We start from the raw sequence: 55661 nt of genomic DNA, 5'->3' as shown, positions 1-55661 counted from the left end.
TGGGTCATCGCGTCCTGGTGCCACATGGTGGGCGCGTGCATGGTCTCGCCGCGTCGGGCGCCGAACCCGCCCGGGGTCTTCGTGGCGGGCAGCTTGAGCCGCACGTGCTGGTTGGGGCTCGCCGATATCTCCTCGCCGACCAGCCGCCCCACGACGTCGAGGACCCGGGCGTTGCGGAGCAGTCCGAGGACGCCCGGCCCGGTGTGCACCCGGCTGCCCGGCTGGAGCGAGGTGAACGGCATGTGCGGCAGGGTGATGTCGAGCTCGCTCAGCAGCGCGGTGTCGAAACCGGGGAGCGCGGCGAGGGCCACCAGGTGCTCGTCGAAGGGCCGGCCCACGAGCTCCTCGCCGCCGGTGAGGGCGCCCGAGCGGCGCCACTGCTCGGCGCGTTCGTCCAGCAGGCGCGCGTACTCCTGCCGGACCTCGGTGAAGTCGGCCTCGTCGAGCACGCCCGGGACGACGGCGTAGCCGTCGCGGTGGAAGTCGGCGGCGAGGGTGTCCAGATCGGTCATGTGCGGTCCTCTGCTCGGTCGGTGGGTCGCGCGTCGGTCGGGCGCGCGGGGAGGGCGGCCAGGAAGGTGTCGTCGGTGTGCAGCCAGCGGTGCTTGACCTGGGCCGCGGACGCACCCCGGGCGACGTGGCGCTCGGCGAGCGCGCGGAACGTGCCTGGCGGAACGGTGCGGCCGCTGACCGGGGCGAGCCGGTCGGAGCCGCGCTTCTCGTCGTACTCGGAGTTGACCCGGCGGAGCGTGGCATCCACGCGGTCGCAGAACGCCTCGCTCGCCGGCCCCGGCCCGTCCGGCCACTCCATGACCAGGGTGTAGCCCGGCGGCCGGGCCCAGGACGGCACCAGGCAGTAGACGCTGGGCACGGAGGCGCTCCCGACGGCGGCCCGGATCGCCGCGTGCACGTCGGACTCGGTCAGCTTCTCCCCGGTGAACGAACTGACGGATCCGCCGCGGCCCTCGAACTCCAGCCGGGGCAGGCCGCCCACCCGCCCCACCACCCGGTAGATGTCGCCGGAGTCGTACCGGTACAGGCCGTTGGCCTGGCTCATGACCAGCCGGTAGGTGCCGCCGTTGACCAGGTCGTCGGGGCCGATCGTGGCCGCGTCGGGAGGGAGCGGCTCCCCCGGGTCCGCCGGCTCGCAGGGCACGAACTCGAACAGGCCCTGGTCGACGGCGAGCGGACCGGCGGAGGAGTGGGTGTCCACCGGCATCGTGACGATGCCCTCGGTGCCCGTGGTGCTGAACGGGATGAGCGGGACGCCGGGGGCGAGGCGGTCGAGCCAGCCCCGGTAGTAGCGGGCGGAGGCCGAGTTCCAGCACACCTGGAGCGAGAGCCGGGGCCACAGGTCGACCAGGGTGACCCGTCCGCCGAAGGAGTGCGCGGCCTCCAGGCGGTACGCGGTCTCCCGGGCGGGGGCCAGGCCGGGGAAGGTCGCGCCGCGCAGCGTGCCGTCGTGGAGGTCCTTGAGGAGCGTCTCCAGCTCCTCGTTGAGGAGTTCGCCGAGGGCCGTGATCCGGGACGGGTTGACCGCCACGACCATGCGGACGTCGGAGCCGGCCAGCAGCCGCAGCTTGGCGTAGAGCGATAACCGGCCGGCGTCGTCGAGGAACCAGGGCTCCCCGTACCACGGCGGGTTCCAGTCGCGGGGGCCCACGGCGGACGGCCGCTTGGTGATGCTGTAGACGGGCACCGTGCCGTCCGGGCCCGGCAGGTGGTCGATGACCGACCGCTCCCACGACATGTCCAGGACGTTGCCGGGGCGGTAGTGCTCCAGGCCCAGGCGCTGGAAGTACAGGCCCCACTGGGCGTACAGGGCCGGCCCCCGGTACCGGTTGCGCCAGTGGCGGGTGGTCGGGATGTACTTCGGGTTGCCCGTGGTACCGGACGTGGTGTGCAGGGCGTACGGGCGGCTCTCGGTGAGCACCTTCTGCTCGCCCGCCCTGATGCGCTCCACGTAGCCCCGGAAGGACTCGTAACCGCCGATCGGGACGGCCGACGCGAAGTCGGCGGTGGTGCGCACCCGGCCGAGCCGGTGGTCGCGCCCGAAGGCCGTGTCCCGGGCCTGCCCCAGGATGTCGGCGAACACCCGACGGCTCACCGGGTGCGGTTCCCGGCAGTACCGGCGCTGGAGTTGATGGGCCGCCAGCATGCGCTGGACGAAGGCGTCCTCGCTCATCGCAGGGATCCGTCGGGATCGAGTTCGGCGTGAAGCCACGCCGACGTCCGGCCGCTCTGGTCCAGTCGCACGTCCGGCAGGGCGCGCTCCGCCGGGCGGGCCGTCCCGGCTCCGACGACGACGCAGCTCCCCAGGTAGGTCAGCCACTTGACCTGGACGTCCAGGGTCTCCCGGGCCACCCGGCCGAGCGGGGCGCCGAACCGCCGTTCCACCGCGCCCGCCAGGAGCCGGCGCATGACGGCGAGGGTGTCCCGCGCGGCCGCGCAGCGACTGCGCAGGTCCCCGTCGCGGGGCAGGGCGATGCGCTCGGGCGCCACCTCGGTGAGGTCGGCGTCGGCGTCGAACCGCCCGATGAGGTGGGCGAACTCCTCGTACCAGTCGGCCTCGGTCGGATCGTTGCCGTTCAGCGTCAGCAGGGCCGGCGCGGCGTCCCCGTCCAGGGTGGCGACGAGGTGCCGGGCCCAGGCGGCGGCCGAGCAGTAGCCGAGGACGGCCGTCGGGCCGGTGGTGTCGCGCGCCACCAGGGCGTGGCCCCGGCGCCGGCACTCCTCGATCTCCTCGGCGTCCAGGCTCTGCGGAACCGGGAGTTCCACCAGGTCGGCGCCGGGGAGGCTGTCGCGGACGACGGACGCCAGCGCCGGTTCGGCCCGGGCACCGGGGTAGTCCACGGAGAAGACGGTCAGGGTGGGCGCGGGGTCCCCGGCCGCCTCCCGGGCGACGGCCAGCAGCTCCGTCACCGGGCCGTCGCCGCCGTGGACGACGCGGTCGGTGGCGGCCCGCAGGGCGCGCAGCAGCCGGGCCGCGTCGTGCGCGCCCACCAGCGCGAGGCTGTAGTCCAGTTCGAGGGCGAGGCCGTCGGCGCCGTCGTCCTCCAGGTGGATGTTGCAGTGCCGCTTGATGGAGCCGCTGCCCAGCGGGTGGGGCCGCCAGGTGCCGTCACGCAGCCCCGGCGGGTCGATCGGTGCCTCGGCGGCCTGGAAGAGGATGTTGGCGTACGGGGCGAGGGTGCGGGCCGCGTCGTAGGCGCCCATCCGGTCGAGGACGACCTCGACGGGCAGCTGGGAGCGGGCCAGGCTCTCGACCACGTCGTCGTGGACCTGCCGCACGTAGTCGTCGACGGAGCCCGGGGCGCGGAAGTCGCCGACGAAGAAGATCTGGTTGGTGAAGAGGCCCGCGGTGTTGCGGTGCTCGGCGCGGTTGCGGTTGGCGACGCCGCTCATCACCACGACCTCGTCCTCGCCGGACAGCACCTGGGCGGCGGTCAGGAGGGCGGACAGCAGCAGGCTGTACGTGGTGACGCCCAGCGCACGGGCCCGCTCGCGCAGGGCGGTCGCCTCGCCGGGGCCGTCCCAGAGCAGGCGGGAGGTGCCGGCCCGCTGGCCGCCGGCGGCGCCGCTGCGCCGGGCGATGGTGAAGTCGGGCGAGAGCCGGGCGAACTTCTCCTGCCAGTAGGCGATGTCGTCGGCGTAGACCCCGGAGCGGGCCGCGGCCTCCAGGGCGGCCGCGTACCGGCTGAACGGGGTCGCCGGGGCGAGCTCGTGGCCGGCGTCCGCGTAGAGGGCGAGGAAGTCGCCGACGAGCAGGTCGGTGGTCCAGCCGTCGGCCGCGATGTGGTGGACACCGAGGTACAGGACGGCGCCGCCGTCGCTCAGCGGGACGCAGCCGCCGCGGACCGGCGGTTCCTCCGCCAGGCGGAAGGCGGGTTCGAGTGCGGTGCGGACCAGGGCCGTTGCGGCCTCGGCGTCCACCGCCTCGGGGTGGCGGACGAACGCGACCCGCTCCGGCCAGTCCGCGACCTCCTCCAGGAGGAGCGCGTCGGCGGTGGGGACGTAACGGTTGCGGAGGGACTCGTGGCGTGCGACGAGGGCCCGGAAGGCGGCCTCGGCGCGGTCCGCGTCGAAGTCGCGGGCGCAGCGCAGGGCGCGGCCCATGTTCAGGAAGGCGGCCGAACCCTCGCCCTGGGCGTGGCGCCAGTGGCGCCGCTGCGAGGCCGTCGCGGCCACGGCACCCTCGGACGGCACCCCCGCCGGCGCCGGGGCGGCGGGGGCGGCGGCCTGCCGGATGAGCTCGTCCAGGGGCTTCGGGCCGAGCAGTCGGGCCACGGGCACGACCAGGCCGAGTTCCTCCTCGATGCGCATGATCGCGGCGTAGGCGTCCAGCGAGCTGCCGCCGTTCTGCGCCCACGAGCGCGCGGTGCTCAGGCCCGCCGGGTCGCCGCCGGCCTTGCGGGTCAGCGACTCGAGCAGGACGGTCTGCATGGCGTGCTGTTGTGCCTGGGCGTTCATAGGCTCCTGCCAGGTGAGGGCGTGGGGCGCGGCGCGGGGGCCGCGGATGGTCCGGCGTCGAGCCGCGCGCTCATCTCGGCGGTCCAGTCGCGATGGCCGACGCCGTCCTCGGCGAAGAGTTCGCCGACGCGGGCCAGGAACCCTGCGGTGGCGTGCCGCAGGTCGTCCTCCTGCGGGCAGTCGAGGACGACGTTGCAGGCGATCGCGTCGGTGTCGGTCCGCGCGGCGCCCGCGCGGGCGACCTCGTCGACGGCCGCGACCCCCGGGGTGCGCAGCGCGCGGGGGGAGACCTGCGAGCGGACCGGGCCGTCGGTGTCGGCGAACGGCACGAACAGGCCGGCGACATGGCGCTCGCCCGTGTTGTCGGGCAGCGGCTGGGGCGGCAGTCCGGCGGTGATCAGCAGGGCTTGGCGCACCAGGTCGAAGCCGGAGCGGCGGTTGAGCACCCGGCTCAGGTGCCCGCCCACCCGGCAGTTGATCTCGATGATCTCCGGGCCGTCGGCGCCGAGTTTGACCTCGGTGTGGGTGATGCCGTCGTCCATGGCCAGTGCCCGGTGTGCGCCGAGGACGAGTTCCTCGACCTCGGCGCGCAGGCGCAGCGGCAGTCCGCTGGGGAGGATGTCGCCGGTCGTGGCCATCCGGCCGCCCTGCCGGGTCTGCGAACTCCGCTCGTGGACGGGGAACTTGTCGAAGACGGTGATCACGTCGTGGCTGCCGCCGATGCTCTGCACCTCCACCGAGACGTAGTCGGCCCGCCAGGCTCCCGGCGGGCGGTCGGCCGTCGGGATGAACTGTTCGGCGTAGAGGGTGCCGCTCGTCCAGCGCCAGGATTCCGTGAGTGCGGCGGCCTGTGCGGGGTCCCGGACGATCGTGACGTCGGTGCCGCCGGCACCGCGCCGCGGCTTGACGACGAACGGGTACCCGAGGAGGCGGGCCGCCTCCGCCAGGTCCTGCGCGCTGTCCACGGGGAGTGCGGCGATGCGGGAGAAGCCGGCCCCGCCGACGACCGTGCGCTGCCGGTACTTGTCCGCCGGGGTCGCGTCCCGGTGCCGTACGCCCAGGTGGGCGCCGAGCGCCGCGGCCAGTTCGAGCTCCGCGTCGGCGAAGGTCACCACCCCGGCCAGCGGCGGGCCCGGGTCCGTCAGGCGCTCCTCGTCGATCTCCAGGGGCGCACCGAACAACCGGTTGATCAGGAGGGGGAGGGCGGGCTGCCGTTGGCCGGCACCGGACCGCAGGAGCGGAACGATCTCGATGTCGCCGGCCGCCGCGACGAGCACGTCGCGGGCGGAGGCGGCGCCCCGGGGCGAGAACAGCACCCCTACCCGGGGTTTCACTGCGCCGTCGCCTTCTGTGCCGCCTTCTCCGCCGTCGCCTTCCGCGCCGCGTCCAGCAGTGCGGCCAGCGTCCCGTCCAGGAACAGGACGTCGGCCGGGATCTCCACGTCCAGGTCGGTCTCGACCTGCTGGAGCAGCTCGATGGCCAGCAGCGAGTGTCCGCCCAGTTCGAAGAACCCGTCCTCCGGTAGCGCCTCCTCGACCCCGAGGACAGCGCACCAGAGGGCGCGGACGACGGAATCGGTCGACTGCTCGGACGTCATGAGTGCTCCTCAGGAAAGACGCTCATCCCACGGGTGAGCGGCTGGTTTTTGATGATCTTTCGTCAACCTAGAGACCTTGTCCGCATAGCGCAACAGTCATTTCAGATAATGAGAGAGCGACAACTGCGTGCCCCAGTAGAACCGTTCGCATCTGTAGGATGAGCGCCCCCTCCTCGAACGACGGGTGAACCCTCCGTGCTCGACGCATCCCTCCTGTTCGACGCAGGCGCTGAGACATTCGACCGCGCCAGGGCCAGGCTCGTACCGGATCTGACGCCCTTTTACGAGGCCGCCGTGGACATCGCCGTCGAAGCCGCCCGGGACTCCGGCGGGGACTCCGCCGTGCGCATCCTCGACCTGGGCGCCGGCACCGGCCTGATGACCGCCGAACTCGCCTCCCTCCTCCCCGACGCCTCCTACACGCTCCTGGACTCCTCGCCCGGAATGCTCGCGATCGCCCGCCGTGAACTCGCGCTGTACGCCGTCCGTCACGAGGTCATCGAGGCGGACATGCGGGCGCCCCTCCCGGACGGCCCGTTCGACATCGTGGTCTCCGCCCTCGCCATCCACCACCTGCCGCACGAGGACCAGCGCGCCCTGTACCCGCGCATCCGCGAGGTGCTGGCCGCCGGCGGCGTCTTCGTCCACGCCGAGCAGGTCGCCGGTCCCACCGCCCGCCTCGACGCCCTCTACGACGAGATGTGGTCGCGCGACGTGGCCCGCCGGAACGCGAGCGCCCGGGAACTGGCCGAAGCCAGGGAACGCATGGCGTACGACCGGTCGGTGCCGGTCCGCACCCATCTGGAGTGGCTGGCGGAAGCGGGGTTCCGGGAGGCGGACTGCTTCTACAAGCGGTACCGGTTCGCGGTCCTGGGGGCCTGGGTCTGAGGCACGGACCGCAGGAGGCGGGCCCGTACGCCCCCCCTGCGGACCACGTCACCGTGGCGTCTTGCATGGCGAGATGGACGGTGGTGCGGTGCGCATGACAGTTGGTAGCCTCCGCTCCATGCAGCTGATCATCGAGACCCTCAGTGAGGTGCCCGACGAACTTCGGCACGGTGAATGGCAGTTCGGCGCACCGGCGCTCGCACCCGGCCGGCTGCTCGCCGCCGCGGACGACGCCCGGTGGGCCACCGGATGGACGGTGGCGAGGTCGCAGGGCCGCGTCCTCGGCGTGCTGAGCAGTCGGAGCCCGCGCAGTCCGCAGTCGGCCAACGGACCCCACGACCTCGGCGAGCGGGCCGACCTGCTCGGCGGCGTCCTCCCCGACGACCCCCGGCGATGGGTGTTCGTCGGCAGCAGCGGCGAGCTCGCCGCCGGGGTCCTCACCTCCCGTCAACTGCCCCCGGCCGAGGCGGCCGAGGTGCGGTCCGCCCTGGTGGCCGAGGCCTTCGGCCGGGCGGAGGCGGCGGGGAACTACCCGGTCGCCCTGTACGTCCGCGACCCCGAGGTCGACTCCTTCGCCTCGGGCCTGGCCGGCCGGGCCACCGTGCGCCCGCTCGACACTACCGCCGAACTGCCCGTCACCGGTGGCGACGAGGAGGAGCACACCGCTGCGCTGACCTCCAGTCAGCGCGCCTCCTGCCGTCGCGACCGCCGGAAGTTCTCCGCACTGGGCCACCGCACGGACTGCGTCCCCGCCGAGGACGTCATCGCCGAGGCCGCCCCGCTGGTCTGCGCCGTCAAACGCAAGTACGGGGTGCCCGACCACCCGCGACTGTGCGAGTACCGGCTGCGGCAGTGGGTCCGGACTCTGGGTCCGGAAGCCTGCCGGGCGTCGACCGTCCGCAGCACCGACGGGGAGTTGCTCGTCGCGTCCTTCTTCGCCAGGCAGGGCACCGTCCTGGAGAGTTACGAGATCGGGCTGGTCGACGAGATGCCCGGCCGCGACCACAGCTACCTCCAGGCCATGATCCACGGCCCGGTCCGCTACGCCCTCCAGCACGGCTTCCGCAGCATCGACCTCGGCCTGGGCTCCAGCGCCGTCAAACAGCTCCGGGGTGCCGTCATCGGCACGGCCTGGGCCGTCAGCCCCGCCTGAGCGGAACGGAAATCATGCAGACCCTGCGCCGCAAGGCGATGTTCGACGTCCCCGGGTTCCCGTTCTACCTGCTCTCCCGAGCGCTGAACATGTTCGGCGCCACCATGGCGCCGGTGGCCCTGGCCTTCGCCGTGCTGCACGCCACCGGCTCGGCGTCCTCCCTCGGCCTGGTGCTCGCCGCGCAGACCGCTCCGCAGGTGCTGTTCCTGCTGGTGGGCGGAGCGGTCGGGGACCGCGCACGCAGGACGGTCATGATCGCGACCAATCTCGTCATGGCCGGCAGCCAGGCCTGCACGGCCCTCCTGCTGGTCCTCGGCCACCCGGACCTGGTCCTCCTGATGGCCCTCCAGGCCGTCTGGGGCACGGCGCGCGCCTTCTTCACCCCGGCCAACACCGGCGTCGTCCCTGACCTCGTACCGGTCGACCGCATCCACGACGCGAACGTGCTGATCACCCTGAGCCGCAGCGTCACCGCCATCTGCGGACCGGCGGCCGCCGGCAGCCTGCTCCTGCTCTGGAACCCGGGCTACATCGTGCTCGGCGACGCCGTGTTCTTCCTGGTCAGCGCCGCCCTGCTGGCCCGCCTCCCGCTCAGGCCGCCGGTCGCCGCGGCGAAGGAGAGCCTGCGCGAGTCCCTGGTCGCGGGGTGGCGGGAGTTCGCCGGACGCAACTGGGTCTGGTCCATGGTGAGCAGCTTCGGCTTCTACCAGGGCGTCGTCCGCCCGGCCGTCTACGTCGTCGGCCCGGTCCTGGCCGTCGGCGAGGACGGCATGGGCGCGACCGCCTGGGGCCTGGTCGTCGCCGCCCAGGGGATCGGTGCCCTGCTCGGCAGCCTGCTGCTGTTCTGGTGGCGCCCCGCCCGCCCCCTGCTCGCCTCCAACCTCCTCGTCGGTCTGGACTCCCTCTTCCTGCTGGCCCTCACCATGGCCACCGGGGTGGGACCGGTCGCGGCCGTCGCCCTGCTGGGCGCGGCCGGCGTGACCATGAGCGACGCCCTCTGGCACAGCACCCTGCAGCGCGAAGTCCCCGCCGAGGTGATGTCCCGGGTCAGCTCCTACGACTGGATCGGCTCCCTCGCGCTCAACCCCCTGGGCATGGCGGTCACCGGCCTGCTCGTCCCGGTCGTCGGCCCGACCGCCGTCCTGGTCACCGCCGCGGTGGCCAACCTCGTCGTCCGCGGCCTCCTCGTGCTCGCACCCGACGTCCGCCGGATGGGCGACGGCACCCTCCCGAAGACGACCGGCGACGAGGCCGACACCGACCGAGCCCCCCAGCAAGCCTGACCCCCGGCCGCCCGCCTTGCGCACCACGCCCGGCGGCCAGGCCTCCCACTGCTCGGTCAGGCCTTGGGGACCAGGGTGTTCTCGTTGGTGCGGCCGGCTTCGAAGTCGTCGACGTTGCGGGCGGTGGCGTCGATGATCTGGCCGACGGCGGTGCGGGTGAAGTAGGCCTGGTGGCTGGTGACGAGGACCTGGGGGAAGGTGACGAGGCGGGCGAGGGTGTCGTCGGTGATGCCCTGGATGGAGCGGTCGGTGAAGAAGACGCCGGTCTCCTCCTCGTAGACGTCGAGGCCGACGCCGGAGAGGCGGCCGGCACGGAGGGTTTCGACCAGGGCGGCGCTGTCGACGAGGCCGCCGCGGCTGGAGTTGACGAGGATGGCGTCGGGCTTCATCCGGGCGAGGGCGGCGGTGTCGATGAGGTGGTGGGTGGCGGGCAGCAGCGGGACGTGGAGGCTCACCAGGTCGGCGCGGGTGAGGAGTTCGGGCAGTTCGGTGTAGTGCATGCCGAGTTGGACGCAGGCGGGGTTGGGGGTGATGTCCCAGCCGAGCAGGGTGGTGCCGAAGCCGGCGGCGATGCGGGCGAAGCACTCGCCGATCTTGCCGGTGCCGATGACGCCGACGGTCATGCCGTGGACGTCGCGGCCGAGCAGGCCCTCGAGGCGGAAGTCGAACTCGCGGGTGCGGTTGGCGGCGCGGGTGAGGCGGCGGTTGACGGCAAGGGCGAGGGCCCAAGCGTGTTCGGCTACTGAGTATGGGCTGTAATGGGAGACCCTGGCGATGGTGAGGCCGAGTTCGGCGGCGGCGTCGAGGTCGATGTTGTTGAAGCCGGTGGAGCGTTGGGCGATCAGCTTGGTGCCGCCGGCGGCGAGGACGGTGAGGGTCTCGGCGTCGAGGACGGCGTTGACGCTGCTGCTGACGGCCGGGTAGCCGGCGGCGAGCGGGGCGGTGTCCTGGTCGAGGAACACCTCCAGGCAGCGCAGCCCGTGCCGGCCCGCGAAGGCCTGTTCCAGCAGCGGGCGTTCGTCGGCCTGCACCCCGTACGCCAGGATCTCCATGGGCCGTCCCTTCCGGTCGCTCTCCTGCGGCCCACGCTAACCGGGCGGTGGCCGGAACGCCCGCCGGGTGCACGGGAGCCCCCGGCGGACGGCCGGGGGCTCCCGTGGTGCGCTCGGGGGCGGCGGTCAGAGGACCGTCTCGGCCTCCAGGTAGCGCTCCTGCGGGACGGTCTTCAGCTCGGCGACGGCCTCGGCCAGCGGCACCAGGTTGATGTTGGTGCCCTGCAGCGCGGTGATGTGCCCGAAGGCGCCCTTGTGGACGGCCTCGACGGCGTGCCAGCCGAAGCGGGTGGCGAGCACCCGGTCGTAGGCGGTCGGGGTGCCGCCGCGCTGGGTGTGGCCGAGGATCACCGGGCGGGCCTCCTTGCCGAGGCGGTGCTCCAGCTCGCGGGAGAGCTGGGTGGCGATGCCGGTGAAGCGCTCGTGGCCGTAGATGTCCTTGGTGCCCTCCTCCCAGTGCATGGTGCCGGGCTCGGGCTTGGCGCCCTCGGCGCAGACCACGATGGCGAACTTCTTCTGCCGGTCGAAGCGTTCGCGGACGACGGCGGTGAGCTTCTCGATGTGGAAGGGGCGCTCCGGGACGACGATGGCGTGCGCGCCGGCCGCCATGCCCGCGTTCAGCGCGATCCAGCCGGTGTGCCGGCCCATGACCTCGACGACCATGACCCGCTGGTGGGACTCGGCGGTGGTCTTCAGCCGGTCCAGGGCCTCGGTGGCGACCGAGACGGCGGTGTCGAAGCCGAAGGTCACGTCGGTGGCGGCGATGTCGTTGTCGATGGTCTTCGGCACACCGACGATCGGCAGGCCCGCGTCGCTCATCAGCTTGGCGGCCTTGAGGGTGCCCTCGCCGCCGATCGGGATCACCGCGTCCAGGCCGAGGTCGGAGCAGTACTTCTTGGCCCGTTCGACGCCGTCCCGCAGGTGGCTCGGCTGCACCCGGGAGGACCCGAGGATGGTGCCGCCCTGGGCCAGGATGCCGCTCACCGAGTCCAGGGTCAGGGGGCGGTGGTGCCCTTCCAGGAAACCGCGCCAACCGTCCTCGAACCCGATGATCTCGTCGCCGTGGTCGACCACCCCCCGGTGGACCACGGAACGGATCACCGCGTTCAGGCCGGGGCAGTCACCGCCGCTGGTCAGCACTCCGATACGCATTAGCTTTGCAACTCCCGAGCAGAACCGAGGAACGGCCGGACTACAGGCTGGGACGACGAGCCGTCACCGTGACGAGGCGTTCCCGCACCGGGATGGCGGGGAGGTGGCCGCGGGGTGAAGGACCGGCCGATCCGGACAGAACGTCCGAAAGCGGCCGCGAAGTCGAGCATACGGCCCCTGGTCCGGCCGGGCAGGAGCCGACGCGGGAGCGGCGCCGTCGGCGCCCCCGCGCGGAATTGCGGCCTGCTGCCGAGGAGGGTGTGCAGTAGGCAGCCCCATTGTCGTACGTCCGGGGCCGCCCGCGGGCCGGGTGACCGCATAGCGGGCACCCGGGCGGGGCGTACCGGTGAGTACTACGAGGGGCGCGTCGTGGCGGCGATGCGCTCGGCGCGCAGCGCGTCGTACCAGGTGGTGTCGGCCGGCGGCAGGGCGTTGACGTCCAGCGCCAGCTTGATCAGCAGGTCGGCCACGGCGGGGTTGCGGGCCAGCACCGGGCCGTGCAGGTAGGTGCCGAAGACGGTGTCCCGCCAGGCGCCCTCGGTGCCGTCGCCGGTGCCGTTGCCGCGGCCGGCGGTGACGGTCGCGAACGGCTGGACGCCCTGGCCGAGGTGGGTGACGCCCTGGTGGTTCTCGAAGCCGGTCAGCTGCGGCAGGCCGAGCCGCGGGTCCACGTCGGCGAGCACGTCGCCGACGCAGCGGGCGCCCTCGCCGCGGGTGGTCCAGACGTCGAGAAGGCCCAGGCCGGGCTCGCGCTCGCCGAGGTCGTTGACGAACTCGTGGCCCATGATCTGGAAGCCGGCGCAGACGCCGAAGATGATCGCGCCGTTCTCGGAGGCCCGCACCAGGCCGCTGTCGGCGCGCAGCCGCTCGGCGGCCAGCCGCTGCGGGCGGTCCTCGCCGCCGCCGATCAGGTAGATGTCCCCGCTGGTGGGGATCGCCTGGTCGGAGCGGACGTCGATCCGGGTCACGTTGAGATGGCGCTGGCGGGCCCGGCGCTCCACGACCAGGGCGTTGCCGCGGTCGCCGTAGGTGCTGAGCAGGTCCGGGTAGACCCAGACCACGCGCAGGCTGCTCTCACTCATCCTCGAAGGCCTTCCATCACGAAAAGACTGGTGTGCGGGCGCGGCATCAGCCGGCCACGACCTTCCGCAGCTGCTGGAAGGCGGTGTAGTTGGCGATGGCCTCGATCCGGCCGGGCGGGGCCATCCGGACGGCCTGCTCCAGGGTGTCCACCACGTGGAACTGCAGCCCGGCGACCTCCAGGCGGACGGCCAGGTCCAGCTTGCGCTGGCCCATCACGAAGATCGGGTGCCCGGCGAGGCGCTCGTAGTCGACGTCCCACAGCCAGGAGGTGTCGGTGCCGTCGGCGTCGAGGGCGTTGACCGAGAGGATCACCGGGGCCGGCGGGCCGTCGATCAGCGAGAAGGTCTCCAGCCAGCCGGCCGGGTTCTTGGCGAGCAGCAGGCGGATGTCCCGGCCCTGGTACTGGACCACGTCGTAGCGGCCGGCCACCGCGCTCACCGAGCGCATCCGCTCCAGGGCGACCTGCGGGGAGACGCCGAACACGGCGGCGACGGCGGCGGAGCTGGTGGCGTTGGCCAGGTTGGCCCGGCCGGGCAGCTGCAGCTGGATCGGCCAGGCGCCGCGCTGCGGGTCGATCACGTGGGTGCCCTGGAGCGCCCAGTGCGGGTTGGGGCGCCGGAAGCCGCAGTCCTGGCAGAACCAGTCGTCGCCGGGGCGCTGCATCACGCCGCCGCAGGCGGGGCAGGACCAGGCGTCCTCCTTCCAGGCCTGTCCGGCGGCCACCCAGACCACCTTCTTGCAGGAGGAGGCGGCCCAGGTCACCAGCGGGTCGTCGGCGTTGGCGATGACCACGGCCTCGGTGTCCTGGAGGCCCTCGCGCCACTTCTCCGCCATCATGCGGGTCTCGGCGGCGCGGTCGAGCTGGTCGCGGGAGAGGTTGAGCAGGGCGATCGCCTTGGGGTGGGTGTCGCGGGCGACCCCGGCGAGGTACTTCTCGTCGACCTCGATCACGCCGAAGCGGGCATCGGTGCCGCCCGCCAGGGCGGAGGTGATGCCGGCCGGCATGTTGGCGCCCAGGGCGTTGGAGACCACCGGTCCGGCGGCGCGCAGCGCCTCGGCGATCAGCCGGGTCGTGGTGGTCTTGCCGTTGGTGGCACTGACCAGGACGACGTCGAGGTGGTCGGCGAGGGTGGCGAGCAGGTCGGGGTCGAGCCTGAGGGCGACCTTGCCGCCGATCACCGAGCCGCTTCCGCGACCGGCCTTACGGGACACGGCGGCGGCGACCTTGCCGGCCGTGACCGCGATCTTGGCGCGGGCCGGCAGCGAGGCGTCGCGTGCGCCTGTGGGCTCCGATTCGGTGCCTGCCATGCTCAGTGGTTCCTCCTTGCTGCGGCACCGCCCGGTGGCCGGATAACGGGCCGTCGGGCGGCGGGGACGGGGCCAGCCTACCGACTCCGTCGCCCGACCGGACGATCCGGACCCCACGCGGCCAGCTGCGACGCCGCTGCGGGGGGTGCTGACGGTCCGTCGAGGAGGGCGGTGTACGGAGCGCCGCTCTTCCGTGCAGGACGCTCCGCCCCGGATCGGGGTTCCCGGGGGCGTCCGGTGAGGATGTGGTGAAGAACCGATCGGCCGATCAGCGGATCAATGCCCCGGGGTGGGCGCGGGGGTGGCGGCGGCCAGGGTGGCGGTGATCACCAGGGTGCCGTCCTCGGCACGGAAGTCCAGCGGCGCCGCCAGTCGGCGCATCGCGGCGATCAGCCCGGTGTTGGCGGCCTGGGTCACCGCGTACACCGTGCCGATCCCGGCCGTGCGGGCCGTCGCGGTCAGCCGCCGGAGCAGGGCCAGGCCGAGCCCGCGCCGCTGCCAGGCGTCCTCGACCAGCACGGCCAGCTCCGCCTCGTCCCCGTCCCACATCAGGTGCCCGAGGGCGAGGACCCGGCCGTCGGGGGCGGTCACCACCAGGCTGCGGCCGTGCCGGGGGTCCAGCAGGTGCTCCAGGTAGCGATCGGCGTCGCGGACCGGCCCGTGGTAGCGCAGCCGCAGCGCCGCGGCGGAGCAGCGGCCGTGCATCGCCAGCGCCGCCGCCCGGTCGGCCGGGTCGGCGGGGCGCAGCAGCAGCTCGGTCCCGTCCGGCAGGGACAACCGGGACACCTGGTCCGCGGCGGCCGGGTACGCCGCCAGGTGGGGGCGGGGGTGGCGGCGCGGACCGGTGGGGTGCGCGGCCTGGCCCTCGGGCGGCGCGCACCTGCGGTTCGACCTGCGGAAGGGCCGGTGCCAGAGCCGTTCGAGGCGAGTGCGGGATGCCGTCATGGGGCCGACGCTACCGACGCCTCGCTTCCGGCCGGTTACGTGATCGTGAACGCACGAATGCCCGGGGGTGCGCGGGCGCCCCGCCGGGACGGCCCCGGCACAGGTCCGGGCCGGTGCCTCGTGCGGTCGGGACGACGGGCGGCCGACGGTGGAGTCCATGCTCGGTGCTCCTGGTGAGCAGGTCCGCCGGGGTCCGTGCGTCCACGCACCGAAGGCTCTCTCCCGTGCGCACCACCGACCTCGTCACCACGGCCACCGCCACCACCACGACCACGACCGCCACCACAGCCGCCACGGCCACGACCGCCCCGGCCGTCCTGGGGGACGGCGGCCACCTCTCCTTCGGCTGCCCCAAGGCGTCCGGATCGAGCACCGCTCGGTGGTCTCCCGGCTGTGCTGGATGCTCACCGCCCGGCACCTCGACCCCGAGGTCACCGTGCCGCAGAAGACCCCGATCAGCTTCGACGCCGCCCGGTGGGAGATCCTCGCCCCGGCCGCCGGCGGCTGGCTACGGGGTGCTGAGGGAGCACGGGGTGCTCGAACTGGTCGCCGCCATCCGGGCGGTGGCGCGGATGACGGACTGACGCGGCGCGGCCGCCGTTGACGCGGACACGCTCACGGATGGCCCAGGATCCGTGACCGCGGGAGCCCCTTCGGATAGGGATGGCTCGGCTTTCCGCCGAACCCGTCTCGATCCGAAGGGGCTTCACCATGCTCTCGAAGAACTCCGCACTGGCCACGGCCTGTTGCGCCCTGCTGCTGGCGGTGCCGCTCGCCCTCGCCCAGTCGGCCGCCGCCGCCAACGGCGGCAGCGGCAACAACGGCCCCAAGACCCCGCAGGAGGCGGCCGCCTGCAAGAGCGTCACCGGCGCCTTGCTCGGCGGCTTCGGCAGCATGCTGGGCAACGCGGTGTGCGTGGTGCAGCCGGCCGACGAGGGCTGAGCCGGCCGCGCGGCAGGCGGCGGGCGCCCGGTCAGGCGCCCGCCGCCACTCCGGTAGCTGCCCGTTGCGGAGCCGCCGGTGAGGGCGACCCGCCGGAGGACCTGGCCAGGCGGACCCTGGAGATCCGCACGGCCGTCGAGGTCGGGACCGGGGACTGGCCGGCCGGTTCGGTTCTTGCCGTTGCCGTTGCCGTTGCCGTTGCCGCTGCCGTTGCCACCGCCGCTGGTGGCCGGGCTGGTCAGGCGATGCGGGTCGGGGTGTCCGTGAGGGTGTGGCCGGTGGTGGTGAGCAGGGTGGTGAGGGCGGTGGGGGTCAGTGCGTGGGGGGTGCGGAGGAAGAGTTCGTCGGCGGCGGGGTGGGGGTGGAGGGAGAGCACGGTGATCCGGTGCTCGGCGAGGGTGGCGCCGGTGTGGGCGAGGGTGGTGGTGCGGACCCGCCAGAGGGTGGTCGGGGGTGGGGCGTGGGGGGACCACCAGGCGTGCAGCACGGCCGCGGTGAGCAGCGCGAGGGCGGAGCCGGCGAGGACGATCGGGCCGTCGGAGCCGTGGAGGACGACCTTCGCGATCAGGTCGGCCGCGGTGACGGAGAGGAAGGCGGCGGCGAGTTCGACGGTGTCCCGGCGCCAGCGGCGGGCACGGTGGAAGGAAGGCTTCGAGTACTCCATGGCATCCACCGTGCCCGACCGGTGTTTCCCGGTCACGACCCCGCCGTCACCTGTCCGTTAAGGTCCGACCGGCTGTGTTACGGCTGTGGCTCGCGGGCCGCGGCCTTGACCTCGTCCAGGAGCAGCCGCAGGTCGTCCTCGGTGGTCGCGGGGTTGAGCAGGCAGGCCCGGAGCATCTCGTGGCTGCCGAGCCGGGCGCCGGTGACGAAGACCCGTCCGCGCCGCTGGACGGCGACCGGCAGCTCGCGGTTGAGGGCGTCGCGGTCCGCTTCGCTCCGTCCGGTGGCCCGGTGGCGGAACGCCACGATGGAGGTCTGCACCTCCGCCAGCAGCTCCAACTCCTCGTCGGCCTGGACGAGTTCGCCGAGTCGGCGGGCGAGCGCGGTGCACCGGGCGATGTCCTGGACGAGGCCGGTGCGGCCGCGGTGGGCGATGGTGGCCCAGACCTTGAGGGCGCGGAACGGGCGGGTCTGCTCGGTGCCGTACTCGGAGAACCAGCCGAGTTCCCCGGAGGCCTCGTCGCGCAGGTAGGACGGGACGAGGCTGAAGGTGCCGCGGAGCTCCTCGGTGTCGCGGACCAGGGCGCAGCCGCAGTCGACCGGGACGCCGAGCCACTTGTGCGGGTCGAGGGCGAGCGAGTCGGCGCGCTCCAGGCCCGCGTAGCGGTGGGCGATGGCCGGGTCGAGCCGGCCGAAGGCGCCGTACGCGCCGTCCACGTGCAGCCACAGGCCCTGCTCCTGGCAGAGGTCGGCGATGGGCTCGAAGGCGTCGACCGCGCCGGTGCCGACGGTGCCGGCCGAGGCGACCACCAGGAAGGGCAGCAGTCCGGCGGCGCGGTCGCGGTCGACGGCCGCCCGCAGCTCGGCGGGGTCGAGGCGGCCGTCGGGGCCGGTGGCGACGGTGCGCAGGTGCCGGCTGCCGAGGCCGAGGAGTTCGGCGGCCTTGCGGACGCAGGAGTGGGTCTCGCCGGTGACGTAGCCGACCAGCGGCGGCAGGCCGGTCAGGCCGTCCTCGCGGACGTCGTGGCCGGCCCGGCGGGCGGCGCGGTTGCGGGCGGCGGCGAGGCAGACGATGGTCGCCATCGAGGTGCCGGAGGTGAGCAGTCCGCCGCCGGCCGGGTGCGGGAAGCCGACGAGTTCGGCGATCCAGCGGACGACGGCGCGTTCCAGGTGGACGTCGGCGTGGTCGCCGCCGGCCGAGCTGGGGTTCATCGCGGCGGCGGCGAGGGTGGCGAGCACCCCGGCGGGGGCGGGGGCGGAGTTGACCCAGCCGAAGAAGCGCGGGTTGCCGTTGCCCATGGGGTACGGGAGGACGTCCCGCCCGATGGCGGCCGGCAGCTCGGCGAGCGGGCGGCCCTCGGCGGGCAGCGGGGCGTCGAGCAGGGCCCGCCGGGCGGCGTCGTCCATCGGTTGCCAGACCGGGCGGGCGGGCAGTCCGGCGAGGTAGTCGGCGACCAGGTCGGCGGTGGCGTGGGCGGCGCTGCGGAAGTTCTCGGTGGTCAACGGAGTGCTCCAGGGGCCGGGGGAGGCGCGGCGTCCTCGGCGCACCGTGATCAGCAGATGGTACGGAAGGGGCCCGCGCCGTATGGCGCGGGCCCGGTGGGTGGGACGGGGACGATCAGTCCAGGGAGGCGGACAGCCCGCCCGCGGAGCGGCAGTAGCCCTGCATCTCCTTGTTGGTGATCTTCGCGCACAGCCGCCCGGCCGCGCCGCCGTCCGTGTAGTTGACGGTGTAGTAGCTGACCAGCCCCTCCGCGCAGGCCTTGCGCTGCCAGCCGTCGGCGGCGGTGGCGCACTGCTGGGCGGCCCAGTCCTCGCGGTCCAGGTTGTACTTCATGGTCCGGGAGCCGACGCCCCGGCTGCAGTCCACCGCCCCGCCGTTGGCCTTGCCGTTGAGGCACCACTTGAGGGCGTCGGCGTAGACCTCGGGGTGGTTCGGGTAGTCGTGCGAGGACAGGTAGAAGGTCGGGGCGTAGAAGTAGCAGGCGGACTGGAACAGCGAGGGCTGGTCCTTGCACGGGTAGAGCGGGTCCTGGGCGAGCTTGTCGGCGGGCAGGTTGGCCTTGGCCTGCTCGTCCTCCTCGTCCGGGCCGAAGAGCTGCATGAACAGGCCCTCGGAGCAGCGGATCCGGTTCTGGTCGGTGGTGAACTTGTTGCACAGTTCGCGCGCCTTGGCGACGTCCTGCTTGGCGACGAACATCGTGCCGTGGCCGACGCCGTGGATGCAGGGGCCGCTGTTCTTGGGGGCGCACAGCTTGAGCAGGTCCACCTCGGGCTGGGTGGAGGCGTTGAGCATCTCCTCGACCGCGCCGTGCAGGTAGCCGGCCGCGCAGGTCTCGTGGGGGAAGGAGATGACCTTCTGGAAGTCGGCGTTGAAGCGCTTGACCGCCGCGTGGCCGAGCTCGTGCGCGATCGGGTGGCAGAAGCGCACGGTGTACGGCTTCTCCTTGGTGATCTTGTCGAGGTCGGCGAGGGCGACGCCGGGGTCGGTGGCGTCCATCTCGGCCATGATCTTGTTGCGCAGCGTCGAGCGGGTCCACACCGCCGGATCGCCGGTCGGGGTGGCGCTCGCGGCGCCGGCCCCGACCGCCTGGGCGCCGGGGGCCGCGGGGGCCGTGGCGGGGGCGGGCGACGTGGTGGCCGTGGCGGGCGACCAGTCGGTGACGGCCACCGAGCCGAGGCCCAGGACCCCCAGGAGCAAGGCGGTGAGAATCGCGAAGACTCGCGGCTGCATGACGGGATCCCCCGGCGGATCGAGGTGAACGGTTCGCTCCCATCCTGACGGCACGGGGGCGGGGAACCCGCGTTTTCGCCCGCCATTCGGGAGGTGTCGGCGACGCTACCGCATCGTCGGGACGCCCCGGTGGGGCGGGCCGGTTCCCGATGATCAAGGGGGATCGACGGCCGACCACCCGGGCGGGGTGGTCAACCGTCGTCCGGGGGCTCCGGTTCCCGGTGTTCACCCGGACGGCGCAACGACCGCCGGTGCGGGCCGCCGCCGCGCAGGGGACGTCAGAGCTCCAGCGTCACCTGGTACTCCGTCAGCCAGGCGTCGAGGTCCAGTGCGAGGTCGACGGCCAGCCGGACGGACTGGGGGTCGGTGTCCGGGGCGAGCGCGTCGGTGAGGCGCCGAGGGTCGAGCAGGTCGAGCGCCGGGGACTTCCGTTCGGCGGCGAGCCGGGCGAGTTCGGCGCGCAGTTGCGCCGGGTACAGCGGGTCCATCGACACCGGGTACGGGCTCTTCACCCGGTCGGCGACCGCGGCCGGCAGCACGTCCCGGACGGCGGCGCGCAGCAGGCTCTTCTCCCGTCCGTCGAAGGCCTTCATCGCCCACGGCGTGTTGAAGACGTACTGGACCAGCCGGTGGTCGCAGAACGGCACCCGCACCTCCAGTCCGCTGGCCATGCTCATCCGGTCCTTCCGGTCGAGCAGGATGCAGACGAAGCGGGTCAGGTTGAGGTACGAGATCTCGCGCATCCGCCGCTCCAGCGGGTCGGCCGAGTCCAGGTGCGGGACCTCGGCGAGCGCCTCGCGGTAGCGGGCCCGGCGGTAGCCGTCCAGGTCGAGCTTGCGGAGCAGGTCGGCGTCGAGCAGCCGCTCGCGCGGGGCGGAGCCGGTGCCGGCGATGGCGGCGACGCTGGCGGCCCAGGGGAAGTCGTCGGTGGCGACGGCCGCGGGGTCGTGGAACCAGCGGTAGCCGCCGAAGAGTTCGTCCGCGGACTCGCCGGACAGCGCGACGGTGGAGTGCCGGCGGACGTCCCGGAAGAGCAGCAGCAGCGAGACGTCCATGTCGCCGACGCCGTTCGGCAGGTCGCGGGCGCGCACCGTGGCGGAGCGCAGGGCCGGGTCGGCGAGTTCGGCCGGGTCCAGCTCGATCACGCTGTGGTCGGCGCCGACGTGGTCGGCGAGCAGCCGGGCGAACGGCCCGTCCTGGGACTGCCGGACCGGGTCGGCGTGGAAGTCCTGCGGTCGCCCGGCGAAGTCCACCGCGAAGGAGCGCACCGGGCCGGCGCCGGCGGCGGCCAGCGTCCTGGCGGCGAGGGCGGTGACGGCGCTGGAGTCCAGGCCGCCGGAGAGCAGCGAGCAGAGCGGCACGTCCGCGTCCAGCTGGCGGTGGACGATGTCGTCCAGCAGCGCCCGGACGGTGGCGATGGTCGACTCCAGGCTGTCGGCGTGCTCGCGCGCCTCCAGGCCCCAGTAGCGGCGCACCGAGAGGCCGCCGCGGCGCACCCGCACCAGGTGCCCGGGCCGGACCTCCAGGATGTTTCGGTACGGGGTGAGGCCGGGGGTGCGGGTGTGGGCGAGCAGCTCGCGCAGCCCGTCCAGGTCGACCACGGCGCGGACCGAGGGGTGGGCGAGCAGCGCCTTCATCTCGGAGCCGAACAGCACGCCGTCCGGGGTCGGGTGGTAGTACAGCGGCTTGACGCCCATCCGGTCGCGGACCAGCAGCAGCTCCTCGCGCCGGGCGTCCCAGATCGCGAAGGCGAACATGCCGTTCAGCCGCTCGGCCAGGCCCTCGCCCCACTCCAGGTAGGCGTGCAGCACGACCTCGGTGTCGCTGCGGGTGCGGAAGCGGTGGCCGGCCGCCGCCAGCTCCGCGCGCAGCTCGCGGTGGTTGTAGACCTCGCCGCTGTAGCTGAGCACGGCCAGCGTGCGGCCGTCGTGCTCGACGGCCATCGGCTGGACGCCGCCCTCGACGTCGATCACCGCGAGGCGGCGGTGGCCGAGTGCGGCGTGCGGCTCCAGGTGGACGCCCCCGGCGTCGGGCCCGCGGCAGATCTGGGTGGCCGTCATCTCATCGAGGACGGCCCGTTCGGCGGTCAGGTCGCGGTCGTAGGCGACCCATCCGGTGATCCCGCACATCAGCAAGCCCTCCGGTCTTCGGCTGGGTGTGTGCCGGAGATCACGCTAAGGGCGGAATCGGCGCGGCATCAAGGGTCCGTCGGGAAGGTGACAACAGGGCGTCCGATTGGCCGCCTGGACGGAAAGTCGCAAAGCCTGCCCGATTTCGGGCAAGATCTTTGGCCTCGGCGAGCGACACGCCCTAGAGTTCTCAGTCGTGCCGAGCTCACCCCACCCTCACGAAGACCTCCTCGCCCACCTCGCCCGGACCAGCCCGCTCGGGCCCCGGGAAGCGGCGCGGGTCGTGGCGGAGGTGCTGGCGTACTTCTCCGAGACCACTGAGGAGTACGTCCGTCGCCGCCACGGCGAGCTGCAGGTACGAGGCCTCACCAACGAACGGATCTTCGCCCGGCTCGCCGAGGAGCTGCCCGCCCGCCGCGTCGCGGCGCCGGAGCTCTCGGCCCGTCAGCTGCGCCGGATCGTCTACGGCTGAGCCCGGTCCAACCCCTATCTCTGGAGGAGTCCACGCATGTGCGGAATCGTGGCCTACATCGGCCCCAAGGACGCGACCCCCTTCCTGCTGGAGGGACTCGCCCGGCTGGAGTACCGCGGCTACGACTCGGCCGGCGTCGCCGTCGCCGGACGCACCGGCGGGCTCAAGCTCCGCAAGGTCAAGGGCCGGGTCGCCGACCTCGCGGCGGCCGTACCGGCCCGCTTCAAGGGCGGCACCGGCATCGGCCACACCCGCTGGGCCACCCACGGCGTGCCCAGTGACGCCAACGCCCACCCGCACCTGGACAACGCCGAGCGCATCGCCGTCGTCCACAACGGCATCATCGAGAACGCCGACGAGCTGCGCGCCAAGCTGACCGCCGACGGCGCGGTGTTCCGCTCCGAGACCGACACCGAGGTGCTCTCCCACCTGATCGCCGCCCACGCCGCCGAGGGCGTCGAGCTGGAGGACGCCGTCCGCGCCGCGCTCGGCCGGGTCGTCGGCACCTACGGCATCGCCGTGCTGGACTCCGAGCAGCCCGACCGCATCGTGGTCGCCCGCAACGGCAGCCCGATCGTGCTCGGCATCGGCGAGAAGGAGATGTTCGCCGCCTCCGACGTCTCCGCCCTCGTCCGCTACACCCGCCAGGTGGTGCACCTGGAGGACGGCGAACTCGCCACCGTCCGGGCCGACGGCTTCCGCACCTTCACCGCGGACGCCCGCACCACCCACCGCCAGCCGTCCACCGTCGACTGGGAGATCGACTCCTTCGACACCGGCGGCTACGAGCACTACCTGCTCAAGGAGATCCACGAGCAGCCCGGCTCCGTCGAGCGCACCCTCAGCGGCCGGCTCGACGAGCGCTTCAGCACCGCCCACCTGGGCGGCCTCAACCTGGACGCCCGGGAACTGCGCGAGATCCGCCGGGTCAAGATCCTCGGCTGCGGATCCGCCTACTACGCGGGCGAGATGGGCGCGCAGCTGATCGAGGAACTCGCCCGGATCCCCGCCCACAGCGAGCCCGCCTCCGAGTTCCGCTACCGCAACCCGGTGATCGAGGCCGACACCCTGTACGTCGCGGTCAGCCAGTCCGGCGAGACCTACGACACCCTCGCCGCCGTTCAGGAGATCAAGCGCAAGGGCGGTCGCGTCCTCGGCGTCGTCAACACCGTGGGCAGCGCCATCGCCCGCGAGTGCGACGGCGGCATCTACCTCCACGCCGGGCCCGAGGTCTCCGTCGCCTCCACCAAGGCGTTCACCTCCACCGTGGTCGCGTTCGCCCTGCTCGCCCTGCACTTCGGCCGCATCCACGACCTCTCGCCCGCCGACGGCCGCCGGATCGTCTCCGCCCTCCAGGCCCTGCCCGACCAGATCCGCGAGGTGCTGGAGCAGAGCGAGTCCATCGCGAAGCTGGCGGCCGAGTACGCCGACTCGACCGGCATGATGTTCATCGGCCGGGTCCGGGGCTACCCCGTCGCCCGGGAGGGCGCGCAGAAGCTCAAGGAGATCTCCTACGTCCACGCCGAGGCCTACCCGGCGAGCGAGCTCAAGCACGGCCCGCTGGCCCTGATCAGTCCCGAGCTGCCCACCGTCGCCCTCGTCCCGGACGACGAGCTGCTCGACAAGAACCTCACCACCCTCGGCGAGATCAAGGCCCGCTCCGGCCGTGTCATCGCCGTCGCCCACCGCCGGCCCGAGGACAAGCTCGTCGACCACTGCATCCTGGTCCCGAAGAGCGAGCCCGAGCTGGACCCGCTGCTCCTCAACATCCCGCTCCAGCTGCTCGCCTACCACGCGGCGGTCGCCCTCGGCCGGGACGTGGACAAGCCGCGCAACCTGGCGAAGAGCGTCACGGTGGAGTAGGACCGACCGGCGAACGGTGAGCGGGCCCGGTCGCGGTGTGGGCGCCGCGGCCGGGCCCGGCCGTCGTTCGCCGTTCGCCGTTCGCCGTTGGTCGTTCGTCGTCAGAACACCGAGCAGCCCGAGAGGGTGGTGAGGGTGTCCAGGGCGGTGACGGCGGCGACGGAGTTGCCGGCCTGGTCGAGGCGGGGGCCCCAGGCGCAGACGGCGGCGCGGCCGGGGAGTATCGCGAGGATGCCGCCGCCGACCCCGCTCTTGCCGGGCAGCCCGACGCGGAACGCGAACTCGCCGGCGGCGTCGTAGGTGCCGCAGGTGAGCAGCACGGCGTTGATGCGCTTGGCCTCGCTGCGGGTCATCAGCCGGGTGCCGTCGGTGCGCACGCCGTAGCGGGCGAGGAAGGCACCGGCCAGCACGAGGTCGCGGCAGCTGGCGGCGATGGCGCAGTGGGCGTAGTAGTGCTCCAGCACGGTGTCGACCGGGTTCTGCAGGTTTCCGTGGCTGGCGATGAAGTGGGCGAGGGCGGCGTTGCGGTGGCCGTGCTCGGCCTCGGAGGCGGCGACCACCGGGTCGGTGTCGAGCAGCGGGTTGCCGGACTCGCGGCGCAGGAACTGCCGTACGGCGCCGGAGGCGTCGCCGGTCAGGGACTGCAGGCGGTCGGTGACCACCAGGGCGCCCGCGTTGATGAACGGGTTGCGCGGGATGCCGTGCTCGGTCTCCAGCTGCACCAGCGAGTTGAACGGGTTGCCGGAGGGCTCCCGGCCCACGCCCCGCCAGAGGTCCTCGCCGCCGTCACTGCTGTAGGCGAGGGCGAGGGCGAGCGAGAACAGCTTGGAGACGCTCTGGATGGAGAACGGCCGCTCCCAGTCCCCGACGCCGTGCAGTTCGCCGTCGACGGTGGCCACGGCCATCCCGAAGGCCTCCGGGTCGGCCTCGGCGAGGGCCGGGATGTAGTCGGCGACATGGCCCCGGCCCGTGGTCGCCCGGGCGGCCGCCTCGGCGGCCTCCAGCAGGGCCGGGAAGTCGAGGTTCTCCACATCGAACAAGGTTCTTCACTCCAGGCACGGACGGTAGGACACGATCCGGACCGGGGGGCCGTGCGGCGGCACCCGGTCCGACCAGTGATTATCCGTGCTCGGGGGAGTGGTGCGGTGGTCAGGGCCGTCTGGGCCGTCAGGGCGCGTTGCTCGGGGCCTGGACCGGCGGGCCGGTCAGCAGGGTGCCGGTCTCGGAGTACGGCCAGCCGTTGGGGACGCAGCCGTGCAGGCCCTTGATCTGCTGCATCATCACCGGCGCCGGCGCCCCGGGGCCGGGGCAGTCCACGTGGCCGTTGCCGAGGATGTGGCCGACCTCGTGGTTGATCGCGAGCGCGTGGTACAGCTCCGGCTGCCCCTGGTAGAACTCGGACAGCTCGGTCCAGCGCTTCAGGTTGATCACCACCTGGTGCTGGACGCCGCAGTTCACCCAGCTGCCGGTGTCCAGCCCGTACTGGCCGCAGATCCGGTCGGTGGACTTCGGGGTCGCCAGGTAGATCGTGAAGTCCACCGGGTCGGCGGGCATCCGCTGGAACGACGCGGTGTCCCCGGCCGCCCAGCCGCGCCGGGTGTCGCCGAGGACCGCGTCCACCTCGGCGGCGAACTGCGCCGGGCTCTCCGCGATCCCGTCCTCCACCCGCACCTTGTAGCGGTACAGGTGCTCCCCGCTGCCGAACCGGGCGGAGCCGCCCGGCGCGGTGGTGAAGGCCAGCGGCGCGGGCTCGCGGTGCCAGGGCTGCCACCACAGCAGGCCGGCGGTCACCGCCGCGACCAGGGCCAGGGCGAGCGCGGCGTTCCGTATTCGACGGGATGGGGTGGCGGGACCGACGGCCATGGTGGTGGGACAACTCCTGGGCAGGGCCGAATGGGCGTACAACGGGAGGAACGGGGACGTCAGTGATGACGGTTCAGGGGGCTCCGTCGGTTGCGGAGGGCGCCCGGTTCCCGGAACCACTCGATGGTGCCACCCGTGCGGCGTGTCCCTGGGGTTCGCGGCCGGATTCGGCTGTCGTAGTGCGGGTCGATCAGCTGTGCTCCGCTGACAGCCCCCTGATCGGTCACCCGACGGGTACGTCACCCGACCGATCCGTCACCCCGTTGGTCCCTCATCCCGTTGAGGTTGATCCCTCACCCGACCCGCCTGGAGGCGCCGTCATGTCCATCACCACCGTCCTCACCGTCGACGGCATGAGCTGCGGCCACTGCGAGAAGACCGTCAGCGCGGGCCTCGCCGCGATCCCCGGGGTCACCGAGGTCGTCGCGCACGCGCCGAGTGGCCGGGTCACCGTGGCCTCCGCCCAGCCGCTGGAGACGGCGGCGGTCCGCAGCGCGGTGGACGGGGCCGGCTTCACCCTCGTCGACGAGATCTGAGCCCGGACCGGTCGCGGCCCGCCGCCGAGGTGCGGCGGGCCGGCCCATGCTCTTCTCAGCCCATGCTCTTCGCGCCGTCCAGGGACTCGCGGATGATGTCGGCGTGGCCCGCGTGCTGGGCGGTCTCGGCCACGATGTGCAGCAGCACCCGGCGGGCCGACCACTCGGTGTCCGCCTCGAACCAGGGCGCCTTCGGCAGCGGCTGGGTCGCGTCCAGGTCCGCCAGGGTGGTCACCAACTCGTCGGTGCGGCGGGCGGCTTCGGCGTACGCGGCGAGCACCCCGGCCAGCGTCTCGCCCGGCAGCAGGCGGAACTCGTCGGCCCGGCGGGCCAGGTCCTCCTCCGTCCAGGCGGTGAAGTCCGGCATCGCGGACGGGCCCTCCACGATGAAGTTCGCCCACATCCGCTCCATCGAGGTCACGTGCTTGACCAGGCCGCCCAGGCACAGCTCGCTCGCGCAGGTCCGCAGGCCGGCCTGCTCGTCGGTGAGGTCACGGGTGGTGAAGCGCAGGAAGTGCCGCTGCTTCTCCAGTGCGACCAGGAGGTCGGCGCGCTCGCCGGTGACGGGGGTGGTGGTGGACGTGGCGGTGGTCGTGGTCATGGTGCCGGCCTTCCGTTCGGTTCCTGCTCCTTCGGACAACCACCACGCTACGGACCATTGCGGCCACTTCCTGTCCTGAATCCGGCCACAATCGGGGCATGGCGAACACCAGCACCCGGACCCTGCGACTGCTCTCGCTCCTCCAGACCCACCGCTACTGGCCCGGCGAGGAACTCGCCGACCGGCTCGACGTCTCCGTCCGCACCCTGCGCCGCGACATCGACCGGCTGCGTGAACTCGGCTACCCCGTCGAAGCCCAGCGCGGCGTCGACGGGGGCTACCAACTGGCCGCCGGCGCGGCCCTGCCCCCGCTGGTCATCGACGACGAGGAGGCGGTCGCCCTCGCCGTCGGGCTCCAGGCCGCCGCCGACAGCCCGGTCGAGGGCGTCGCCGAGGCCTCCGTACGGGTCCTGGCCAAGGTCGTCCAGGTGATGCCCGCCCGGCTGCGCCGCCGGGTCGAGGCGCTGCGCGCCGTCACCGTCCCCGTCGACTGGGGCACCACCGGCGGCACCGGCGTCGACCCCGACGCCCTCACGGCCGCCGCCCTCGCCTGCCGCGACGGCGAACGGCTGCGCTTCTCGTACACCGCCGCCTCCGCGCAACGCACCGAACGGCACGTCGAACCGCACCGGCTGGTCTGCCTCGACCGGCGCTGGTACCTCGTCGCCTACGACCTCGACCGCGGCGACTGGCGGACCTTCCGCCTCGACCGCCTCACCGCCGCCCAGGCCACCGGCGCCCACTTCGCCCCGCGCACCCTCCCGGCCACCGACGCCGCCGAGTTCGTCCGCGCGGGCCTCAGCGGCATGCCCCGGCCCAACCGCGTCGAGGCCGTCGTCGAGGCCCCCGCCGGCCGCGTCCGCGCCCACGTCGGCCGCTGGGGCGACGTCGAGGCGGTGGACGACGCCCGCTGCCGGCTGCGGATGACCGCCGACTCCCTGGACTGGCCCGCGATGGCCCTGGGCTCCCTGGGAGCGGAGTTCCACGTCGTCCACCCGCCGGAGCTGCGGGAGCTGATCGCGGAGTGGTCGGCCCGCTTCGGGCGGGCGGCGGACGCGGGGGTGGGGGCAGCGGGGGTGGGGGTGGAGAGGGTGGGGATGGAGTAGGAAGTCGGCCGGGCCGACGTCCGGTGCGGGCGGCGCCGCGGTGGCTCGTGCCCGCGGGCCTGACCGAGGACGACTTCCGGCAGCTCATCGACGAGTGCCGCCCAGTCGGGCGCGCTGACCGCACCCGGGCGCGCTGACCGGCGGCCGATATCCGGTTGGCCCGGGCGGCGGGCGGGGCGATCATGGCAGGATGTCGGATCTGCTTGAGCGGGTAGCCGCCTTCCACGTCGCCTTCGCCCGCCGCCAGGCGGCCGAGGTCATCGAACTGCCGGAGTTCCCCGGGGTCTTCGCCGTGCGGGACCCGGAGTTCGTGCTCTCCCACGAGCACAACCAGCTGGTCGTCACCGGTCCGGGCACCGACCCGGCAGCCCTGCCGGGGCTGGCGGCGCGCTGGCTCGGGCCGCGCCGGCAGTACGTGATCAGCGTGCTGGACGAGGCGTGGGGCGAGCGGGCCGCGCCGGTGCTGGCCGAGGCCGGTTACGAGCGCAGCGCCGTCGTGGTCCTGGCCAGGGGCACGGCGGGCTGCACGCTGCCCGAACCGGCTGCCCTGCCGACGGAGTTCTCCGAACTGCGGGAGGCCGTCCGGCGCCAGCAGAGGGAGTGGTACGAGGACGAGGAGCTGCGCCGACAGCTCACCGACCGTCGGCCGGCCAGGCTGCGCGGCGCCGAGCAGGTGCACTTCCTGGCCGCCCGGGCGGCGGACGGCGAGATCGCCGCCTGGGTCGACCTCTACCTCGAACCGGCCGCGGGACTGGCCCAGTTGGAGGATCTGGTCACCGCGACACCGCACCGTGGGGCCGGCCACGGCGACACCCTGCTCGCCAGCGGCCTGGCCCTGGCGGCGGCGGCCGGGATCCCGCGGCTGTTCCTGCTGGCGGACGCGGCCGACTGGCCGCGCGAGTGGTACGCGCGCCGGGGCTTCGTCGAGATCGGCCGCAGCCTGTCCTTCCAGACGCACTGACGGCCGGGACGTGCCGGGACGTGCCCGGACGTGCCCGGACACGCGCGGACGCGCCCGGACGCGCCCGGACGTGCGAGGTCGTGCGAGAACGTGCGGATGAGCCAGGATGTGGGCATGGACGCGGAGCGGGCGCTGCCCGGTGACCTGATGGCCGTCGACACCCCGGCGCTGCTGCGGCTGGCGGAGCGGGCCGCCGACTTCGGTCTCTCCCAGCGCCCGGACCCGGCCTGGCTGAGGACGCACGCGGCACCCGACGGGCGGCACTACCTGCGGGCGGCACGGTGGCACGCCCTGGCCCACCGCCCGGAACTGCCAAGCCGGTTGCGTTGCGACCTGGTCCTGGAGCTGCGGACCGGCGAGCAGCTGCTGAGCCTGCTGGACGTGCTGCCCGAGGACTTCGCGCGGCTGTCGGCCGTGACGTCCCGGGACGAGGGCCTGCCGGTGGCCCGGCTGCTGGGCGGTGGCGGGCTGCGGTCGGTCAGGGAATTCGAGGAGGGGCTCCAGGGTTGACCGGCGGCGGGGCCGGGCGCCCCCAGTGGCTGGCGACGGTCTCCGCGAAGGCGCGGGCCAGCGGCCCCAGGGTGTCCCAGTCCCGGGCGGCCCAGCCGACGGTGAGGCCCGGCAGGTCGGGCAGCGGGACCAGCCGCAGGCCGGGGTGGCCGGGGCCCTGCCACTCGGGTAGCGCGGGCACCACGGCGTGGCCGAGGCCGAGTTCGGCCAGCAGGATCGCGGTGTCCCAATCGGTGACGCTGGTGTCGAAGACCGGCCGGATCCCCGACTTGCCGAGCCAGTCGTCGAGTTGGGAGCGGGACACCGAGTTCTGCGGCAGTCCGATGAGCCGGGCGTCCTGCAGGTCGGCGGGTTCGATGCGCTCCCGGGCGGCGAGCGGGTCGGCGGCCGCCACGGCCAGCACCCAGGGAAGGTCGGCGACGGGCCGCTGCTCGACGCCGCGGACCGGGGTACCGAGGGTGATCCAGGCCAGGTCGACGTGCCCGGCGGTGAGCGCCTCCAGGCAGTTGCGGCTGGAGATGCCGGTCTGGAACTCCAGGCTGACCTGCGGGAACCGCTCGCGGAAGGCCACCACGGCCGCGGACATGAAGTGCCGGATGCTGGTGGCTCCGGTGGTGATCCGCACCGATCCGCCCTCGCCGCGCGCGAGTTCGGCGATGGTCCGCAGCGCGTGGTCGATGCCGCCCAGGCCGGTGGCGACGGCGGTCTGCAGATGGCGTCCCGCCTGGGTGGGCACCACGCCACGCGGATGCCGCTCGATCAGGGTCAGGCCCAGCTCACGCTCCAGCCGCTTGACGTGCTGGCTGACGGCGGACTGGCTGCACGCCAGCTCGCGGGCGACGGCGCTGAGCGAGCCGGCCCGGCAGACGGCGGCGAAAACGCGGAGGTCGTCGAGGGTCACGAGCGCCCAGGGTACTGCCGGGTCGAGCCGGTGGCCGCGGGTCCGCCCACCCAAGCGGCAGCTTGGGGGTTTCCCAGGAAATCCACGGATTGACTTGGGGGTTCGCCAGGATCGACCATCGTTGCCAGGGCCCGCGAGAGGGCGGCAACCCGCCCGCTGCCTTCGCGGCGTTCCGGACGCGTAGAGGCGGGGGCACGGCGGGTGTCGACCCATGAGGTCGCTGGTCGAGTGTCGAGACGGTCAGGCAGTCGAGGGGGAGCGGAATGCGGTACGCGGATGGTCCGGGCACCCAGTGCGAGGTGTTCGTCCGGGCCGGCCTGGAACGGGTCTGGGCGCTGGTCACGGACATCGGACTGTCCGCCCGGTTCAGCCCGGAGCTGCAGCGGGCCCAGTGGCTGGACGGCGCGGACGGCCCCGCCCCGGGCGCACGCTTCGAGGGGTACAACAGCCGGGCGGGCATGCCGGACTGGCGGACGGTCTCCGAGGTGCTGGAGCTGGCCGAGCACCGCGCCTTCGCCTGGGCCGTCATGGACGCGGACGGCCGGTACGGCGACCCGGTGGCGGAGCCGGCCGGCGCGCTGGCCCGCTGGCGCTTCGACCTGGCCGCCGAGGACGGCGGCACGCGGGTGCGCCACTCGGTGGTGATCGGCCCGGGCCGCAGCGGTGTCACCCGGGCGATCGACGCCCGGCCGGAGGCTGAGGAGAAGATCGTCGCCTTCCGGCTGGGCGAGCTGCGGACCGGGATCACGGCGACCCTGGAGGGCGTCAAGGCCCTTGCCGAGGCCGGAAGTCAGCGTGATTGAGGCCGATCGGCAGCCGGACTTCGACGGGTTGTACGGGGCCGTCCGGGCCTCGGCGGAACGCCTCCGCACGAGCCTGGAGCAGCTCACCGACCGCCAGGCCCGGGAGCCCTCGCTGCTGCCCGGTTGGAGCCGGGGCCATGTGCTGACCCACCTCGCCCGCAGCGCCGACGCCTACCGGTGGACGTTCGCCCTGGCCCGTACCGGCACCGCGCCCGGGCCGCGGGCCGACGCCGCCGAGCTGGCACGGCAGTTGGGCGAGGGCGCGGGGCGCGGCGCCGAGGCGCTGGTGGCCGACCTGCGGGCCGCCCTGGACGGGCTACTGCGGGACGCCGCCGAACTGCCCGCCGCCCGCCGGGCGGTGCTGGTCCCGGCGCTGGCGGGCTGGCGGCACCCGGCCTGGTACCTGCTGTGGCGGGCCTGGCGGGAGCTGGAGGTGCACGGGGTGGACCTGAACCACGGCCTTACGCCGTCCGGTTGGCCGGACGGGTTCGTCCGGCGGGCGCTGGCCGAGACGGCGGCGACGCTGGGCGCCCGGGGGATTCCGCTGGCCCGGGTCGAGGCCGAGGATCTCGGCTCGGGGTGGACGGTCAGCGGCTCGGGACCGGTGGTGCGCGGCCCCGGGCGGGTGCTGCTCACCTGGCTGGCCGGGCGCGGCTCGGCGGCCGACCTACGGGTGGACGGGGTGGCGGTGCCGGGGCTGCGGGTGGATGGGGCGGTGTCGGGGCTCGACGCACTGCCTGCCCTGCCCACCTGGCCGTTGCCGCCGGTGCCGGGCTGGGGCTGAGGGGGGCTCGGGCTCGGGAAGCCGGCGTCCGCTGGACCTCCACCGGCGGCACCGCGCCCCGCTCGCCGAACGGGCCCACCGGCTGCTGGCCCCCGCGGGTGACCCGGGGCACCCGCGCGGGCCGGCCCACGTGGACGTAGCCCCCGCCTTCGGACCGGCCGGGGGCACCGGGCTCGCCGAGGCCCGGGAACGGCCGGCCGGCGCGCTGGACGTCCAGCTGGTCGCCTTCCCCCAGCACGGGGTGCGGCGCACGCCCGGCGTGGGCGAGTTGCTCGCGGAGGCGGCGGCGAGCGGGCTGGTCGACGCGGTCCGCGGGATCGACCCGGCCGGATTCGACGGCGGCCCGGACGGCGGGGGTCCCGCCCGGCTGGAGCTGCTGTTCGGGCTCGCCGCCGAGCACGGCCTCCAGCTCGACGTCCACCCGCACGACCGGGGGAGTGCGGCCTCGGACGGCTGCGCGAGATCGCCCCGAGGACGGCGGCGGCCGGGCTACTCGGCCTTGAGGTGCGCCAGCGCGGTGATCAGCCGCTCGGCGATGTCCGGCGGCCACGGAAAGGCGACCGTCACCGCCCGCTGGTGCGCCAGCCCGTGCAGCCCCAGCCACAGCGCGACGGTGTCCGCGGAGGGATCGTCGCTGGTGGCCAGGCCGGCGGCGACGCACCCGGCCAGGGCCTCGGTGAGCAGTTGCAGGGACTCCTGGCCGAGGGTGCGCATCTCGTCCGCCGTCACGGCGGTGTCCTGGAGGGCGGGCACCCAGACGCCGCCGAACATGGTGCGGTAGCGCTCCGGGTGGTCCTCGGAGAACCGCAGGTAGGCGTGGCAGAGGGCGAGCAGCCGCTGCCGGGGGTCCTCGCCGGCCGCGTCCCGGGCGGTGCGCAGCTGCGCCTCCAGCTGGTCGAAGGCCTGCCGCACCACGGCCAGCATGATGGTCGGCTGGTCGGGGAAGTGCCGGTAGATCGAGGGTGCGGCGATCCCGACCCGGCGGGCGACCGACCGCAGGGTGACGGCGGTCTCGGTGCCGGCCTCGTCGAGCAGTTCGACCGCGGCGGCCACGATGTCGTCCCGCAGGCGGGCACCCTCCCCACGGCGGTTGCGCGGGCGGCTGGGGGGTGCGCTCGGTTCGTTGTCCATGGCGTGAGCTTACAGGTGAGAACTTACGGCCGACAGCTCTTGTATGCCCTGAGATTACAGGTGTAACTTTACGCCTGTAGTCACACATCGGCCGATACGGAGCGACGCCATGAACGACACCCTCTCCACCCGTGCCACCGAGGTCGTCCTGCCGGGCACCGTCGACCCGGACGGCCTCCAGGTGCGCAGCCGTGACCTCCCGCTGCCCACCGCGGGCCGGGTCCTGCTGCGGATGGACGCGACCGGCGTCTCCTTCGCCGAGCAGCAGATGCGCCGCGGCAAGTACTACGACCAGCCGCCCTTCCCCTTCGTGCCCGGCTACGACGTGGTCGGCACGGTCGTCGCGACCGGCCCGGAGGTCGACCCCGCGCTGGTCGGGCGGCGGTTCGCCGCCGTCACCAAGACCGGCGCCTGGGCCAGCCTCCAACTGCTCGACGCCGCCGACCTGGTGGCGGTGCCGGACGGTGTCACGGCCGCCGACGCGGAGACCGTCGTGGTCAACGGGGTGACGGCCTGGCAGATGCTGCACCGCACCGCGAAGGTGTCGTCGGGCGCCACGATCGTGGTGCTCGGCGCCAACGGCGGCGTCGGGTCGACGCTGGTGCAACTGGCCCGGCACGCCGGGATCACGGTGATCGGCACGGCGTCCGCCCGGCATCACGACACCGTCCGCCGGCTGGGCGCGACCCCGGTCGACTACCGCGACCCGGACGCCTACCGGCGCATCCGGGAGCTCGCACCGGACGGCGTCGACGCGGTGTTCGACCACGTCGGCGGCGCCGGACTGGAGGAATCGTGGCGGCTGCTGCGCCGCGGCGGCGTCCTGGTGTCCTACGGCACCGCCGCCACCAAGGACGAGGAGGGCGACTCGCGGCTCCCGGTGCTGAAGCTGTTCGCCCGGCTGGCGCTCTGGAACCACCTCCCCAACGGCCGGTCCGCGCACTTCTACAACTTCTGGGCGGGCAGCCGCCGCCCGGCCGCCTTCCGCGCCCGGCTGCGCGAGGACCTCACCCGGGTGCTGGCCCTGCTGGCCGACGGCACGCTCACCGCCCAGATCGCCGCGGAGTTCCCGTTGGACGAGGCCGCAGCCGCGCTCGCCATGGCCGAGTCGCGCACCGTCGCGGGCAAGGTCGTCATCGTCGGCCAGCGACGGTCTTCGAACTCCTCCCGAAACTCATGAAGTCCTGAACTATCCACTCCCGCAACAGGATTGGAGCTCCCCGGTCAGGCCGCGCCGGCGGAGGCCTCCGCGATGCGGGCCTCGATGTCCTGGAGGATCGGCCGGTAGGTCTCCTCGTACGGGCGCATCCTGGTCAGGCACTCGGCGAACAGCCGCCGGGAGCGGGCCTTGCGGTGGGGCATCAGGTCGTAGCGGCGCAGCCGCACCGAGCGCATGTCGACCATGAAACCGGGCCGGCAGCGCACCCCGTGGGCGTGGCGCACCTCCTCCTCGGCCTCCCGCAGCAGGCTCAGGTAGGCGTCGTGGCCGGTCTTCCAGCGGGCGGCCTCCGCCGGGGTCCCGGGCACCGCGACGCCGCGCAGGGGTGGTGCGGTCGGGTCGACGACGTCGTAGAGGGTGAACTCCAGCCCCTCGGGCACCTGGGCCCAGGGCATGACGCGCCACGGCCACGGGATCAAGGTGAAGGTGTGCTGCTGTACGCGGATCACGCGGTCCCCCCGGTGGCTGTACGCGTCGGCCGGCGCCCGGCGTCCGGGTGCCTCGCCCCCAGGGTAGGGGAGCCGGCGCGGCCGCGGTCGGCACTGTTCGCACGGTGCCGGACGGGGTCTTCACTTCGTTTCAGGGCCCGTCCGGCAGGGTCTGCCCGCTCTCGTCCTTCCCGGGCGGCCGGGGGTTCAGCCGGTGGGGGTGCCGACCTGGTCGCGTTCGAGCGTGGAGCGCAGGGCGGCCAGGGTCCGTGCGGTCGCCGACAGGGTGGGGGCGTCGAGGGCGCCCGCGAGCAGCTCGGCCAGGCCCTCCCTGAAGGTCCGCTCCGCCGCCTCGACGAGCCGCGCCCCGTCGTCGGTCAGGACCAGCAGCGAGGACCGGCGGTCCGCGGGGTTCGGCCGGCGGGCGGCCCAGCCCTGCTTCTCCAGGCGGTCGACGCCCTTGCTGGTCGCTCCGACACCGATGGCGAACACGGCGGCGACGTCGGCCACCCGGCAGCCGGGGTGTCGGCGCAGGTGGTCCAGGAACTCGTACTGCGAGGTGACGATCCCGTGCCGCTCGCGGAGCCGGTCGTTGAGGGCGTTGTACAGGCGCGTCTCGCACCGGACCAGGTCGGCGAAGAACTCCGGGAGGTCGGCTGCGGAGACGGCTCCGTGCAATGTATCTTCCATGGCATATAGTGTACGGGAAGCTACTTGAGGCAGGAGTGTGCCCATGAGCAGGGAGCAGCGCAGCCGGATCGATGCGATGCTGCGGCAGCCGAGGGCGGCCGGGCAGTCGGGGCCTGAGGGGCAGTCGGGGGCTGAGGCGAAGTCGGGGGCAGCGGGGCCGCCGTCGGTGGAGGAGATTCGGGCCGGGTTCCGGCAGCTGATGGCCGGGATGATCGTGCCCCACGACTCCATCCGCACCGCGCCGACCGTCCTCGGTGACCGGCCCGCGCTGCGCGTCGAGCCGAGGGGCGGGGCGGATAACGTGGCGGAGCGCGGTTCGGACGGGGGTCCGGGGGCGGGGACGATCCTCTACTTCCACGGCGGCGGCTGGGTCTTCGGCTCGCCGGAGACCGCCCTCTCGCTGACCGGCAACCTGGTGGCCAGGACCGGTCTCGGGGCGTACTCGCTGGACTACCGGCTCGCCCCCGAACACCCCTTCCCGGCCGCGATCGAGGACTGCCTGAGCGCCTACCGCGCCCTCCTCGACCAGGGCGAGGATCCCTCGGAAATCGTCTTCGCCGGGGACTCGGCCGGCGGCGGACTCGCCGTCACCACCTGCCTCGCCGCCCGGGACGCGGGCCTGCCGCAGCCCGCCGCCGTACTCGCCTTCTCCCCGGGCCTCGACGCCACCCGGAGCGGCGCGAGCATGCGGACCAAGGAGGGCATCGACCCGATCTTCACCCGGGCCGCCCTGGACCACACCGGGGCGATGTACCTCGGCGGAGCCGATCCTCGGCAGCCGCTGCTCAGCCCGGCCGTGCACGCCGACCTCACCGGCCTGCCCCCGATGCTGATCCAGGTCGGCACCAACGAACTGCTGCTGGACGACTCCACCCGGCTGGCCGCGCGGGCGAGCGCGGCGGGCGTGGACGTCGTCCTGGACATCACCGCCGATGCGCCGCACGTGTTCCAGTGCTTCACCGGCGTCCTGGACGAGGCGGACGAGGCGCTCGACCGCGCCGCCCTCTTCCTGCGCCAGCGGATCCGCGCCGGGCGGACACCGACCGCGTAGCCGCGCACCGGACGGACGGCTGTGCACCGGTCGGGTGGCCATCCACCGGTCGCCTAGCCATCCACTGGTCGGGTGGCCGTGCACCGGTCGGCCCTGAGGGGTCGGCCCGTGATCAGGCCCCGGCGCCCGCCTGGCGGAGCAGGTAGGCGCCGGAGGCGGCGGCCAGCAGGGCCATGCAGGCGGCGAACACCAGACCCGCGTTGGCCAGGCCGATCGGCCCGGTGAGCAGGCCGACGCCGATCACCGGGATCGAGATGCCGAAGTAGGCGACCACGAACAGCGCCGACAGGGCGCCGCCGCGGTGCTCCGCCGGGCTCGCGGCGGCGACCTCGCCCACCGCGCCGCGCAGGCCCATGCCCTGCCCCGTGCCGCCCACCAGCGCGGCGAGCACCAGGAAGGCCAGGACGGCCCAGGCCAGCGAGCCGGCCAGCAGGGCCAGTCCGGCGATCAGCACCAGGCAACCCAGCGGAATGGCCCGCGCGGTGCCCAGCCGGGGGACCAGGAGCTGGCCCAGGGTGGAGGCCAGGAAGGCCGAGGAGACGACCAGGCCGACCAGCGCCCGGTTGTGCACGCCCAGGCCCTCGGCGAGGAAGGCCGGGCTGACCGAGGTGAACAGGCCCAGCAGCGAGAACCCGGCGAAGGCCGCGAGCGCGGCCGGCACGAACACCCGCCGGACCTCCGGCGGCAGACCGGGCCGGACCGGCCGGGCGGTGCGCAGTGGACGGGCACCGGCGACGGTCTCCGGCAGCCACAGAAGGGCACCGGCGGCCGCGGCGACCAGCACCAGGTGCACGACGAACGGCAGCACCAGCGGGTGCGGGGCGTACTGGGAGAGCAGGCCCGCCAGCAGCGGTCCGAAACCCAGGCCGCCCATGTTGGCCGCGGTCGCGACGAAGCCCGCCCGCCCCCGGTGCCGTGGCGGCGCCAGTTCCAGCACGTACGCCGTGGCGGTACCGGTGAACACGCCCGCCGACAGACCGGACAGCAGCCGGCCCAGGAACAGCAGCGGCACGCTGTCCGCCGTCAGGAACACGACCGCGCTGCAGGCCGAGCTGACCAGCCCGCAGAGCAGCACCGGTCGGCGCCCGACCGTGTCGGAGACATTGCCGACCAGCAGCAGCACGCCGATGACCCCGAAGGCGTACACGGCGAACACCACCGTCACCGTCAGCTCGGAGAAGCCGATCCGCTCCTGGTACAGCCCGTACAGCGGAGTGGGCAGGGTGGTCCCGGTCATGCAGACGGCGAAGGCGAAGGCGGCGAGCAGGTAGTCCGTCCGGGCGGCAGGTGGTGGGACGGTCCGATGATCGGTCACCAGCCCACGATAGGCGCGCCCTCCGGCCCGGCCCACGGCTCACCGGCGCGCGCTGGGCCAGTTGGACCTGGGGCCGGATCGCCGCCATCAGCATCCCGCGCTCCCGCGGCTCGGTGGGCGCCCACGCCCACTGGAGCAGCCGGGCGGAGACGGGTCACCGTCGACTACGGTCGGCCCCCGGCCGGGATGGTGCCGAACGCGTGCCGAACGCGTGCCGAACGCGAGACCGACCAGCCACAGGCCGAGCATGCCGACCGGCAGTACGGGGAGCGGTACGGCGAGCAGTCCGGCCAGGTCGCCGGTCGCGTAGGAGAACCCGGTGGCGTGGTAGTCGCCGTCGCCGTCGCCATTGCTACCGCTATCGCCGTCGCCGTACTCGACGGGTAAGGCGGCGCCGATGCGGTGGCTGCCGCCGATCGGCGAGTCCTCGGTCACCGTTCGGCCGTCGTCGGAGCGGAACCCTCCGGCACAGGAGGTGATCAGGTGGGGCTTGGCCGGGTTGTCTCCCCAGCAGCGGTCGGCGGTCAGCTTGCCCGGCCGGCCGCTCGTCCCGGCCGCGTAGGCGAACGAGGTCGCTGCCGCCCAGGACGCCCAGGACGCCGAGGGCGACGACGGCGACACCGAGCGCGAGCACCGTCAGGAAGGTCATGTCCCAGCACTGCGGGCGGCGCCGCTCGGCCGCAGTGATCCGGGCCGGTGCCGGTCCGGAGGTGCGCGCGGTTCGGGCCCGTCCGGAGCTCGTCGCCGACCTGTTCTTCCTGCTCATGCCCTGGTTCCTCGGGGTCGTGCCGTCCTCGGGCGGGCGGGCGGGCGGGCGGGCGGGCGGGCGGGCGGGCCGCCGGGCCGCCGGGGCGGACGGGGCGGTCGGGTCTTCGGCTGTGGGCCCGGGGGCGAGGGCTGGGGGGAGCGCTGGTCCTGGGTCGACTCGCCGTGGTCGTGGCGGAGTTGGCGGGGCCGGGTGGCGCCGGCGGGCGTGACTCGAGGGTGCCGGCGGTGCTGGCGGTGCCGGCGGTCAGAGCTTGTCGGCCGCGCGGACCCGGTGGAGGTGGATCAGCAGGTCGTAGTTGGCGCTGAGGGCGAGGGTGGGCAGCGGGTCGCGGCGGAAGGTGGTACCGGCGTCGTAGGTCGGTCGGGCGGTCGCCAGCCAGGCGCGGGCCGCGGGCGGGGCTTGGCGCAGGTCGAGGTAGAAGTCGCGGGGGCGGACCCGGTCGAGGAAGTACTCGTTCATGCCCAGCGTCGCCGGCGGCACGGTGGCGCTCCGCCAGCCGTCGGCGAACGGGTCGGCCTCGGTGAGGAAGGAGCCGCCGCCGAAGGTGAAGCCGATGCTGACGTAGTCGGCGCCGAGCGCGTCGCGCAGCAGGGAACCCTCCGTCCGGGGGTACAGCGCGGGGTCGGACGACACGAAGCCGACGTGCCCGTTGTGCGCCGAGAGCAGCACCTTGCCGCCGAGGCGGCGCTGCCACCACAGGGTGTTGTCCGCCATCGCCCGGTCACGGAGCACCTGCGCGGCGGTGACGGAGGAGCCGTCCTCGGTCCGCACGGTGCAGAAGGCGAAGGTGCGGGCGATGTTCCGGGCGTGCAGGACGGCCCAGTCGTACTCCTCGTCGCCGTCCCGGCCGGCCGCGGCGACCAGCTCCAGCGCCTGCTGCGCCAGGTCCGCGTTGCGCTGCCGCTCGGGCAGCTGGGTCCGGGTCAGGTAGCCGATGACGTCGCCGAACGGCCGCAGGCCGGCGTACAGCTGCTCGACGCCCGACAGGGAGGCCGGGGCGGCCTTCCGCAGGTAGGCGGTGACCTCGGCGAAGGGCTGGTCGCCGATCCCGGGGAAGCCGAGGTCGGTGCCCACGAAGTGGACCGGGTGCTGCGGCCCGCTGCCGTTGTAGGCGCGCATCCAGCCGATCAGGTCGGCGAACTCCCGCCGCTGCCAGGGCGATCCGGCCATGACCCGGCGGACCAGCCGCTGGGCGTCGTCGTCGCCCTGACCCTGCACGAAGGCGTCGATCTGCAGGCCCGCCGACCAACTGGCCTCCAGGGCGAAGGTGGTGAAGCCCTTCTCCTCGACCAGGTAGCGGAACACCCGGTGCTTCATGGTGAAGAACTCGTGCGAACCATGGGTGGCCTCGCCGAGGCCGACGACCCGGGCGTCGCCGATCATCGCGCCCAGCGCCCGTAGGCCGCCGGCCGGGGCGTCGGGCTCGGTGGAGCGCAGGAGGTGGGCGATCCGGTCCAGGTCCGCGGAGACGGTCGCCGACTGCGGGGCCGGGCCCGTCACCGATGCGGCCCTGGCCGTTCCCGGGGTGAGCAGCGCGGCGGTGGCGGCGACTGCGGTGCCCGTGGTGGCGGGCAGCACGGTCCGGCGGGCGATCGGCTTCAGGGTCACGGTCATGATGGCTACTCCTCGGCTCATGGGTTCGACCTGGGTCGGTCGCGGGGGCGATCGGTTCGTGCGGGTCGATCGGTTCAACTCGTCCGGCCGCCCTGGCCGGTGAGAGAATCCTCCGCCGAGGAGGGGGTGCGGCGCGCTGGGGCGGGCCGCCAGGTTTCCCGGGGGGCAACCCCACCCGCCCCGGGCCCTTGGGGGCACCGGGACGGTTCCCCTAGGGTCACCTGGACGGGTGGGCGAACTGCTGGTAACGGGCGGCGCACCCGCATTGCCACCGGTCTGGCCACTCTGGCTGAGGGGTGTTCGGGCGGCGGGGGCGGGTGCCGCCGGTTCCGTCCTGGGACGGGCCGGGGGCCGTCGGTTCCTTCCAGGGTCGGGCCGGAGGTGCCGTTGGACGGGCCGTTCGCGGTGGCCTTGGCGACGGCGTCGAGGGCGGCGTGGCGTACGGCCGCGTCGCCGATCGCGTGGGTGGCGGTCGGCACCCCGGCCCGGTGCAGTTCCTCGATCACCCGGGCGTAGTGACGCCGAGTCGGGCCAGAAGGAGTGGGTGGACTCCCCGTGGCAGTCCGGGCGTTCCAGCCAGGCGGTGCCGTTGTCGATGGTGCCGTCCGTGAACAGCTTGACGCCGTCCACCCGCCACAACTTCCCGCCCCAGCCCTGGAGTTCGACCAGGGTGCGCAGTCCGTCCGGGTCCACGCAGGGCTGGCACCAGGGGGCGATCCGCAGCCGCACCGGCAGTCGGCCCGCCTCGTCCAGCTCGGTGTAGAGGTCGAGGCTGTCCCCCGCCCGTGTCCATCGCGTGGCCGCCGGTGAGACCGTTCGCCGCCATGGCGCGCAGGACGGCCGCCAGGCGCTCGCGGCGCTCGGCGCGGGTGGGTTGCGGGGCGGCACGCTCGACCGGCTCGCAGGCCGCGTCCTCCAGCAGCAGCCGGGTCTGTACGGTGGCCGCTGTGGTCTACGCGGTCATGGCGCGGAGGACGGTGCTGCGCCGGAGGGGTTGAGGCCGAGGGCAGTTGGGGCGGTTGACCAGCGCGCAGGAAGTCGGCCAGTCCGACTTCCTGCGCGGGCCTGTTTTGGGCCCGCCCGGTGTGGGACTGCCTGTGGTGGTTGCGGGTGCGGGGTTGGGTCGCCTCCTGGTGTTGCGGGGGCGTTTGGGTGGGGGACGGGAAGTCAGTGGGTTCGACGTCCTGTGTCGGCGTTGGCCTCCGGGGTTCGGGGACCGTGCTGGGTGGGCCTGGGTGGGCGTGCTTCCGGGAGTTGGGGCGTGGCGCAGGAAGTCGGCCGGCTCGACTTCCTGCGCTGGGGTCTTGGATGTGGGTCGGCCTGGTTGGGGGTGGGGGCTGTCCTCCTGGTGTCGGGGTCGTTTGGGCAGGGCACGGGAGGTGGCAGGTCCGGGCTGAGGGTGAGGTGGCGGGGCGCCGTCGTCGTGGTGGAGGGGGTGACCGGGGCGGGGCGAATGCAGTGGGTGAGCTGGGGGCATCGGGGGCCGGGGTGGTGCTCCGGCTTGCCTCGGGGAGGGGGTGGGAATGTCGTGCCGGGTGGGGTTGGTGAATGGTGCTGTGCCCCAGGGGAGTTGCTCTGCCCGGCCGATCGTCTGCCCCCGCGTTCGGCGTTGGATGTCGGAGATCTCGGTTATGGTGCGGACCGGCGGTGCCTGGCCATCGCAGGGCGGGCGCGAGGGGAGGGGCGTCATGATCGGCGTCATCGATGATGGTTCGCGCGAGGCCGAGGGGCGGGACGGTGAGGGCATCCAGTGGCTGGCGGACGCGGGCGGGGAAGTGGCCGGGGTGGTGTTCGCCCGGGGGATCCGGCCTGAGGAACTCGCCCGTCGGATGGGGGCCGACCCGGCCGAGGTGACCGGGCCGATCAGCGGCAGGGAGATCTGGGACCTGGACATCGAGGTCTACCGCCCCGGCGATGACGGCGACGGCGTGATCCGGGTCGGCGAGGCGGACGGCTGGTCCTTCGCGATCGAGTACGGGGACTCCACCGGCGGTGAACTGCTCACCGAGATAGCGCGTGAGGGCGTGGAGGTGGTCCACTTCCGCCCGATGCCGGAGCAGCCGCCGGCTCTGCTCGACTACGCCCGGGACGGCGCCGTGTTGTGCGGCTTCGGCCTCGGCCAGGAGCGCTGGCGCTGGGGGCAGCAGCCGGACCTGCTCGTGCCGGAGCTGGTCGCCGCCAATGTCCTGGAGGCGGACGGCGTCACCTCTTGCGCGCCTGGGAGTTCGCCCTGCGCGGGCCTGCGGCAGCGGAGCCTCGGCGCGGTCGGGCGGCGGTTCGGGCTGCGCCTGCCCCCGGCGGTACTGGGCGAGGTGCGGTTGCCGGCGTACGTGGTGCGCGGTAGGCCGGGGCTGGAACTGAGCTGAGCTGAGAGAGCGAGGGGCGGTCATGGCGGAGGTCCTTCCCGGGCCCCACCGGAGGGGCCCTGTCGACCGCCATCCTCACCCGCCACCACCCGCCCGCACATGTGCCGATCGGCAGGTTCCGGCGACCGATTTCCCCAGGCCAGGCTGCCGATCGGCCTACTGACCCGGCGCCGGGGGCGATGTCAGGGGCAGGCGGTAGGGTCCGAGTCCAGGGGTGCCGCTGACGCCGGTTTCGATCGCCGGGCCCGGGGCACGTACCTCGACCGGGGCGTGTACCTCGACCGGAGGGTGTTCGCCCCGGTGGATGATTCCCCTTCGTGTAGGGGAGTGGGCCGCCCTTTCGGCTGGGGCGGTCGTCCTGCGGCGGCCGGCGGGCTGCTAGTGGACGGGGCTGCTCCGTCGGACCGTCTGGCCGGCGCGGCCCGGGTGGGAGGCCGCTGCGGCGTCAGGCGGCGAGCCCTGCCGTGCGTACCCGGGCGGCGGACCGGGAGAGGCGCAGGGCCGCGGTCAGGCTCGGGCAGAAGCCCAGGGCGCAGGTGGCGAGCAGGGCGGTGGGGGTGAGCCCGGAGGAGAGCACCGTGACGGCCAGGGCGATCGCCGGGGTGAGGAGGAGCGGCGAGAGCAGGAGCAGTGCCGCCTGGCGCTTCTCGCGCCGGGTCCACTGCCGGGACCTGCTGACCCGGACGGCGGCCAGGACGGCCGAGGCGAACCCGAGTACGGGCCCGGCGACCGGGATCAGCGCCAGTGGCAGGGCGAGCACGGCGAGGGCCAGGGTGAGGTTGGTCCGGCCCGCCGGCTCCGGGGCGGGCGGTGTCTGACCCTCCTCGGCGAGGGCGGCGTCGGCGATCTGCCGGGGGGTGCCGAGCTGTTCCAGGACGGCGCGGACGGTGGCCTCGGTGAGCGGGGTGTCGGTGAGCGAGATCTCGATGTGCTCGCGCAGGTCGGCCAGCAGTTCGCGGCGGCGTTCCGGCGGCAGGGTGGCGGTGCTGCGGGCGACCGCGTCGAGGTGAGCGCGGACCAGGGGGTGCTCGATGGGGTTGTTCACGGGTGGTCTCCTGGGGCGAGGACGTGGTCGACGGTGGCACGGAAGGCGGGCCACAGCGCGGTGAACTCCTCCAGCGCGCTCCGCCCGGCTTCCGTGAGGGTGTAGTACCGGCGGGACGGGCCGCTGGCCGAGTCGCGCAGGAAGGTGTCCGCGAGCCCGGCGCGGCGCAGCCGGGACAGCAGGGGGTAGATGGTGCCCTGGCTGGTCGCCAGTGTCGGGTACCGGCCGAGCTCCTGGAGCAGTTCGACCCCGTAGCGCGGGCCGTCGCGCAGCAGCGCGAGGACGCAGTACTCCAGGACTCCCTTGCGCAGCTGAGTCGCGACCGGGCCGTCGGGCGAGCCGGGCGAACCGGACGAACCGGGTGGAACGTCAGGCTCGGGGCTTGCGGTGCCAGGTACCATGCAATGCAAGATAGCAGGCAACGCAAGGTAGTGCACGCACGGCGATGCGGCGGGACATCGGCCCGCTACGCCTCCTGCTACGCCTCCTGCTGTGACGGCTACGCCTCCCGCTGTGACGGCTGCGACGCCCGAGGCGGCTGCGACGCCCGCGAAGGCCGCCACCCCGCCAGGTGCTCGGCCAGCACGGCGCCCGGATCCGCCGTGGTGTCCCGCAAGGCGACCATCGCGGCGGTGATCACGTCGCACAGCTCGCCCTGCAGATCGGCCATCGAGTGGCTGACCCCCTTGCGCGGATTGGCCCCGAGCACGCCGAGCAGTGCCTCGGCGACCTCCCCGGCCTCCTCCTGGATCTTCACCACCTGTAGGGGCAGCAGCGGCAGTCCGAGGCTGTCCCGGTGGTCGGAGAGGTGGCGGTGGATGTCGTCGACCACCGCCCACTCATGGGTCCGCCCGACCGCCAGTCGGGCCTCCAGCTGGCGCAGGTAGCCCTTGAGCGCGGGCGGCACCTTCATCCGCTGCGCCTCGGCGAACGGGACCAGCCGCAACTCCTGGCCCTCGCCGAGGACCAGCTCGGCCGGGTCGACGTCGACCTGGGCGTGGAAGGCGCGCCGCCGGTGCCCCCGGTGGTCGGTCGCGGCCAGCACCGGGTGGAAGGGGAGTAGGCCGGGCACGTCCAGCCCGGTCTCCTCGCGCAGTTCGCGCACCGCCGTCCGGTACGGCGTCTCTCCGGGCTCGCGGTGGCCACCCGGGACCACCCAGTGGGCGGGCCACCGGATGTCCGGCTTGTCGTCGCGCAGTTGGAGCAGGATCTCCTGCCGGCTGGTGGTGATGAAGACGTCCACGCTGACGAAGTCGGTGTCGTCGCTCAACGCGCCCCCTGTTCGCGATCTGTCCGAGCCGTGCCCGCCGCCGGTCCACCACGGACCCGCAACGGACCGCAACGGAGCCTCCGTATGCCGAGGACGCAGCCACGACGCGCCGGCGACGCAGCCACGACGTATCCATGGCGCACCGGCGACGCACCGGCGACCGGCGGTAAGGCTGCCACCCCGTGGCCCGGTTGAATCCTCACCCGGTCGGCCGGTGGTAGCCCGTTCGGCGCACGCCCTCCGTCCGGAGACTCCGAGGGGCGTCGCCCAGCCCCGGCCCCTAGGGTCTGTGGTGCGCCGACGGTGCTGAGCGCCGGGGCGTACGCCTCCCCGGAGCACCAGGGCGTACGCCGTTCTGCCGCACGCCGGTGCGCTCGCCGGGCCGGTGCGGCAGCAGACCAGCCCGGCAGGCCAGCCCGGCGCCCCAGCCCGGCCAACCGAGAGGTGGACCGCCCCATGCACACCGTCGTCCGCGGCGCCGGCGCACTCGGCCTGGCCGCGCTGCTGATCGCCCCCCTCTCCGGTTGCCAGGGCGACAGCCGCTCCGCCGCCGAACCCGCGCCCAGCTCCCCGGCCACCGGTGCGAGCGCAACCGGACTGGCCGCCCAGCGGCTGGACTGGAAGCCCTGCCCGGCCCCGAGCGCCGCGCAGGGCGGCGGCACCGCGCCCGCGAGCGACTGGGAGTGCGCCACCCTCAAGGCCCCGCTGGACCACGCGAATCCCGACGGGAAGACCATCGACCTCGCGCTGATCCGCAGCAAGGCCAAGGACGAACAGCACCGGCTCGGCTCGCTGCTCTTCAACTTCGGCGGCCCCGGGGCGTCCGGCGTGGCCACCCTGCCCGCCCTGTCCTCGGTCTACGCCTCCCTCAACACCCGCTACGACCTGGTGAGTTTCGATCCGCGCGGCGTCGGCGACAGCGCCGGGGTGAAGTGCCTGGACGACCAGGGGATGGACGCCAACGCGGCCGTCGACGGCACCCCGGACACCCCCGCCGAGGTCAAGGCACTGGACGACAGCAACGCGCAGTTCGCCGCCGCCTGCGAGCACAACTCCGCCGCAGTGCTGCCGTACGTGGACACCGAGAGCGCCGCCCGGGACATGGACCTGATGCGGCAGGTCCTCGGCGACCGGAAGCTCTCCTACTTCGGGATCAGCTACGGCACTCAACTCGGCGGTGTCTACGCGCACTTGTTCCCGCAGGAGGTCGGCCGGATGGTGCTGGACTCGGTGGTCGACCCGACCAAGGACCCGCAGCAGAACGCGCTCGGCCAGGCCCAGGGCTTCCAACTCGCCCTGGACGACTTCATGAAGGCCTGTGCCACCCAGGACGCGGCCGCCTGCCCGACCGGCGCCGGCGGCGCCGAGGGCACCGCGCGGATCACCGACCTGCTGCAGAAGATCGCGCAGTCGCCGCTGCCCACCAGCAGCGGACGCAAGCTCACCGAGAGCCTGGCCGTCACCGGCATCGCCAGCGCCCTGTACAGCCGGCAGGCCTGGCCCGCGCTGGCCTCCGGGCTCACCGAGGCGATGCAGGCGGGGACCGGCGACACCCTCCTCCAGCTCGCCGACGCGCTGCTCGGGCGCGATCCGCAGGGCCACTACAACAACCTCAACGCGGCCAACCGGGCGATCAGTTGCGTGGATGCCCGGCAGCGCTACTCCGACCAGGACGTCGAGCAGGAGTTGCCGCAGTTCCGCACCGCCTCCCCGGTGTTCGGCGACTTCACCGCCTGGGGTCTGACCGGCTGCACCGGCTGGCCCGTCGCCGGCAAGACCGACCACCCGGAGGTCTCCGCGCAGGGCGCCGCCCCGATCCTGGTGGTCGGCACCACCGGGGACCCGGCCACTCCGGTCGAGGGCGCCCGCACCATGGCGCAGCAGCTGGGCTCGGGCGTCGGCATCACCGTCACCCTCAACGGCGAGGGCCACGGCGGCTACAACACCGGTAACCCGTGCCTGAAGAAGACCGTGGACGCCTACCTGCTGGACGGTACGGTACCTTCCGACGGGACCACCTGCAGCTGAGAAGTGGACCACTGGAAGTTGATTCGATTGGCCCTGGATACCGGTCCAATCCGGCCCTAAGATCATCCACGTGAACAAGAACGAGAACAAGAGCGCGCACGAGAACGAGATCGTGAACACCGGGGCCACCAAGGTCGACTTCTACTTCGACCCCGTCTGCCCCTTCGCCTGGATCACCTCCCGGTGGATCCTGGAGGTCGCCCGCCAGCGCGAACTCGACCTCACCTTCCGGGTGATGAGCCTGTCCGTCCTCAACGAGGGCCGCACCGACCTGCCGGAGCGCTACCAGCGCCTGATGACCACCGGCTGGGGCCCCGTCCGGGTCTGCATCGCCGCCGCCGAACAGTACGGCCAGCACGTGCTGCGCGACCTCTACACCGAGCTCGGCACCCGCTTCCACGACCAGGACCGGCCCGCCGACGACACCGTCATCCGCGAGGCCCTGGTGGCGGCCGGACTGCCCGAGGAACTCGCCGAGGCGGCCACCAGCACCGCGTACGACATCGCGCTGCGCAAGAGCCACCACGAGGGCATGGACCCGGTCGGTGAGGAGGTCGGCACCCCGACCATCCACGTGGACGGGGTGGCCTTCTTCGGCCCGGTGCTGAGCGCGATCCCGCGCGGGGAGGACGCGCTGCGGGTCTTCGAGGGCGTCCGCCTGCTGGCCGGCTACCCGAAGTTCTTCGAGCTCAAGCGGACCCGGACGGACTCGCTCGACTTCTCCTGAGGAGCGGCTCCTCCCGAGGGGTGCCCCGGCCCCACCCGGGGCACCTCTGGACGTCCGACAGCCGACGTCCGACGGCCGACGGCGGTGCCGTCCGGGGCTCCGGCTCCCGTCCTGGGCCGCAGGGGCGACCATGGAGGGGTGGGCCCTGAGCGGGGAGTCCGTGCGGGGCCGGCGGGTGAGGCCCGGCGGCGCCCGAGAGGCGGTGAGCGTGGATGATCGGACGAACGAGTCTGCGCGCTGACCGCCACCCGGCGACCCCGCCCGGCCGAGGCCCCGGCCGGTGGCCCGACCCGCCCGGCCGTGGTGGAGGCCCCGGTGGCGGAGGTCCTGGTGGCGGTGGCCCTGGTGGCGGCTCGAACCGCGGCCCCGGCGGAGGTCCGAACCGGGGCCCCGGCGGCACCCCGCCCAAGCCGCCGCCCCCCGCGCTGCGCCGCTGGCTGCTGCCCGTCGCCGTGCTGGTGACCCTGCTGCTCCTGGTGCTGCTCGCCAAGCCCAGCCCGGTCGGCCCCCGCTACGGCTACACCGACCTGCTCAACCGGGTCGACGCCGGCCAGGTCCAGACCGTGGACGTCAGCGACACCGGCGGGGTGTCCGGCACGCTCAAGGACGGCACCCACTTCACCAGCCAGCTCCCGACCGCCCTGGACACCTCCCAGCTCAGCCGGGCGCTCTCCGGCCAGCACGTGAGCGTCACCGGCAGCCGCGCCAGCGGGGGCAGCTCGATCTGGTCCACCCTGCTGCTGTTCCTGCCGCTGCTGATCTTCGGCGGGCTGTTCCTGTGGTCCGGCCGGATGGCGGCGCGCTCGCTCGGCGGCGGGCTGAGCGCGATCGGCCGCTCCCGGGCGAAGATCATCGAGGCCGAGCGGCCCGCCACCGGCTTCGCCGACGTGGCCGGGTACGAGGGGGTGAAGCAGGAGGTCAGCGAGGTGGTCGACTTCCTGCGCAGCCCGGAACGCTACGCCGCCGCGGGGGCCAAGGGGCCGCGCGGAGTGATCATGGTCGGTCCACCGGGCACCGGCAAGACGCTGCTCGCCCGGGCGGTCGCCGGCGAGGCCTCCGTACCCTTCCTGTCCGTCACCGGCTCCGGCTTCGTGGAGATGTTCGTCGGCGTCGGCGCGTCCCGGGTCCGCGACCTGTTCGACGAGGCCCGCAAGCGCGCCCCGTCCATCGTCTTCATCGACGAGATCGACGCCGTCGGCGGTCGACGCGCGGGCGGCAGCCGGATCGGCGGCAACGACGAGCGCGAGCAGACCCTCAACCAGCTGCTCTCCGAGATGGACGGCTTCGACCAGAGCACCGGGATCGTCGTCATCGCCGCCACCAACCGGCCGGACGCCCTCGACCCGGCCCTGCTGCGCCCCGGCCGCTTCGACCGGCAGGTCACCGTGCCGCTGCCCAACCAGGCCGAGCGGGCGGCCATCCTCGCCGTCCACACCCGCGGCAAGACCCTCGCCCCGGAGGCCGACCTGGACCGGATCGCCCGCGGCACCCCGGGCTTCTCCGGCGCTGACCTCGCCAACCTGGTCAACGAGGCCGCCATCAACGCCGTGCGCGCCGAACGGTCCACCATCACCGCCGCCGACCTCGACGACGCCCGCGACCGGGTGCTGCTCGGACGCCGGGAGTCCTCCAACGCGCTGCTGCCCGAGGAGCGGCACGCCGTCGCCGTGCACGAGTCCGGGCACGCGCTGACCGCCGCGCTGTGCCGGCACGCCGACCCGGTCGCCAAGGTGACCATCCTCCCGGCCGGGGTCGCCCTCGGCGCCACCGAACAGCTCCCCGAGGCGGAGCGGCACCTGTACAGCGAGGGCTACCTGAACGACCTGATCACCGTCCAGCTCGGCGGGCGGGCCGCCGAACTGGTGGTCTTCGGCGAGGGCTCGACCGGCGCCGCCAACGACCTCGCCAACGCCACCTCGGTGGCCACCAGGATGGTCCGCGAGTTCGGCCTCTCCCCGGACATCGGACCGGTCGGCTACTCCAGCGGCTCCCCCCAGTACCTCGGCGACCACCCCGAGGACCTGCTGCGCCGCCCCTACTCCGAGCAGACCCAGCGCGCGGTGGACGAGGCGGTGGCCGCCCTGCTGCGCGGCGCCGAGCGCCGGGCCGTCGCGCTGCTGCGCGAACACCGGCACCACCTGGACGAGTTGGCGGCGCTGCTGGTCGCCCAGGAGACGGTGGACGGCCGCGTGGTGCTCGACATCCTCCGGCACCCGGCGCCGGAGGCGGGCGGAGGGCCGGGCCCGGCAGTCCCGTCCTGAGGGGCGCCCGGGGCCGTCCAGGGCCGGACCACGCCGGACGAGGCCGGACCACGCCGGACGAGGCCGGACGGGCCAGGGGGCGCCGCAGGCGCGGCCGCGGCCCGGGTGGATGATGTCGTGGTACCGACCCGAAGGAGCCGACCATGACCGAAACCCTGCCCGCGGACGTCCAGCGCGAGATCGCCCTGGCCCTCGGGGTGGTGCCCGTCACCGACCCCGCGAAGGAAGCCGAGCGCCGGGTGGCCTTCCTCGCCGACCAGCTGCGGGCCTCCGGCGCGCGCACCCTGGTGCTGGGCATCAGCGGCGGGGTGGACTCCACCACCACCGGTCGGCTCTGCCAGCTCGCCGTCGAGCGGCTGCGCGCCGAGGGGTACCAGGCCTCCTTCACCGCGATGCGGCTGCCGTACGGCGTCCAGGCGGACGAGGCCGACGCCCAGCGCGCCCTGGACTTCATCCGGGCCGACGAACTGCTCACCGTCGACGTCAAGCCCGCCACCGACGCCGCCTTCGACGCGCTGCTGACCGCCGGCCTCACCTTCCGCGACCACGCCCACGAGGACTTCGTGCGCGGCAACGTCAAGGCCCGCCAGCGGATGGTGGTCCAGTACGCGGCCGCGGGCGCCAGCGGCGGCCTGGTCGTCGGCACCGACCACGCCGCCGAGGCGGCCGTCGGCTTCTTCACCAAGTTCGGCGACGGCGCGGCCGACGTGATGCCGCTCTCCGGCCTGACGAAGCGTCAGGTCCGCGCGGTGGCGGCCCACTTGGGGGCGCCTGAGGAGCTGGTCGGCAAGGTCCCCACCGCGGACCTGGAGAACCTCGCCCCCGGCAAGCCCGACGAGGACGCGCTCGGCGTCGAGTACGACGACCTGGACGACTTCCTGGAGGGTCACCCGGTCAGCGAGCAGGTCTTCCGGACCGTCCTCGGCCACTACCGCCGCACCGAGCACAAGCGCGGCCTGCCGATCACCCCGGCCCAGGTGTGACCGACCCGGCCGGGCGGAACGCGCGGGCGGCCGGGGCGATCCTCGGGTCGGCGGTGGGCGACGCCCTCGGCGCGCCCTACGAGTTCGGCCCGGCCGGCGCCCTGTCTGCCCGCTTCCCGATCGGCGGGGGCGGAGCGGAACTCGTCGCTGGCGGCGGCTGGGAGCGCGGCGAGGCCACCGACGACACCCAGATGGCCGTCCTGGTCGCCGAATCCCTCCTCGAACGCGGGGAGTTGGACCTCCCGGACATCTTCGACCGGTTCCGCCGCTGGGCCGCCGCCGAACCCAAGGACATCGGCATCCAGACCGAGTCCGTGCTCACTGGCGGCCAGCCCTGGGACCTCGCCGCCGGCATCCACTTCAACACCACCCTGCGCGCCGCCGTCGACCTCGGCGGCGACACCGACACCGTCGCCGCCGTCACCGGCGGCCTGGCCGGCGCCCGTTACGGCCTGGCGGCCGTCCCGGCCCGCTGGACCGAGCCGCTGCACGTGCCCCTCCCGGGCTCCGGCGGACGCGTCCTGCGGGCGCCCGACCTGCTGCGGCTGGCGGAGCGGCTGGCGGCGTAGTCGGCCGGGCCGGCCCAGGAGCGGTTCCAGCGGCGGCCCGCCGGCCGGCCCTCGTACCCCGTGATCGTCCGCGCGGGCGGATCGTCACCGTACTACCGCGAACGGGGGCACCGTGCCGGATAGATGATCCGTTGATCGGTCGTCTACCGCCCCTGGCTACCGTGCGTCGCAGAACGAACCGGGCCCGACCACAGGAGCTTCCGCTGTCCAGGATCATCACCACCGCCCTGCCCGCGCACGGGCACGTCAGCCCTCTGCTGGCCATCTCCGCCGATCTCGCCGCGCGCGGCCACGAGGTGGTCTTCCTCGGTGGTTCGCGCTTCGCGGAGGCCGCCGGGCGGGCCGGGGTGCGCTTCGCCGCGCTGCCCGCCGACGCCGACTGGGACGACCGCGACCTCGACGCGTCGTTCCCGGGCCGGGCGGAGCTGCCGCCCGGCCCGGAGCGGATCGGCTTCGACGTGCGGCACATCTTCCTCGACCCGGTCCCGCACCAGTACCGGGCGCTGCTCGCGCTGTTGGCGGAGTTCCCGGCCGACGTGGTGATCGCCGACTCCTTCGTCCAGGGCGCGCTGCCGCTGGCGCTCGACCGGCCGCGGGCGGAGCGCCCGGCGCTGATCGGGGTCGGGACCACGCCGTCGATGCTGCCGAGCGTGGACACCGCGCCGTTCGGGCTGGCGCTGCCGCCACTGCCGGGGGAGGAGGGCCGGATCCGCAACCGCGCGCTGCAGGAGGAGATGGACCGGCGCGGCGAGCCGTTGCAGCGGTACGCGGAGAAGGTGTTCGCGGAGGTGGGCGTCCGGCTGCCGGAGGGCCCGCGCGGGCTGGTGGCGGCGACGGTGCCGGACGTGTTCCTGCAGCTGACCGTGCCGGGCTTCGAGTACCCGCGCGGCGACGCGCCCGCCTCCTACCGGTTGATCGGCGGGCTGCCGGGGAAGGTCGGCGAGGAGCAGCCGCTGCCCGAGTGGTGGGCGGAGGTCACCGGGGAGCGGCCGGTCGTGGTGGTGACCCAGGGCACGCTGGCCAATGACGACCTGTCCGAGCTGGTCGCGCCGACGGTCCGCGCGCTGGCCGAGCGGGACGTCCTGGTGGTGGCGGCCACCGCCCGTCCGGACGGTCCGCAGGTGCTGACCGAGCTGCTGGGCGGGCGGCTGCCGGGCAACGTCCGCGCCGCCGGGTACGTGCCGTTCGACCGACTGCTGCCCCACACCGACGTGCTGGTGAGCAACGGCGGCTTCGGCGGGGTTCAGACGGCGCTGCGGTACGGGGTGCCGCTGGTGGTGGCGGGCGCGAGCGAGGACAAGCCGGAGGTGGCGGCCCGGGTGCAGTGGGCGGGCGTCGGGCTGGACCTGCGCACCGGCCGCCCGGAGCCGGAGGCGGTCGGCCGGGCGGTGGAGCGGGTGCTCGGCGAGGGCCGGTTCCGCGAACGGGCCCGCGCGCTGGGCGCGGAGTTCGCGGAGTACCGGCCGTTCGACACCATCGCCGAGCTGGTCGAGACGCTCTGACGACCGTCGTGGTGGCAGGGGCTGCCGGGACGTTCCGTCAGCTGCCGTCGCCGTCCGCGTCCGCCTCCGGGGTGGGCGCGGCGGCGCCGCCCTTGCTGATGCCGAGCTTGGCCTCGGCCGTCGTCCAGTCGGTGGCGATCGCCTGCTGCGCGGCGGTCAGGGTGACCTGGCCCTTGCAGATCGCGGTGTGCAGGTGGGTCTCCACCGAGTCCTTGGGGTTGTTGGGGCCCTTGCCCGGGACGTGCCCGGGGGAGGGCGGCTGGATCCAGAGGTTGCGCGGGTCGTTGGGGTCGCCGCCGAGCTGGAGGCTGATCAGGTGGTCGTACTCGGCGTCGCCCATCGGCCCGCTGTAGCCGTAGGACTTGGCGTTCTCGGCCTTCTCCTTGCCGGTGATGTTGACCGGCGGACGGATGGTCGAGGTGTAGCCGCCCGGCTTGCAGATGGTGTCGTTGATGTTGCCCTGGTTGACGGCCGGGCTGATCGCGCCGGGGGTGCAGTTCGGGTCGGGCAGCGGCTGCTTGTCCGCGGTGTAGCGGTAGTGGCAGCTACCCGCGGCGGGCTGCGGCTGGGCGTCGTAGGAGTTCTTCGGACCGGGGCCGGTCACGATCGCGGCCGGGACGGGCTGGGCGGCGTCGCCCGGGGCCGCCGGGGCGGAGGTGCGGGCGCCGGCGTGGGAGCTCTCCTTGGCGTGCGAGCCGCCCTTGGCGGTCTGGCCGCCGCCGGACGAGCAGCCGGCGGCTGCGGCGAGCAGGACGGCCGCGGCTATGGCGAGGGCGCCTCGGGCGGGAGCCGGCACGGAGTTCCTCCAGGTCGTTGCGGTAGTACGGGCGGCCGGCCGGCGAGGTGCCGGAGGCCGCGTCAGCGGACACTACCGTGTCGAGGAGGCCGAAGGGGTGACGCAGGGTCCGGCGAGGGAGGACCGTCACGGGCGCGCGGAATCGTTTCCGCGACCCGAGCGGACGTCAGTACGTGACCCGAACGGGCGGCAGTGCACGACCCGAACGGGATCTCGGTGCACGACCCGAACGGATGTCAGGACGCGCCCCGAGGGACCTCAGTACCGGCGCAGCGTCTCGATCCAGTCGGTGATCAGGTCCTCCAGCACGCCCAGCGGCAGGCTGCCGTGGCCGATCACCTCGTGGTGGAACTCCCGGACGTCGAAGCGCCCGCCGAGCGCGGCCTGCGCCCGCTCCCGGTGCCGGACGATCTCCCGACGGCCGATCAGGTAGCCGGTGGCCTGGCCGGGCCAGGCGATGTAGCGGTCGATCTCGTTGCGGACGTTGGCCTCGGGGGTGGCGGTGTTGTCCCGCATGAAGGCCATCGCCCGCTCCCGGGACCAGCCGTAGTGGTGCAGTCCGGTGTCCACCACCAGGCGCACCGCGCGCAGCGCGTCCATCGAGAGCATGCCGAAGCGGGACAGCTCCGAGCTGTACAGGCCCATCTCGTCGGCCAGCCGCTCGGTGTACAGGCCCCAGCCCTCGACGTGCGCGGTCAGCTGGGCGCTCGGCTGCTGCCGGAAGCGCGGCAGCCCGGTCAGGGCGCGGGCGAGCGCGAGCTGCAGGTGGTGGCCGGGCACGCTCTCGTGGAAGGCGATCGCCTCGTACTCGTAGCTGAACCGGCTCTCCGGGTTCAGCGTGTTGATCCAGTGGGTGCCGGGCCGCCCGCCCGGGCCCGGCGGCTGGTAGTAGGCCAGCGGCGCGGTCTCGGCCTCCAGCGGGTCGATCTCCCTGGTCACGCAGTCCGCGATCGGGTACGGGCGGAACCAGTCGGCCGAGGCGTGCCGGGCGCGCTCCAGGGCGGCGTCCACCAGGGCGACGATCTCGGCCGCGCTGCCGAAGCGCAGCGACCGGTCCTGGCGCAGCGCGGTCAGTACGGCGTCGGTGCCGTTGACGCCGAGCACCTTGCCGCCCAGCTCGGCGAGCTCCTCGCGCAGCGCCGCCACCGTCTCCAGGCCGATCCGGTGTATCTCCTCCGGGGTCAGCCCGGGGCGGGTGTAGCGGCCGACGGCGTCGACGTAGCCGTCGGCGCCGCCGGGCACGTGGCAGACCCCCGCCTCGGTGTCCGGGCGGGCGCCCGGGGCCAGCCGCTGGGCCAGCCCGGCCCGGTAGCGGGCCACGGCCGGGCGGACGCCGTCGCGCACGATCGCCCGGGCCCGCTCGAACTCCGGGCGGCCCTGGAGCGGGCGCAGCAGCTGGTCGGCGGTGGGGTCGGCGGCCAGGTGGCCGTCCAGCTGGGTGATCGCGGCGTCCACGCCGCTGCGCAGCGGGTGCCGGCCCTCGGCGGCGGCGTCCAGGCCCACCTGCAGCACGGCGTCGAAGTAGCCGGGCAGGCCGGCCAGCCGCTCCAGGTAGGCGTCGGCGCCCTCCTGGTCGACGGCGGTCATGGCGAGCGAGCTGAACACCGTGTTGTGCGGGGCGACGATGGTCGCGGAGATGCTGAAGTCGGCCAGCCCGTGGGCGATCCGGCCGCTGTCGTTGTCGATCAGCCGGGCGAGCACCCGGTGGGTGATGCGGTCCTCGCCGGTCAGCCCGTCCAGCGGGATCGCGGCCAGCCGGGCGCCGAAGCCCTGGAGCACCTCGCGGTGGCGCAGCGCGGCCGCCCGGGACGGGTCGGGCACCTCGTGGGCGTAGCCCTCGGTGCCGGCGAGGGTCGCCTCGAAGGGGTCGTGGGCGTTCTCGGCGGCGAAGAACTCTTCGGCGAGCGCGGCGAGTTCGGCCTGTGGCGCGGCGTCGGCCCCGGCTTTGGGAGCGGAGCCGATCTGCTGGGTGGGGTCGGCGGGCTGAGCGGGCATCGGGTGCTCCCGGGTCCGGTGTGGTCAGTGCGACACGGGTTCCCTGGTGCGGCCCGATCGGACCGATTATTCGGAGTCGGCGACGGCGCGGTCAACACACGGC

General features: G+C 73.9%; 49 protein-coding genes and 2 pseudogenes (1 of these 51 running past the window's edge). 21 read left to right on the top strand and 30 right to left on the bottom strand.

Annotated elements, in window-relative coordinates:
* The 5 genes in view from ACFWIS_RS25320 to ACFWIS_RS25300 are tightly spaced (each overlapping or abutting the next) and all read right to left on the bottom strand, a layout consistent with a single transcriptional unit that may run on beyond the window.
* On the bottom strand, positions 1-512 hold the 5' end (the start) of the coding sequence (locus ACFWIS_RS25320) for a phytanoyl-CoA dioxygenase family protein (RefSeq protein ID WP_380457114.1). It extends 538 nt beyond the left edge of the window; the window shows 512 of its 1050 coding nt (coding positions 1-512); the start codon lies at positions 510-512; its stop codon lies off the left edge, out of view.
* Positions 509-2185: a GH3 auxin-responsive promoter family protein gene (locus tag ACFWIS_RS25315; RefSeq protein WP_380457112.1), complete on the bottom strand. Its 1677-nt coding sequence runs from the start codon at positions 2183-2185 to the stop codon at positions 509-511. Before ACFWIS_RS25315 ends, ACFWIS_RS25320 begins: the two co-directional genes overlap by 4 nt.
* Entirely contained in the window at positions 2182-4470 is a 2289-nt protein-coding gene (locus ACFWIS_RS25310) for a condensation domain-containing protein (protein WP_380457110.1), read from the bottom strand. The genes ACFWIS_RS25315 and ACFWIS_RS25310 overlap by 4 nt, the downstream gene beginning before the upstream one ends.
* Positions 4467-5804, bottom strand: a complete 1338-nt coding sequence (locus tag ACFWIS_RS25305; RefSeq protein WP_380457108.1) for an acetyl-CoA carboxylase biotin carboxylase subunit family protein — start codon at positions 5802-5804, stop codon at positions 4467-4469. The genes ACFWIS_RS25310 and ACFWIS_RS25305 overlap by 4 nt, the downstream gene beginning before the upstream one ends.
* Positions 5801-6067, bottom strand: coding sequence for a phosphopantetheine-binding protein (locus tag ACFWIS_RS25300; protein WP_380457106.1), 267 nt, complete (start codon positions 6065-6067; stop codon positions 5801-5803). Before ACFWIS_RS25300 ends, ACFWIS_RS25305 begins: the two co-directional genes overlap by 4 nt.
* Positions 6068-6361: 294 nt before the next feature.
* On the opposite strand from ACFWIS_RS25300, the gene ACFWIS_RS25295 reads away from it, so the two are divergent.
* The 3 genes from ACFWIS_RS25295 (at position 6362) to ACFWIS_RS25285 (ending at position 9391) form a co-directional block, all read left to right on the top strand.
* Positions 6362-6955 (top strand): class I SAM-dependent methyltransferase, encoded by a 594-nt coding sequence (locus ACFWIS_RS25295; RefSeq protein WP_380457104.1) that lies wholly within the window; start codon positions 6362-6364, stop codon positions 6953-6955.
* Between the two features lie 118 nt (positions 6956-7073).
* Positions 7074-8108, top strand: coding sequence for a GNAT family N-acetyltransferase (locus tag ACFWIS_RS25290; RefSeq protein WP_380457102.1), 1035 nt, complete (start codon positions 7074-7076; stop codon positions 8106-8108).
* Positions 8109-8122: 14 nt separating this feature from the next.
* Positions 8123-9391 (top strand): MFS transporter, encoded by a 1269-nt coding sequence (locus tag ACFWIS_RS25285; protein WP_380457101.1) that lies wholly within the window; start codon positions 8123-8125, stop codon positions 9389-9391.
* A 56-nt stretch (positions 9392-9447) separates the two neighbouring features.
* Here ACFWIS_RS25285 and ACFWIS_RS25280 read toward each other — a convergent pair whose 3' ends face one another.
* The 5 genes and pseudogenes from ACFWIS_RS25280 to ACFWIS_RS25260 form a co-directional block, all read right to left on the bottom strand.
* Positions 9448-10443 (bottom strand): 2-hydroxyacid dehydrogenase, encoded by a 996-nt coding sequence (locus ACFWIS_RS25280; protein WP_380457099.1) that lies wholly within the window; start codon positions 10441-10443, stop codon positions 9448-9450.
* A 126-nt stretch (positions 10444-10569) separates the two neighbouring features.
* On the bottom strand, positions 10570-11595 hold the full coding sequence (locus ACFWIS_RS25275; protein WP_380457097.1) for a 6-phosphofructokinase: 1026 nt from the start codon (positions 11593-11595) through the stop codon (positions 10570-10572).
* A 353-nt stretch (positions 11596-11948) separates the two neighbouring features.
* Positions 11949-12677, bottom strand: a complete 729-nt coding sequence (locus ACFWIS_RS25270; protein ID WP_380457096.1) for a type 1 glutamine amidotransferase — start codon at positions 12675-12677, stop codon at positions 11949-11951.
* A 46-nt stretch (positions 12678-12723) separates the two neighbouring features.
* Positions 12724-13986 (bottom strand): MurT ligase domain-containing protein, encoded by a 1263-nt coding sequence (locus tag ACFWIS_RS25265; protein WP_380457094.1) that lies wholly within the window; start codon positions 13984-13986, stop codon positions 12724-12726.
* A 276-nt stretch (positions 13987-14262) separates the two neighbouring features.
* Positions 14263-14763 (bottom strand): annotated as a pseudogene (locus ACFWIS_RS25260) (GNAT family N-acetyltransferase); the annotation flags it as partial.
* A gap of 879 nt (positions 14764-15642) precedes the next feature.
* Between ACFWIS_RS25260 and ACFWIS_RS25255 the strand changes: the two are divergent.
* A complete protein-coding gene (locus ACFWIS_RS25255; protein ID WP_380457092.1) occupies positions 15643-15873 on the top strand; it encodes a hypothetical protein in 231 nt (76 codons plus the stop codon).
* A gap of 238 nt (positions 15874-16111) precedes the next feature.
* On the opposite strand, the gene ACFWIS_RS25250 is transcribed toward ACFWIS_RS25255, so the two are convergent.
* The 4 genes from ACFWIS_RS25250 to asnB all read right to left on the bottom strand — a co-directional run bounded on the left by ACFWIS_RS25250 (position 16112) and on the right by asnB (position 21399).
* A complete protein-coding gene (locus tag ACFWIS_RS25250; RefSeq protein ID WP_380460989.1) occupies positions 16112-16537 on the bottom strand; it encodes a hypothetical protein in 426 nt (141 codons plus the stop codon).
* A gap of 77 nt (positions 16538-16614) precedes the next feature.
* Positions 16615-18039: a pyridoxal phosphate-dependent decarboxylase family protein gene (locus tag ACFWIS_RS25245; protein ID WP_380460987.1), complete on the bottom strand. Its 1425-nt coding sequence runs from the start codon at positions 18037-18039 to the stop codon at positions 16615-16617.
* 115 nt (positions 18040-18154) lie between these two features.
* Positions 18155-19270 (bottom strand): hypothetical protein, encoded by a 1116-nt coding sequence (locus tag ACFWIS_RS25240; protein ID WP_380460985.1) that lies wholly within the window; start codon positions 19268-19270, stop codon positions 18155-18157.
* Between the two features lie 278 nt (positions 19271-19548).
* Positions 19549-21399, bottom strand: coding sequence for an asparagine synthase (glutamine-hydrolyzing) (asnB, locus tag ACFWIS_RS25235; protein WP_380460983.1), 1851 nt, complete (start codon positions 21397-21399; stop codon positions 19549-19551).
* A 196-nt stretch (positions 21400-21595) separates the two neighbouring features.
* Here asnB and ACFWIS_RS25230 point away from each other — a divergent pair, with 196 nt between their 5' ends.
* A complete protein-coding gene (locus ACFWIS_RS25230; RefSeq protein WP_380460982.1) occupies positions 21596-21871 on the top strand; it encodes a hypothetical protein in 276 nt (91 codons plus the stop codon).
* A gap of 36 nt (positions 21872-21907) precedes the next feature.
* Positions 21908-23734, top strand: coding sequence for a glutamine--fructose-6-phosphate transaminase (isomerizing) (gene glmS / locus ACFWIS_RS25225; RefSeq protein WP_380460980.1), 1827 nt, complete (start codon positions 21908-21910; stop codon positions 23732-23734).
* Positions 23735-23835: 101 nt separating this feature from the next.
* Here glmS and ACFWIS_RS25220 read toward each other — a convergent pair whose 3' ends face one another.
* Complete coding sequence (locus ACFWIS_RS25220; protein ID WP_380460993.1) at positions 23836-24765, bottom strand: glutaminase; 930 nt, start codon at positions 24763-24765, stop codon at positions 23836-23838.
* A gap of 136 nt (positions 24766-24901) precedes the next feature.
* On the bottom strand, positions 24902-25597 hold the full coding sequence (locus ACFWIS_RS25215) for a DUF3152 domain-containing protein (RefSeq protein ID WP_380460978.1): 696 nt from the start codon (positions 25595-25597) through the stop codon (positions 24902-24904).
* A gap of 320 nt (positions 25598-25917) precedes the next feature.
* On the opposite strand from ACFWIS_RS25215, the gene ACFWIS_RS25210 reads away from it, so the two are divergent.
* A complete protein-coding gene (locus ACFWIS_RS25210; RefSeq protein WP_188304488.1) occupies positions 25918-26133 on the top strand; it encodes a heavy-metal-associated domain-containing protein in 216 nt (71 codons plus the stop codon).
* 55 nt (positions 26134-26188) lie between these two features.
* On the opposite strand, the gene ACFWIS_RS25205 is transcribed toward ACFWIS_RS25210, so the two are convergent.
* The gene (locus ACFWIS_RS25205) at positions 26189-26734 is read right to left on the bottom strand and encodes a DinB family protein (RefSeq protein WP_380460976.1); all 546 of its coding nucleotides are present in this window, start codon (positions 26732-26734) and stop codon (positions 26189-26191) included.
* A gap of 98 nt (positions 26735-26832) precedes the next feature.
* Between ACFWIS_RS25205 and ACFWIS_RS25200 the strand changes: the two genes are divergently transcribed.
* The 3 genes from ACFWIS_RS25200 to ACFWIS_RS25190 all read left to right on the top strand — a co-directional run bounded on the left by ACFWIS_RS25200 (position 26833) and on the right by ACFWIS_RS25190 (position 29311).
* Complete coding sequence (locus ACFWIS_RS25200) at positions 26833-27840, top strand: helix-turn-helix transcriptional regulator (RefSeq protein WP_380460974.1); 1008 nt, start codon at positions 26833-26835, stop codon at positions 27838-27840.
* 190 nt (positions 27841-28030) lie between these two features.
* Positions 28031-28801, top strand: a complete 771-nt coding sequence (locus ACFWIS_RS25195) for a GNAT family N-acetyltransferase (protein WP_380460972.1) — start codon at positions 28031-28033, stop codon at positions 28799-28801.
* Between the two features lie 96 nt (positions 28802-28897).
* A complete protein-coding gene (locus ACFWIS_RS25190; protein ID WP_380460970.1) occupies positions 28898-29311 on the top strand; it encodes a hypothetical protein in 414 nt (137 codons plus the stop codon).
* On the opposite strand, the gene ACFWIS_RS25185 is transcribed toward ACFWIS_RS25190, so the two are convergent.
* Entirely contained in the window at positions 29280-30212 is a 933-nt protein-coding gene (locus ACFWIS_RS25185; RefSeq protein ID WP_380460968.1) for a LysR family transcriptional regulator, read from the bottom strand. The genes ACFWIS_RS25190 and ACFWIS_RS25185 overlap by 32 nt on opposite strands.
* Before the next feature lie 263 nt (positions 30213-30475).
* Here ACFWIS_RS25185 and ACFWIS_RS25180 point away from each other — a divergent pair, with 263 nt between their 5' ends.
* Positions 30476-31015, top strand: a complete 540-nt coding sequence (locus ACFWIS_RS25180) for an SRPBCC family protein (RefSeq protein ID WP_380460966.1) — start codon at positions 30476-30478, stop codon at positions 31013-31015.
* Entirely contained in the window at positions 31008-31799 is a 792-nt protein-coding gene (locus ACFWIS_RS25175; RefSeq protein WP_380460964.1) for a maleylpyruvate isomerase family mycothiol-dependent enzyme, read from the top strand. Before ACFWIS_RS25180 ends, ACFWIS_RS25175 begins: the two co-directional genes overlap by 8 nt.
* Before the next feature lie 489 nt (positions 31800-32288).
* Here ACFWIS_RS25175 and ACFWIS_RS25170 read toward each other — a convergent pair whose 3' ends face one another.
* Positions 32289-32930, bottom strand: coding sequence for a TetR/AcrR family transcriptional regulator (locus ACFWIS_RS25170; protein WP_380460962.1), 642 nt, complete (start codon positions 32928-32930; stop codon positions 32289-32291).
* 109 nt (positions 32931-33039) lie between these two features.
* Between ACFWIS_RS25170 and ACFWIS_RS25165 the strand changes: the two genes are divergently transcribed.
* Positions 33040-34110, top strand: a complete 1071-nt coding sequence (locus ACFWIS_RS25165) for a medium chain dehydrogenase/reductase family protein (RefSeq protein ID WP_380460960.1) — start codon at positions 33040-33042, stop codon at positions 34108-34110.
* A gap of 44 nt (positions 34111-34154) precedes the next feature.
* Here ACFWIS_RS25165 and ACFWIS_RS25160 read toward each other — a convergent pair whose 3' ends face one another.
* Both ACFWIS_RS25160 and ACFWIS_RS25155 read right to left on the bottom strand, forming a co-directional pair.
* Positions 34155-34598 carry a hypothetical protein gene (locus ACFWIS_RS25160; RefSeq protein WP_380460958.1) on the bottom strand — a complete coding sequence of 148 codons (444 nt, stop codon included), beginning with the start codon at positions 34596-34598 and terminating at the stop codon, positions 34155-34157.
* Between the two features lie 186 nt (positions 34599-34784).
* On the bottom strand, positions 34785-35267 hold the full coding sequence (locus ACFWIS_RS25155) for a MarR family winged helix-turn-helix transcriptional regulator (RefSeq protein WP_380460956.1): 483 nt from the start codon (positions 35265-35267) through the stop codon (positions 34785-34787).
* A 43-nt stretch (positions 35268-35310) separates the two neighbouring features.
* Between ACFWIS_RS25155 and ACFWIS_RS25150 the strand changes: the two genes are divergently transcribed.
* Positions 35311-36318 carry an alpha/beta hydrolase gene (locus ACFWIS_RS25150; protein ID WP_380460954.1) on the top strand — a complete coding sequence of 336 codons (1008 nt, stop codon included), beginning with the start codon at positions 35311-35313 and terminating at the stop codon, positions 36316-36318.
* A gap of 112 nt (positions 36319-36430) precedes the next feature.
* Here the strand turns inward: ACFWIS_RS25150 and ACFWIS_RS25145 are convergent, their stop codons facing one another.
* The 4 genes and pseudogenes from ACFWIS_RS25145 to ACFWIS_RS25130 form a co-directional block, all read right to left on the bottom strand.
* Positions 36431-37633 (bottom strand): MFS transporter, encoded by a 1203-nt coding sequence (locus ACFWIS_RS25145; RefSeq protein ID WP_380460953.1) that lies wholly within the window; start codon positions 37631-37633, stop codon positions 36431-36433.
* A gap of 87 nt (positions 37634-37720) precedes the next feature.
* Positions 37721-38254: a hypothetical protein gene (locus tag ACFWIS_RS25140; protein WP_380460951.1), complete on the bottom strand. Its 534-nt coding sequence runs from the start codon at positions 38252-38254 to the stop codon at positions 37721-37723.
* 391 nt (positions 38255-38645) lie between these two features.
* Positions 38646-40016 (bottom strand): erythromycin esterase family protein, encoded by a 1371-nt coding sequence (locus ACFWIS_RS25135; RefSeq protein WP_380460950.1) that lies wholly within the window; start codon positions 40014-40016, stop codon positions 38646-38648.
* Positions 40017-40405: 389 nt separating this feature from the next.
* Positions 40406-40947 (bottom strand): annotated as a pseudogene (locus ACFWIS_RS25130) (amidohydrolase family protein); the annotation flags it as partial.
* Positions 40948-41704: 757 nt separating this feature from the next.
* On the opposite strand from ACFWIS_RS25130, the gene ACFWIS_RS25125 reads away from it, so the two are divergent.
* Positions 41705-42382, top strand: coding sequence for a DUF6461 domain-containing protein (locus tag ACFWIS_RS25125; protein WP_380460948.1), 678 nt, complete (start codon positions 41705-41707; stop codon positions 42380-42382).
* 445 nt (positions 42383-42827) lie between these two features.
* On the opposite strand, the gene ACFWIS_RS25120 is transcribed toward ACFWIS_RS25125, so the two are convergent.
* From ACFWIS_RS25120 to ACFWIS_RS25110, 3 genes are all read right to left on the bottom strand, one after another.
* Positions 42828-43427 (bottom strand): HAAS signaling domain-containing protein, encoded by a 600-nt coding sequence (locus ACFWIS_RS25120; protein ID WP_380460946.1) that lies wholly within the window; start codon positions 43425-43427, stop codon positions 42828-42830.
* Positions 43424-43828, bottom strand: coding sequence for a PadR family transcriptional regulator (locus tag ACFWIS_RS25115; protein WP_380460944.1), 405 nt, complete (start codon positions 43826-43828; stop codon positions 43424-43426). The genes ACFWIS_RS25120 and ACFWIS_RS25115 overlap by 4 nt, the downstream gene beginning before the upstream one ends.
* Positions 43829-43926: 98 nt before the next feature.
* Entirely contained in the window at positions 43927-44697 is a 771-nt protein-coding gene (locus ACFWIS_RS25110; RefSeq protein ID WP_380460942.1) for an NUDIX domain-containing protein, read from the bottom strand.
* Between the two features lie 456 nt (positions 44698-45153).
* Here ACFWIS_RS25110 and ACFWIS_RS25105 point away from each other — a divergent pair, with 456 nt between their 5' ends.
* The 6 genes from ACFWIS_RS25105 (at position 45154) to ACFWIS_RS25080 (ending at position 52767) form a co-directional block, all read left to right on the top strand.
* Positions 45154-46725 carry an alpha/beta hydrolase gene (locus ACFWIS_RS25105; RefSeq protein ID WP_380460940.1) on the top strand — a complete coding sequence of 524 codons (1572 nt, stop codon included), beginning with the start codon at positions 45154-45156 and terminating at the stop codon, positions 46723-46725.
* Between the two features lie 109 nt (positions 46726-46834).
* Entirely contained in the window at positions 46835-47452 is a 618-nt protein-coding gene (locus ACFWIS_RS25100; protein WP_380460991.1) for a disulfide bond formation protein DsbA, read from the top strand.
* A gap of 212 nt (positions 47453-47664) precedes the next feature.
* Positions 47665-49713 carry an ATP-dependent zinc metalloprotease FtsH gene (ftsH, locus tag ACFWIS_RS25095; protein WP_380460938.1) on the top strand — a complete coding sequence of 683 codons (2049 nt, stop codon included), beginning with the start codon at positions 47665-47667 and terminating at the stop codon, positions 49711-49713.
* A gap of 143 nt (positions 49714-49856) precedes the next feature.
* Entirely contained in the window at positions 49857-50696 is an 840-nt protein-coding gene (nadE, locus tag ACFWIS_RS25090) for an ammonia-dependent NAD(+) synthetase (RefSeq protein ID WP_380460936.1), read from the top strand.
* Entirely contained in the window at positions 50693-51265 is a 573-nt protein-coding gene (locus ACFWIS_RS25085) for an ADP-ribosylglycohydrolase family protein (RefSeq protein ID WP_380460934.1), read from the top strand. Before nadE ends, ACFWIS_RS25085 begins: the two co-directional genes overlap by 4 nt.
* 161 nt (positions 51266-51426) lie before the next feature.
* Positions 51427-52767: a glycosyltransferase gene (locus tag ACFWIS_RS25080; protein WP_380460932.1), complete on the top strand. Its 1341-nt coding sequence runs from the start codon at positions 51427-51429 to the stop codon at positions 52765-52767.
* 37 nt (positions 52768-52804) lie between these two features.
* Here the strand turns inward: ACFWIS_RS25080 and ACFWIS_RS25075 are convergent, their stop codons facing one another.
* Together ACFWIS_RS25075 and ACFWIS_RS25070 are read right to left on the bottom strand one after the other, a co-directional pair.
* A complete protein-coding gene (locus ACFWIS_RS25075; RefSeq protein ID WP_380460930.1) occupies positions 52805-53563 on the bottom strand; it encodes a hypothetical protein in 759 nt (252 codons plus the stop codon).
* A 258-nt stretch (positions 53564-53821) separates the two neighbouring features.
* Positions 53822-55558 carry a DUF885 domain-containing protein gene (locus ACFWIS_RS25070; RefSeq protein WP_380460928.1) on the bottom strand — a complete coding sequence of 579 codons (1737 nt, stop codon included), beginning with the start codon at positions 55556-55558 and terminating at the stop codon, positions 53822-53824.
* Positions 55559-55661: the final 103 nt, after the last annotated feature.

It is taken from the genome of Kitasatospora sp. NPDC127060 (genome assembly GCF_042724935.1).
In the GTDB taxonomy this organism is placed as follows: domain Bacteria; phylum Actinomycetota; class Actinomycetes; order Streptomycetales; family Streptomycetaceae; genus Kitasatospora.
Note: the sequence above shows the minus strand (reverse complement) of the source record. Positions and strands in the feature narration are given on the sequence as shown.

Bases quoted from the DNA above. Each gene is read 5' to 3' on its own strand.
- ACFWIS_RS25150 (WP_380460954.1), top strand. From the start codon at position 35,311: ATGAGCAGGGAGCAGCGCAGCCGGATCGATGCGATGCTGCGGCAGCCG.
- ACFWIS_RS25310 (WP_380457110.1), bottom strand. From the start codon at position 4,470: ATGAACGCCCAGGCACAACAGCACGCCATGCAGACCGTCCTGCTCGAG.
- ACFWIS_RS25125 (WP_380460948.1), top strand. From the start codon at position 41,705: ATGATCGGCGTCATCGATGATGGTTCGCGCGAGGCCGAGGGGCGGGAC.
- ACFWIS_RS25195 (WP_380460972.1), top strand. From the start codon at position 28,031: ATGTCGGATCTGCTTGAGCGGGTAGCCGCCTTCCACGTCGCCTTCGCC.
- ACFWIS_RS25290 (WP_380457102.1), top strand. From the start codon at position 7,074: ATGCAGCTGATCATCGAGACCCTCAGTGAGGTGCCCGACGAACTTCGG.
- asnB (WP_380460983.1), bottom strand. From the start codon at position 21,399: ATGTGCGGGATCACCGGATGGGTCGCCTACGACCGCGACCTGACCGCC.
- ACFWIS_RS25170 (WP_380460962.1), bottom strand. From the start codon at position 32,930: ATGGACAACGAACCGAGCGCACCCCCCAGCCGCCCGCGCAACCGCCGT.
- ACFWIS_RS25105 (WP_380460940.1), top strand. From the start codon at position 45,154: ATGCACACCGTCGTCCGCGGCGCCGGCGCACTCGGCCTGGCCGCGCTG.
- ACFWIS_RS25180 (WP_380460966.1), top strand. From the start codon at position 30,476: ATGCGGTACGCGGATGGTCCGGGCACCCAGTGCGAGGTGTTCGTCCGG.
- ACFWIS_RS25265 (WP_380457094.1), bottom strand. From the start codon at position 13,986: ATGGCAGGCACCGAATCGGAGCCCACAGGCGCACGCGACGCCTCGCTG.
- ACFWIS_RS25315 (WP_380457112.1), bottom strand. From the start codon at position 2,185: ATGAGCGAGGACGCCTTCGTCCAGCGCATGCTGGCGGCCCATCAACTC.
- ACFWIS_RS25200 (WP_380460974.1), top strand. From the start codon at position 26,833: ATGGCGAACACCAGCACCCGGACCCTGCGACTGCTCTCGCTCCTCCAG.
- ACFWIS_RS25155 (WP_380460956.1), bottom strand. From the start codon at position 35,267: ATGGAAGATACATTGCACGGAGCCGTCTCCGCAGCCGACCTCCCGGAG.
- ACFWIS_RS25300 (WP_380457106.1), bottom strand. From the start codon at position 6,067: ATGACGTCCGAGCAGTCGACCGATTCCGTCGTCCGCGCCCTCTGGTGC.
- ACFWIS_RS25270 (WP_380457096.1), bottom strand. From the start codon at position 12,677: ATGAGTGAGAGCAGCCTGCGCGTGGTCTGGGTCTACCCGGACCTGCTC.
- ACFWIS_RS25210 (WP_188304488.1), top strand. From the start codon at position 25,918: ATGTCCATCACCACCGTCCTCACCGTCGACGGCATGAGCTGCGGCCAC.
- ACFWIS_RS25280 (WP_380457099.1), bottom strand. From the start codon at position 10,443: ATGGAGATCCTGGCGTACGGGGTGCAGGCCGACGAACGCCCGCTGCTG.
- ACFWIS_RS25255 (WP_380457092.1), top strand. From the start codon at position 15,643: ATGCTCTCGAAGAACTCCGCACTGGCCACGGCCTGTTGCGCCCTGCTG.
- ACFWIS_RS25190 (WP_380460970.1), top strand. From the start codon at position 28,898: ATGAGCCAGGATGTGGGCATGGACGCGGAGCGGGCGCTGCCCGGTGAC.
- ACFWIS_RS25115 (WP_380460944.1), bottom strand. From the start codon at position 43,828: ATGGTACCTGGCACCGCAAGCCCCGAGCCTGACGTTCCACCCGGTTCG.
- ftsH (WP_380460938.1), top strand. From the start codon at position 47,665: ATGATCGGACGAACGAGTCTGCGCGCTGACCGCCACCCGGCGACCCCG.
- ACFWIS_RS25205 (WP_380460976.1), bottom strand. From the start codon at position 26,734: ATGACCACGACCACCGCCACGTCCACCACCACCCCCGTCACCGGCGAG.
- ACFWIS_RS25165 (WP_380460960.1), top strand. From the start codon at position 33,040: ATGAACGACACCCTCTCCACCCGTGCCACCGAGGTCGTCCTGCCGGGC.
- glmS (WP_380460980.1), top strand. From the start codon at position 21,908: ATGTGCGGAATCGTGGCCTACATCGGCCCCAAGGACGCGACCCCCTTC.
- ACFWIS_RS25250 (WP_380460989.1), bottom strand. From the start codon at position 16,537: ATGGAGTACTCGAAGCCTTCCTTCCACCGTGCCCGCCGCTGGCGCCGG.
- ACFWIS_RS25215 (WP_380460978.1), bottom strand. From the start codon at position 25,597: ATGGCCGTCGGTCCCGCCACCCCATCCCGTCGAATACGGAACGCCGCG.
- nadE (WP_380460936.1), top strand. From the start codon at position 49,857: ATGACCGAAACCCTGCCCGCGGACGTCCAGCGCGAGATCGCCCTGGCC.
- ACFWIS_RS25240 (WP_380460985.1), bottom strand. From the start codon at position 19,270: ATGCAGCCGCGAGTCTTCGCGATTCTCACCGCCTTGCTCCTGGGGGTC.
- ACFWIS_RS25070 (WP_380460928.1), bottom strand. From the start codon at position 55,558: ATGCCCGCTCAGCCCGCCGACCCCACCCAGCAGATCGGCTCCGCTCCC.
- ACFWIS_RS25135 (WP_380460950.1), bottom strand. From the start codon at position 40,016: ATGACCGTGACCCTGAAGCCGATCGCCCGCCGGACCGTGCTGCCCGCC.
- ACFWIS_RS25285 (WP_380457101.1), top strand. From the start codon at position 8,123: ATGCAGACCCTGCGCCGCAAGGCGATGTTCGACGTCCCCGGGTTCCCG.
- ACFWIS_RS25275 (WP_380457097.1), bottom strand. From the start codon at position 11,595: ATGCGTATCGGAGTGCTGACCAGCGGCGGTGACTGCCCCGGCCTGAAC.